Annotated in this window: 52 protein-coding genes and 1 pseudogene (2 of these 53 running past the window's edge); 21 read left to right on the top strand and 32 right to left on the bottom strand. The window is 71.6% G+C overall.

What is annotated here, in order from left to right; all coding sequences use genetic code 11:
* Positions 1 to 291: the final stretch of an LPXTG cell wall anchor domain-containing protein gene (locus AC0665_RS34520; RefSeq protein ID WP_478706567.1), read on the top strand. 423 nt of this gene lie to the left of the window's left edge; 291 of the gene's 714 nt are visible here — the last part of the coding sequence; its start codon lies beyond the left edge, outside the window; the stop codon is at positions 289 to 291.
* A 64-nt stretch (positions 292 to 355) separates the two neighbouring features.
* Here the strand turns inward: AC0665_RS34520 and ppc are convergent, their stop codons facing one another.
* Complete coding sequence (gene ppc, locus AC0665_RS34515; RefSeq protein ID WP_478509406.1) at positions 356 to 3088, bottom strand: phosphoenolpyruvate carboxylase; 2733 nt, start codon at positions 3086 to 3088, stop codon at positions 356 to 358.
* Between the two features lie 288 nt (positions 3089 to 3376).
* Between ppc and AC0665_RS34510 the strand changes: the two genes are divergently transcribed.
* Positions 3377 to 4396 carry an acyl-CoA desaturase gene (locus AC0665_RS34510; protein ID WP_468414370.1) on the top strand — a complete coding sequence of 340 codons (1020 nt, stop codon included), beginning with the start codon at positions 3377 to 3379 and terminating at the stop codon, positions 4394 to 4396.
* The gene (locus AC0665_RS34505) at positions 4393 to 5070 is read left to right on the top strand and encodes a TetR family transcriptional regulator (RefSeq protein WP_403581446.1); all 678 of its coding nucleotides are present in this window, start codon (positions 4393 to 4395) and stop codon (positions 5068 to 5070) included. The genes AC0665_RS34510 and AC0665_RS34505 overlap by 4 nt, the downstream gene beginning before the upstream one ends.
* On the opposite strand, the gene AC0665_RS34500 is transcribed toward AC0665_RS34505, so the two are convergent.
* Both AC0665_RS34500 and AC0665_RS34495 read right to left on the bottom strand, forming a co-directional pair.
* Positions 5067 to 5426 (bottom strand): VOC family protein, encoded by a 360-nt coding sequence (locus AC0665_RS34500; protein ID WP_468414372.1) that lies wholly within the window; start codon positions 5424 to 5426, stop codon positions 5067 to 5069. The genes AC0665_RS34505 and AC0665_RS34500 overlap by 4 nt on opposite strands.
* Complete coding sequence (locus AC0665_RS34495) at positions 5426 to 6256, bottom strand: trans-aconitate 2-methyltransferase (RefSeq protein ID WP_468636562.1); 831 nt, start codon at positions 6254 to 6256, stop codon at positions 5426 to 5428. Before AC0665_RS34495 ends, AC0665_RS34500 begins: the two co-directional genes overlap by 1 nt.
* Before the next feature lie 127 nt (positions 6257 to 6383).
* On the opposite strand from AC0665_RS34495, the gene tamR reads away from it, so the two are divergent.
* Positions 6384 to 6881 carry a MarR family transcriptional regulator TamR gene (gene tamR / locus AC0665_RS34490; RefSeq protein WP_363119376.1) on the top strand — a complete coding sequence of 166 codons (498 nt, stop codon included), beginning with the start codon at positions 6384 to 6386 and terminating at the stop codon, positions 6879 to 6881.
* On the opposite strand, the gene AC0665_RS34485 is transcribed toward tamR, so the two are convergent.
* Positions 6840 to 7607, bottom strand: a complete 768-nt coding sequence (locus tag AC0665_RS34485) for a response regulator transcription factor (protein ID WP_363119375.1) — start codon at positions 7605 to 7607, stop codon at positions 6840 to 6842. The two genes, tamR and AC0665_RS34485, sit on opposite strands and share 42 nt — an antisense overlap.
* 263 nt (positions 7608 to 7870) lie before the next feature.
* Here AC0665_RS34485 and AC0665_RS34480 point away from each other — a divergent pair, with 263 nt between their 5' ends.
* Positions 7871 to 8329 (top strand): GNAT family N-acetyltransferase, encoded by a 459-nt coding sequence (locus AC0665_RS34480; protein ID WP_468414377.1) that lies wholly within the window; start codon positions 7871 to 7873, stop codon positions 8327 to 8329.
* Between the two features lie 55 nt (positions 8330 to 8384).
* Here the strand turns inward: AC0665_RS34480 and galK are convergent, their stop codons facing one another.
* The 3 genes from galK to galT are packed head-to-tail and all read right to left on the bottom strand — an operon-like array spanning position 8385 to position 11565.
* Positions 8385 to 9539 carry a galactokinase gene (gene galK / locus AC0665_RS34475; RefSeq protein WP_468636559.1) on the bottom strand — a complete coding sequence of 385 codons (1155 nt, stop codon included), beginning with the start codon at positions 9537 to 9539 and terminating at the stop codon, positions 8385 to 8387.
* Positions 9539 to 10507 (bottom strand): UDP-glucose 4-epimerase GalE, encoded by a 969-nt coding sequence (gene galE, locus AC0665_RS34470; protein ID WP_363119372.1) that lies wholly within the window; start codon positions 10505 to 10507, stop codon positions 9539 to 9541. Before galE ends, galK begins: the two co-directional genes overlap by 1 nt.
* Positions 10504 to 11565: a galactose-1-phosphate uridylyltransferase gene (galT, locus tag AC0665_RS34465; protein ID WP_468414381.1), complete on the bottom strand. Its 1062-nt coding sequence runs from the start codon at positions 11563 to 11565 to the stop codon at positions 10504 to 10506. The genes galE and galT overlap by 4 nt, the downstream gene beginning before the upstream one ends.
* A gap of 164 nt (positions 11566 to 11729) precedes the next feature.
* Between galT and AC0665_RS34460 the strand changes: the two genes are divergently transcribed.
* Both AC0665_RS34460 and AC0665_RS34455 read left to right on the top strand, forming a co-directional pair.
* On the top strand, positions 11730 to 13409 hold the full coding sequence (locus AC0665_RS34460) for a sodium:solute symporter family protein (RefSeq protein ID WP_478706531.1): 1680 nt from the start codon (positions 11730 to 11732) through the stop codon (positions 13407 to 13409).
* 21 nt (positions 13410 to 13430) lie between these two features.
* Positions 13431 to 13748, top strand: coding sequence for a hypothetical protein (locus tag AC0665_RS34455; RefSeq protein ID WP_478609697.1), 318 nt, complete (start codon positions 13431 to 13433; stop codon positions 13746 to 13748).
* Between the two features lie 331 nt (positions 13749 to 14079).
* Here the strand turns inward: AC0665_RS34455 and AC0665_RS34450 are convergent, their stop codons facing one another.
* From AC0665_RS34450 to rsmI, 11 genes are all read right to left on the bottom strand, one after another.
* Positions 14080 to 14760, bottom strand: coding sequence for a helix-turn-helix transcriptional regulator (locus AC0665_RS34450; RefSeq protein WP_363119366.1), 681 nt, complete (start codon positions 14758 to 14760; stop codon positions 14080 to 14082).
* A gap of 258 nt (positions 14761 to 15018) precedes the next feature.
* Positions 15019 to 16902: an outer membrane protein assembly factor BamB family protein gene (locus tag AC0665_RS34445; protein ID WP_478609695.1), complete on the bottom strand. Its 1884-nt coding sequence runs from the start codon at positions 16900 to 16902 to the stop codon at positions 15019 to 15021.
* 58 nt (positions 16903 to 16960) lie between these two features.
* A complete protein-coding gene (locus tag AC0665_RS34440; RefSeq protein ID WP_478609692.1) occupies positions 16961 to 18760 on the bottom strand; it encodes an outer membrane protein assembly factor BamB family protein in 1800 nt (599 codons plus the stop codon).
* 191 nt (positions 18761 to 18951) lie between these two features.
* A complete protein-coding gene (locus AC0665_RS34435; RefSeq protein ID WP_363119363.1) occupies positions 18952 to 20760 on the bottom strand; it encodes an ABC-F family ATP-binding cassette domain-containing protein in 1809 nt (602 codons plus the stop codon).
* Positions 20761 to 20831: 71 nt separating this feature from the next.
* Complete coding sequence (locus AC0665_RS34430; protein WP_478706530.1) at positions 20832 to 22046, bottom strand: HEAT repeat domain-containing protein; 1215 nt, start codon at positions 22044 to 22046, stop codon at positions 20832 to 20834.
* A gap of 67 nt (positions 22047 to 22113) precedes the next feature.
* Positions 22114 to 23013: a 4-(cytidine 5'-diphospho)-2-C-methyl-D-erythritol kinase gene (locus AC0665_RS34425; RefSeq protein ID WP_468414397.1), complete on the bottom strand. Its 900-nt coding sequence runs from the start codon at positions 23011 to 23013 to the stop codon at positions 22114 to 22116.
* The gene (gene rsmA, locus AC0665_RS34420) at positions 23010 to 23900 is read right to left on the bottom strand and encodes a 16S rRNA (adenine(1518)-N(6)/adenine(1519)-N(6))-dimethyltransferase RsmA (protein ID WP_478609683.1); all 891 of its coding nucleotides are present in this window, start codon (positions 23898 to 23900) and stop codon (positions 23010 to 23012) included. The genes AC0665_RS34425 and rsmA overlap by 4 nt, the downstream gene beginning before the upstream one ends.
* 43 nt (positions 23901 to 23943) lie before the next feature.
* Entirely contained in the window at positions 23944 to 25368 is a 1425-nt protein-coding gene (locus AC0665_RS34415) for a ubiquitin-like domain-containing protein (protein ID WP_468414399.1), read from the bottom strand.
* Positions 25369 to 25494: 126 nt separating this feature from the next.
* Positions 25495 to 26385 carry a TatD family hydrolase gene (locus AC0665_RS34410; RefSeq protein ID WP_478706529.1) on the bottom strand — a complete coding sequence of 297 codons (891 nt, stop codon included), beginning with the start codon at positions 26383 to 26385 and terminating at the stop codon, positions 25495 to 25497.
* A gap of 113 nt (positions 26386 to 26498) precedes the next feature.
* Complete coding sequence (locus AC0665_RS34405) at positions 26499 to 26927, bottom strand: hypothetical protein (protein WP_478706528.1); 429 nt, start codon at positions 26925 to 26927, stop codon at positions 26499 to 26501.
* Between the two features lie 284 nt (positions 26928 to 27211).
* Positions 27212 to 28060: a 16S rRNA (cytidine(1402)-2'-O)-methyltransferase gene (gene rsmI, locus AC0665_RS34400; protein WP_468414403.1), complete on the bottom strand. Its 849-nt coding sequence runs from the start codon at positions 28058 to 28060 to the stop codon at positions 27212 to 27214.
* 111 nt (positions 28061 to 28171) lie between these two features.
* On the opposite strand from rsmI, the gene AC0665_RS34395 reads away from it, so the two are divergent.
* From AC0665_RS34395 to AC0665_RS34385, 3 genes are all read left to right on the top strand, one after another.
* Positions 28172 to 29920, top strand: coding sequence for a dolichyl-phosphate-mannose--protein mannosyltransferase (locus AC0665_RS34395; RefSeq protein WP_478706527.1), 1749 nt, complete (start codon positions 28172 to 28174; stop codon positions 29918 to 29920).
* A gap of 131 nt (positions 29921 to 30051) precedes the next feature.
* Positions 30052 to 31680: a penicillin-binding transpeptidase domain-containing protein gene (locus AC0665_RS34390; protein WP_478706526.1), complete on the top strand. Its 1629-nt coding sequence runs from the start codon at positions 30052 to 30054 to the stop codon at positions 31678 to 31680.
* A gap of 96 nt (positions 31681 to 31776) precedes the next feature.
* The gene (locus tag AC0665_RS34385) at positions 31777 to 33444 is read left to right on the top strand and encodes a penicillin-binding transpeptidase domain-containing protein (protein WP_478609677.1); all 1668 of its coding nucleotides are present in this window, start codon (positions 31777 to 31779) and stop codon (positions 33442 to 33444) included.
* Between the two features lie 7 nt (positions 33445 to 33451).
* Here AC0665_RS34385 and AC0665_RS34380 read toward each other — a convergent pair whose 3' ends face one another.
* Positions 33452 to 33817 carry an SsgA family sporulation/cell division regulator gene (locus AC0665_RS34380; RefSeq protein WP_468414411.1) on the bottom strand — a complete coding sequence of 122 codons (366 nt, stop codon included), beginning with the start codon at positions 33815 to 33817 and terminating at the stop codon, positions 33452 to 33454.
* Positions 33818 to 33985: 168 nt separating this feature from the next.
* Between AC0665_RS34380 and AC0665_RS34375 the strand changes: the two genes are divergently transcribed.
* The 6 genes from AC0665_RS34375 to AC0665_RS34350 all read left to right on the top strand — a co-directional run bounded on the left by AC0665_RS34375 (position 33986) and on the right by AC0665_RS34350 (position 38799).
* Positions 33986 to 35044: an energy-coupling factor ABC transporter permease gene (locus tag AC0665_RS34375; protein ID WP_478706525.1), complete on the top strand. Its 1059-nt coding sequence runs from the start codon at positions 33986 to 33988 to the stop codon at positions 35042 to 35044.
* Position 35045: 1 nt separating this feature from the next.
* Complete coding sequence (gene cbiQ, locus AC0665_RS34370; protein WP_478509430.1) at positions 35046 to 35807, top strand: cobalt ECF transporter T component CbiQ; 762 nt, start codon at positions 35046 to 35048, stop codon at positions 35805 to 35807.
* Positions 35795 to 36562 carry an energy-coupling factor ABC transporter ATP-binding protein gene (locus AC0665_RS34365; RefSeq protein WP_478706524.1) on the top strand — a complete coding sequence of 256 codons (768 nt, stop codon included), beginning with the start codon at positions 35795 to 35797 and terminating at the stop codon, positions 36560 to 36562. Before cbiQ ends, AC0665_RS34365 begins: the two co-directional genes overlap by 13 nt.
* A 10-nt stretch (positions 36563 to 36572) precedes the next feature.
* The gene (locus AC0665_RS34360; protein ID WP_468636527.1) at positions 36573 to 37034 is read left to right on the top strand and encodes a MarR family winged helix-turn-helix transcriptional regulator; all 462 of its coding nucleotides are present in this window, start codon (positions 36573 to 36575) and stop codon (positions 37032 to 37034) included.
* Between the two features lie 102 nt (positions 37035 to 37136).
* Positions 37137 to 37583, top strand: coding sequence for an organic hydroperoxide resistance protein (locus tag AC0665_RS34355; RefSeq protein ID WP_478706523.1), 447 nt, complete (start codon positions 37137 to 37139; stop codon positions 37581 to 37583).
* A 46-nt stretch (positions 37584 to 37629) separates the two neighbouring features.
* Positions 37630 to 38799: a serine hydrolase domain-containing protein gene (locus AC0665_RS34350; protein ID WP_478706522.1), complete on the top strand. Its 1170-nt coding sequence runs from the start codon at positions 37630 to 37632 to the stop codon at positions 38797 to 38799.
* A 315-nt stretch (positions 38800 to 39114) separates the two neighbouring features.
* Here AC0665_RS34350 and AC0665_RS34345 read toward each other — a convergent pair whose 3' ends face one another.
* The 4 genes from AC0665_RS34345 to AC0665_RS34330 form a co-directional block, all read right to left on the bottom strand.
* Complete coding sequence (locus tag AC0665_RS34345) at positions 39115 to 39390, bottom strand: DUF1876 domain-containing protein (RefSeq protein ID WP_363119345.1); 276 nt, start codon at positions 39388 to 39390, stop codon at positions 39115 to 39117.
* Positions 39391 to 39460: 70 nt separating this feature from the next.
* A complete protein-coding gene (locus tag AC0665_RS34340) occupies positions 39461 to 40306 on the bottom strand; it encodes an EamA family transporter (protein WP_478706521.1) in 846 nt (281 codons plus the stop codon).
* A complete protein-coding gene (locus tag AC0665_RS34335; protein ID WP_478609662.1) occupies positions 40303 to 40815 on the bottom strand; it encodes a YbaK/EbsC family protein in 513 nt (170 codons plus the stop codon). The genes AC0665_RS34340 and AC0665_RS34335 overlap by 4 nt, the downstream gene beginning before the upstream one ends.
* 44 nt (positions 40816 to 40859) lie before the next feature.
* Complete coding sequence (locus AC0665_RS34330; protein WP_030844968.1) at positions 40860 to 41045, bottom strand: hypothetical protein; 186 nt, start codon at positions 41043 to 41045, stop codon at positions 40860 to 40862.
* A 90-nt stretch (positions 41046 to 41135) separates the two neighbouring features.
* Here AC0665_RS34330 and AC0665_RS34325 point away from each other — a divergent pair, with 90 nt between their 5' ends.
* The gene (locus tag AC0665_RS34325; RefSeq protein WP_468636516.1) at positions 41136 to 42284 is read left to right on the top strand and encodes a glutathione-independent formaldehyde dehydrogenase; all 1149 of its coding nucleotides are present in this window, start codon (positions 41136 to 41138) and stop codon (positions 42282 to 42284) included.
* 51 nt (positions 42285 to 42335) lie between these two features.
* On the opposite strand, the gene AC0665_RS34320 is transcribed toward AC0665_RS34325, so the two are convergent.
* Both AC0665_RS34320 and AC0665_RS34315 read right to left on the bottom strand, forming a co-directional pair.
* The gene (locus tag AC0665_RS34320) at positions 42336 to 42521 is read right to left on the bottom strand and encodes a DUF397 domain-containing protein (protein ID WP_478706520.1); all 186 of its coding nucleotides are present in this window, start codon (positions 42519 to 42521) and stop codon (positions 42336 to 42338) included.
* Positions 42518 to 43363 (bottom strand): annotated as a pseudogene (locus tag AC0665_RS34315) (helix-turn-helix domain-containing protein). The gene AC0665_RS34320 and the pseudogene AC0665_RS34315 overlap by 4 nt, the downstream one beginning before the upstream one ends.
* 137 nt (positions 43364 to 43500) lie before the next feature.
* Between AC0665_RS34315 and AC0665_RS34310 the strand changes: the two are divergent.
* Positions 43501 to 43902: an ATP-binding protein gene (locus AC0665_RS34310; RefSeq protein WP_468636512.1), complete on the top strand. Its 402-nt coding sequence runs from the start codon at positions 43501 to 43503 to the stop codon at positions 43900 to 43902.
* 62 nt (positions 43903 to 43964) lie between these two features.
* On the opposite strand, the gene AC0665_RS34305 is transcribed toward AC0665_RS34310, so the two are convergent.
* Entirely contained in the window at positions 43965 to 46172 is a 2208-nt protein-coding gene (locus AC0665_RS34305) for an MMPL family transporter (RefSeq protein WP_478706519.1), read from the bottom strand.
* 98 nt (positions 46173 to 46270) lie between these two features.
* The gene (locus AC0665_RS34300; protein WP_468414437.1) at positions 46271 to 46870 is read right to left on the bottom strand and encodes a TetR/AcrR family transcriptional regulator; all 600 of its coding nucleotides are present in this window, start codon (positions 46868 to 46870) and stop codon (positions 46271 to 46273) included.
* Between the two features lie 154 nt (positions 46871 to 47024).
* On the opposite strand from AC0665_RS34300, the gene AC0665_RS34295 reads away from it, so the two are divergent.
* Positions 47025 to 50255: a S41 family peptidase gene (locus AC0665_RS34295; protein WP_478609653.1), complete on the top strand. Its 3231-nt coding sequence runs from the start codon at positions 47025 to 47027 to the stop codon at positions 50253 to 50255.
* A 94-nt stretch (positions 50256 to 50349) separates the two neighbouring features.
* Here AC0665_RS34295 and AC0665_RS34290 read toward each other — a convergent pair whose 3' ends face one another.
* The 4 genes from AC0665_RS34290 to AC0665_RS34275 all read right to left on the bottom strand — a co-directional run bounded on the left by AC0665_RS34290 (position 50350) and on the right by AC0665_RS34275 (position 54041).
* On the bottom strand, positions 50350 to 50574 hold the full coding sequence (locus tag AC0665_RS34290; RefSeq protein ID WP_468414441.1) for a hypothetical protein: 225 nt from the start codon (positions 50572 to 50574) through the stop codon (positions 50350 to 50352).
* Positions 50575 to 50650: 76 nt separating this feature from the next.
* Positions 50651 to 51535 carry an SDR family oxidoreductase gene (locus AC0665_RS34285; protein ID WP_468636505.1) on the bottom strand — a complete coding sequence of 295 codons (885 nt, stop codon included), beginning with the start codon at positions 51533 to 51535 and terminating at the stop codon, positions 50651 to 50653.
* Positions 51532 to 52455, bottom strand: coding sequence for an alpha/beta fold hydrolase (locus AC0665_RS34280; protein WP_468636503.1), 924 nt, complete (start codon positions 52453 to 52455; stop codon positions 51532 to 51534). Before AC0665_RS34280 ends, AC0665_RS34285 begins: the two co-directional genes overlap by 4 nt.
* Positions 52452 to 54041, bottom strand: coding sequence for a flavin-containing monooxygenase (locus tag AC0665_RS34275; protein ID WP_478706518.1), 1590 nt, complete (start codon positions 54039 to 54041; stop codon positions 52452 to 52454). The genes AC0665_RS34280 and AC0665_RS34275 overlap by 4 nt, the downstream gene beginning before the upstream one ends.
* Positions 54042 to 54196: 155 nt before the next feature.
* On the opposite strand from AC0665_RS34275, the gene AC0665_RS34270 reads away from it, so the two are divergent.
* Together AC0665_RS34270 and AC0665_RS34265 are read left to right on the top strand one after the other, a co-directional pair.
* A complete protein-coding gene (locus tag AC0665_RS34270; protein WP_478609878.1) occupies positions 54197 to 54817 on the top strand; it encodes a MerR family transcriptional regulator in 621 nt (206 codons plus the stop codon).
* Between the two features lie 274 nt (positions 54818 to 55091).
* Positions 55092 to 56312: a recombinase family protein gene (locus tag AC0665_RS34265; protein ID WP_478609646.1), complete on the top strand. Its 1221-nt coding sequence runs from the start codon at positions 55092 to 55094 to the stop codon at positions 56310 to 56312.
* Between the two features lie 49 nt (positions 56313 to 56361).
* Here the strand turns inward: AC0665_RS34265 and AC0665_RS34260 are convergent, their stop codons facing one another.
* A protein-coding gene (locus AC0665_RS34260; protein WP_478706517.1) for an exodeoxyribonuclease III crosses the window boundary here: on the bottom strand, positions 56362 to 56812 show its 3' portion. It continues 401 nt past the right edge of the window; the window shows 451 of its 852 coding nt (coding positions 402–852); the start codon falls outside the window, past its right edge; its stop codon occupies positions 56362 to 56364.

Below are 56812 nucleotides of genomic sequence, written 5' to 3'. Positions count from 1 at the left end.
GCGACGCCGTCGGGGTCGCCGTCCGGGTCGGCCTCCGCGTCGCCTTCGCCGGGTGGGTCGCAGGGGCCGTCGGGTGAGCCCGGTGATCCGGGTGCGTCGCCGTCGCCGGGTTCGTCGGCGGGTGGCGGTGGGCCGGTGTCGTCGTCGCCGTCGCCGCAGGGCGGTCCGGGCGGTGATCTCGCCGAGACGGGCAACGGGGCGCCGGTGGGTCTGCTGTCGGGTGTGGCGGCGGTGCTGCTGGCGTCCGGCGGGTTCCTTGTGGTGCGGCGGCGCAGGGCGAGCCGCGGCTGACGTGGAACGGACCGTGCCCCCGAGCCCTGTGCGGGTTCGGGGGCACGGTGGTGTCCGGGGTGGGTCAGCCGGTGTTGCGCAGGCCGGCGGCCACGCCGTTGACGGTGAGCAGGAGGGCGCGGGCGAGGAGCGGGTCGGGCTGCTCGGCGGCGGCGACCGCGTCGCGCTGCCGCTTGAGCAGGGCGACCTGGAGGTAGGAGATGGGGTCGAGGTAGGCGTCGCGGATGGCGAAGGTCTGCTTCAGGACGGGCGCGGCGTCGAGGAGTTCCTCTTCGCCGGTCACGCGCAGCACCTCGCGCACGGTCAGTTCGTGCTCGGCCTTGATGGTGTCGAAGACGTGCTTGAGCTCGTCGGGGACGAGGGTGTCGACGTAGTGCTGGGCGATGCGCAGGTCGGTCTTGGCCAGGGTCATCTCGACGTTGGAGATGAAGTTCCTGAAGAAGTGCCACTGGCCGTACATCTCGTCGAGGACGGTGTCGAGGCCGGCTTCGCGCAGGGCCTTGAGGCCGGAGCCGACGCCGAACCAGCCGGGGACGATCTGCCGGGACTGGGTCCAGCCGAACACCCAGGGGATGGCGCGCAGGCCGTCGAGCGAGACGCCGGAGCCGGGGCGGCGGGAGGGCCGGGAGCCCAGGTGCAGGTCGGCGAGCTGGTCGACCGGTGTCGAGGCGAGGAAGTACGTCGGCAGGTCGGGGTCCTCGACGAGGCGCCGGTAGGCGGCGTGGGCGGCGTCGGAGACGACGTCCATGGCGGCGTCCCAGCGGGCGAGGGCCTCGTCGGACTGGCGGGGTGCGGTGTGCAGGGCGGAGGCCTGGAGGGTGGCGGCGACCGTCAGTTCCAGGTTCTCGCGGGCCAGGGAGGGGATGAGGTACTTGTCGGAGATGACCTCGCCCTGCTCGGTGACCTTGATCTCGCCTTCGAGGGTGCCCCAGGGCTGGGCGAGGATGGCGTCGTGGGTGGGGCCGCCGCCGCGTCCGACGGTGCCGCCGCGGCCGTGGAAGAGGCGCAGGCGCACCCCGTAGCGGTGGGCGACGTCGCGCAGGCGGCGCTGGGCGCGGTGGATCTCCCACTGGCTGGTGGTGATGCCGCCGAACTTGGAGGAGTCGGAGTAGCCGAGCATGACCTCCTGGACGTCGCCTCTCAGCGCGACCAGGCGCCGGTAGGACGGGTCGGAGAGCATGTCCTCGAGGATGGTGTCGGCGGCCTTGAGCTCGTCGGTGGTCTCCAGCAGCGGGACGATGCCGATCTTGGCCCAGCCGGCGTGCAGGTCGATGAGGCCGGCTTCGCGGGCGAGAACGGCGGCGGCGAAGACGTCGTCGGCGCCCTGGCACATGGAGATGATGTAGGACTCGATGACCTCGGGTCCGAAGACCTCCAGGGCGCGCTTGACGGTGCCGAAGACGCCGAGGGTCTTCTCGCCGGGCGCGTCGACGGGCGCCGGGGTGGGGGCGAGCGGCCTGCGGGACCTGAGCTCCTTGGCGAGGAGCTTGGCGCGGTAGTCGCGGGGCATGTCGGCGTAGCGCCAGGATTCCTCGCCGAGCCGGTCGAAGAGCTGGCCGAGGGCGTGGTGGTGGGCGTCGGCGTGTTCGCGGACGTCCATGGTGGCGAGCTGGAGGCCGAAGGCGGCCAGGGTGCGGATGGTGCGGGCGAGGCGGCCGTCGGCGAAGAGGCCGCCGCGGTGCTCGCGCAGGGAGCGCTGGATGATCCGCAGGTCGTCGAGGAGTTCGCCGGTGCCGAGGTAGTCGCGTCCGGCCACGTGGGAGGTGCCGTCGGCGAGGCGCTTCTTGGTGTTCTCCAGCTTCTGCCGGATGCAGGTGGCCTTGAGCCGGTAGGGCTCCTCGGCGTTGAGGCGCTTGTAGCGGGGGCTGATCTCGGGGAGGTTCTCCAGGTCGGCCTGGAGGGAGGTCAGCAGTTCCTCGGTGGCGCCGGCGTAGCGGATGGAGTTGGACAGGAAGCCGCGGAGCTCGTCGATGGTCTCCAGGGCGTCGTTGATGCCGTGCTCGTGCTGGAGGATCAGGATGTCCCAGGTGACCTGGGGGGTGACGTTGGGGTTGCCGTCGCGGTCGCCGCCGATCCAGGTGCCGAAGGTCAGGGGGCGGGTGTCGTCGGGGAGCTTGACCCCGGCGCGCTCCAGTTCGGCGGTGAGGTCCTCCAGGACGTCGCCGACGGCGCCGGCGTGCAGTTCGTCCAGGTAGTAGATGGCGTTGCGGGCCTCGTCGGCGGGCTCGGGGCGTACGACACGCAGTTCGTCGGTCTGCCAGACGAGGTCGATGTTCTCGGCCAGGCGGGTGTCCAGGCGGCGCCGGTCGGACTCGATGACCGGGGTCTCCAGGAGTGCGGCGATGCGCCGGAGCTTGTTGAGGACCGAGCGGCGTGCGGCCTCGGTGGGGTGGGCCGTGAAGACGGGGCGGACGTTGAGGTTGGCGACCGTCTCGCGCAGGTGCTCGGGGTCGGCGTCCTTGAGCCGGTCGGCGGTACGGGCGAGGAGTCCGCCCTCGGCGGCGCGGCGGGCGCGCAGTTCGCGGCCGCGGTGGACCTGCTCGGTGACGTTGGCCAGGTGGAAGTAGGTGGAGAAGGCGCGGACCAGCTTGGCCGCGGTGTCGAGTTCGGTGCCGCGCAGCAGCTCGGCGGCGGCCTCGCCGTCCTCGCGGGTGAGGCGGCGGACCTTCTCGACGAGTTCCAGCAGCTCGGGGCCCTCTTGGCGGACGAGGGTCTCGCCGAGGAGGTCGCCCAGCCGGCGGATGTCGGCGCGCAGCTCGCTGCTCGTCGTGGTGGTCTGGTCGTCGGCACTGCTCACAGGTGCGGCTCCTTGCAGTGTTGAAGCTCGTCTGGGAGGGAACCCGGACGGCGTCTCGCGCGGCGGGGCGCCGCTTACGGTCCGGTCGTCCGGAAAGAAATTCAGAGCGGACCGCGCTGTCCGACCGACTCAAGGATAGGTGTCGGCCGGACGCGCAGAGTGGTGGGCTCTTGCCGCCGGGCGACGCACTGCCATACTTACGATGCCGTAGGTTACGGAACCGTAGGAAGCACGGTTCCGGCGGCCCGGCGACTCCCTCTCCAACCACATACCCCCCAGGGGACGCGTATGACCAGTAGTTCCGATGTGATCGAGGAAGCCCCGGAGGCACCCGGTCAGCACACCGACGCCGCAGCGGACTCCGCGACGCTGGGCGGCGAGAAGAAGCGGTCCATCGAGCAGATCGCCCTCCTCCTGTTCATCATCGTTCCGTTCCTCGCGCTGCTGGCGGCGGTGCCGCTGGCGTGGGGCTGGGGGGTGAGCTGGCTGGACCTGGGCCTGCTGGTCTTCTTCTACTACCTGGGGTGCCACGGCATCACGATCGGGTTCCACCGCCACTTCACGCACGGTTCCTTCAAGGCCAAGCGGCCGCTGAAGATCGCTTTGGCGATCGCGGGGTCCATGGCGGTCGAGGGGCCGCTGGTGCGCTGGGTGGCCGATCACCGCAAGCACCACAGGTTCTCCGACGCCGAGGGCGACCCGCACTCGCCGTGGCGGTTCGGGGAGACGCTTCCGGCCCTGATGAAGGGCCTGTGGTGGGCGCACATCGGATGGATGTTCGACGAGGAGCAGACGTCTCAGGAGAAGTACGCCCCGGACCTGATCAAGGACAAGACGCTCCGCAACATCTCCCGCCAGTTCGTCCTGTGGACGGTGGTGTCGCTGGGGCTGCCGCCGCTGATCGGCGGTCTGGTGACGATGTCCTGGTGGGGCGCCTTCACCGGCTTCTTCTGGGGTTCGCTCGTCCGGGTGGCCCTGCTGCACCACGTGACCTGGTCGATCAACTCGATCTGCCACGCGGTCGGCAAGCGCCCCTTCAAGTCGCGTGACCGCTCGGGCAACGTGTGGTGGCTGGCGGTGCTGTCCTGCGGCGAGTCCTGGCACAACCTGCACCACGCCGACCCGACCTCGGCGCGGCACGGTGTGATGCGCGGGCAGCTGGACTCCTCCGCCCGGCTGATCCGCTGGTTCGAGATGGCGGGCTGGGCCTACGACGTGCGCTGGCCGTCACGCTCGCGTATCGATTCGCGCCGTCACACCGGGGAAGGCGGCTCCCAGCGAGGGAAGGAACCCGCCGAGGCGGCATGATGGTCGCTGTGGCGACCGACTCGAGCAGCACCCCCAGCAATGACAAGCCGCGGCGAGTGCGTCGCACCCGGATGACCGGTGCCGAGCGCCGCCAGCAGCTGCTGGAGATCGGCCGTACGCTCTTCGCGGCCAAGGGGTTCGAGGGCACCTCGGTGGAGGAGATCGCGGCGAAGGCCGGGGTCTCCAAGCCGGTGGTCTACGAGCACTTCGGCGGCAAGGAAGGGCTGTACGCGGTCGTGGTGGACCGGGAGATGCGGCGCCTGCTGGACATGGTGACCAGCTCGCTCACGGCCGGTCACCCTCGCGAACTGTGCGAACAGGCGGCGTTCGCCCTGCTGGACTACATCGAGGAGTACACGGACGGATTCCGCATCCTGGTCCGTGACTCCCCCATCCCGCAGTCGACGGGCACGTTCGCCTCGCTGATCTCGGACATCGCCACGCAGGTGGAGGACATCCTGGGCCGCGAGTTCAAGAGCCGCGGCTTCGACCCCAAGCTGGCCCCGCTGTACGCCCAGGCGCTGGTCGGCATGGTGGCCCTGACCGGCCAGTGGTGGCTGGACGTGCGCCGGCCGAAGAAGGCCGAGGTGGCCGCGCATCTGGTGAACCTGGCGTGGCACGGCCTGGACGGCATAGAGGCCAAGCCGCACCTGATAGGTCGCCGCAAGGCCTAGGCCGGTTCGAGGAACTCCAGGCGGTTGCCGACCGGGTCCTGGGTGTAGAACCGCCGGTGGCCGGGCAGGGCGGAGTCCCACACCACGCTCGCGCCGCCCGCCTCCAGCCGGGCGGCGCAGCCGTCGATGCCCGTCACCCGCAGCCCCGGGTGTGCCTTGCGCGCCGCCCGGAAGTCCTCCTCGATCCCGAAGTGCAGCCGCACCGCCCCGGCCCGGAACCAGCAGCCGCCCCGCCGGGCGAGCTCGGGCGGCTTCGGGATCTCGCTCATGCCGAGGACGCCGACGTAGTACGCCCGCAGCCGCTCCTCGCTGCCGGGCGGGGCGGCGAGCTGGACGTGGTCGAGGGCGGTGATCATCAGCCCTCCTTCCGGGCCACGGCGAACACGCGGCGGAACGGGAACGGTGTGCCGTGCGGCCCGGCCGGATAGGCCTCGCGCAGCGCCGCCCGGTACTCGGCGACGAAGGCCTCCCGCGCCTCCGGCTCGTCGGCGAGCGCGGTCAGCACCGGTCGCAGGCCGGTCCCCTTCACCCAGTCGAGCACCGGGTCGCTCCCCTCAAGCAGGTGGATGTACGTCGTCTCCCACACGTCGGCCGCGCAGCCGAGGGACGTCAGCCGCTCCAGGTAGGCCTCGGGGGTCAGGACGGCGTCGGCGTGGCGCAGGGTGCCGGCGAGCCGGCCGCGCCAGCGCGGTGACGCCGCGAGTTCGCGCATGAGCCGGTGGCTCGGGGCGTCGAAGTTGCCCGGCACCTGGAAGGCGAGGGTTCCGCCGGGTTCCAGCCCGGCCACCCAGTCGGCGAACCGCTCGACGTGCCCGGGCACCCACTGGAGCGTGGCGTTGCTGACGATCAGGTCGTACGGCTCGTCGGGCGTCCACGTCCGTACGTCGGCGTGCGCGAAGTCCAGGCGCCCGCCGCCGGAGGTCGGCCCCTCGTGATCGACGTGGGCCTTGTCGAGCATCTCGGGCGAGTTGTCGTAGCCGGTGATGCGGGCGGTGGGCCAGCGGGCGGCGAGCAGCGTGGTGACGTTGCCGGGACCGCAGCCGAGGTCGGCGATGCGGGGGCGGCCCGCGGCCGGTCGCGTGGGCGGGTCGGGGACGCGGGCGAGGAGGTCGGTGAAGGGGCGGGCGCGGTGGTCGGCGTGCCGGAGGTACTGAGCGGGGTCCCAGGTGGGGGCGGCTGCGGACATGGGTCCTCCTGTTGTCCTGGTGGTGACCGCGAAGGGCGCGCACCCAGCGTGATCGCTGAACTATCTTGATGTCAAGACGCTTGACATCAAGAGACTCTACGTCGACACAACCACTACACTGATCGTCATGGAGGACGAGGTCGATCGGCTGGTCGCAGCGTGGCGCCGGGAGCGCCCGGACCTCGACGTGGAACCGCTCGAGGTGCTCAGCCGCGTCAGCAGGCTGGCCCGGCATCTGGACCGGGCGCGACGGCTGGCGTTCTCGGAGCACGGCCTGGAGCCGTGGGAGTTCGACGTGCTGACGGCCCTGCGCCGCGCGGGCACGCCGTACCAGCTCTCGCCGGGGCAGCTCCTCACCCAGACCCTGGTCACCTCGGGCACGATGACCAACCGCATCGACCGCCTGGCCAAGAAGGACCTGGTGGAACGCCTTCCGGACCCCAGTGACCGCCGGGGCGTCCTGGTCCGGCTGACGGAGGAGGGCCGGGACCGCGCGGACCAGGCCCTGGCGGGGCTGCTGGACCAGGAGCGCGCCATCCTCGCGGAGCTCTCCCGGGCCCAGCGCGGTGAACTGGCGGCGCTGCTACGCCAGCTGACCGCCCCGTTCGACAACATCCCCGGCTAGGTCGACGGGACCGACCCCGGCCCGCCGGGCGAGGGCGACGGCGGCGAGCGTGGAATGCACGCCGAGTTTGCCCAGGACGTTCTGCATGTGCGTCCGCACGGTGTGCGGTGACAGATACAGGCGCTCGGCCACGGCCTTGCGCCCCAGCCCCGCGACCATGCACCGCAGCACTTCCCGCTCACGCGGCGTGAGGGACTCCACGAGCCGCTCGCTCTCCGTGCGGTGCTTGCGGGCGGCGGTGAGCTCCTTGAGCACGCCGGTCAGCAGGGCGGGCGGCAGATGGGTCTCCTCCCGCAGCACGCCCCGGATGACCGTGAGCAGCCGGGACAGCGAGCAGTCCTTGGCGACCCAGCCGCAGGCACCGGCCTGCAGGGCGAGCGCCGCCCGCCGCGGATCGTCCTTCGCGGCGAGCACCACGATCCGTACGTTCGGCTGCGCGGCGCGCACTCCCGTGACGAGGGAGATCCCGTCGACGAGTCCGTCCTCGTTGCCCTCCTGCACGGGTACGGCCGGGCGGGCGCCCGGCACCTTGCCGCCCAGATCGGCGTCCACCAGCAGCACGTCGAACCGCCGCCCCTCGGCGACCGCGCGCTCCAGGCTGCGCAGCGCGGCCGGACCGCTGCCGGCCGCGGAGACCTCGACATCGGGCTCGGCGGCCAGGGCCGCCGCGAGTGACTCGGCGAAGATGCGATGGTCGTCGACGACCAGGACTCGGATGCGAACCACGAAACCCCCTTACCCGAGCTCTTGAAGAGCAGGGGATACCCCAGCACCGGAGGATGATCACCGCACAGGTACGACGCCGGAGTGTCCGGATCCGCGCAGCCGCACGGCCGCCGCCGTGCAGTAACCGCTACCCCCACCCCGGGCGTCGTACCCGGCTGTTTCGCCCCCTGAACGGCACCGGCCCCCACCGGTGCTGTTCATCAGGGTACGGACGGGGGCCCGGAGCGGAAGGTTATTTGCAGAACTGACTGTCCGACGCGTTTATGGTGTGCCGCATGTTCCGTCTTGAGACAGAAGTCGACAAGGCCCGACGTGATCTGCTCCGCACCCGGCTGCGGGACACGAACACAGCCGCCTCTCCCATCCTGCGCGCCCTGCGGGGAACCCCGGACGAAAAGGACGTCCCCTTGCATGTGTGGGCTGTGAACGACGAGGACGAGAACCTCGCCGGAGGCCTGGTGGGCCACACCTGGGCGACCTGGCTCCACGTGACCTACCTCTGGGTCGACGAACGCCATCGCGGCAGGGGCCTGGGGGCGCGGCTGCTCGCGCGGGCGGAACACCTCGCGACCACGTCCCGGGGCTGCCGCTCGGCCCGCCTGGAGACCTGGGACTTCCAGGCCCCGCGGTTCTACGAGAAGCAGGGGTACGAGGTGGTGTGCGTGGTGCCGGACTACCCGCCGGGGATCACGGAGTACATGCTGACGAAGAGGCTGGTCTGACCGGGACGACGACGGCGGCGCCCCCGCCGGAGCGGGGCGCCGCCGTCGCGGTCGGTCAGTGCAGTCGGCCGGCCCCCGCCGACGGGACCGCTTCGAAGACGCGGGGGGCCGTGAAGTCCGCCGCCGCGAAGGCCTCCGTGACCGCCTTGGTGATGGTGTCCACGTCCGCCTCCTCCGCGAGGACGATCGCCGAGCCGCCGAAGCCGCCGCCCGTCATGCGGGCGCCGAGGGCGCCGTTGGCCAGGGCCGTGTCGACGACCAGGTCCAGTTCCGGGCAGGAGATGCGGAAGTCGTCGCGGAGGGAGGCGTGGCCCTCGACGAGGACGGGGCCGATCGCGCGGGTCCGGCCGGACTCCAGCAGGGAGACCACGCGCTCCACGCGCGCGTTCTCCGTGACGATGTGGCGCACCAGGCGGCGGACCTCCTCCTCGTCGCCCAGGCGGGCCAGCGCCGCGTCCAGGTCGGCGTAGGGGACGTCCCGCAGGGCGTCGACGCCCAGCAGGGCCGCGCCCTTCTCGCAGCCCGCGCGGCGCTTGCCGTACTCGCCCTCGCTGTGGGAGTGCTTGACCTGCGTGTCGACGACCAGCAGGCGCATGCCCTCGGCCGCCAGGTCGAAGGGGATCTGGCGCTGGGAGAGGTCGCGCGTGTCGAGGAACAGGGCGTGTCCGGCCTCGCAGCAGGCCGACGCCGTCTGGTCCATGATGCCGACCGGGGCACCGACGTAGACGTTCTCCGCGCGCTGGCACAGACGGGCCAGCTGCCAGCCCTTCAGGCCCAGTTCGTACAGGTCGTTGAGGGCCAGCGCGACCACGACCTCCAGCGCCGCCGACGACGACAGACCCGCGCCGGAGGGGACCGTCGAGGCGAGGTGGATGTCGGCGCCCGTGACCGGGTGACCGGCCTCGCGCAGCGCCCACACCACACCCGACGGGTACGCCGTCCAGTCGCGGTCCGCCTCCGGCTCCAGCTCGTCGACGCGCAGTTCGACGACCCCGCCCTCGACGTCCGCCGAGTGCAGGCGCAGCACGCCGTCCGTGCGCCGGGAGACGGCCGCCACGGCGGTGTGCGGCAGCGCGAAGGGCATCACGAAGCCGTCGTTGTAGTCGGTGTGCTCACCGATGAGGTTGACGCGGCCCGGGGCCGCCCAGACACCCTCGGGAGCGGCTCCGTAGAGCTCCTCGAAACCGTCCCGCACCTGTTGTGCGCCCACTACTGCTCCCTTGCGATGTTCTGCGCGAAGTCCCACGCGTCCGCGACGATCCCCGCGAGGTCCGCGCGGGACGGGTTCCAGCCCAGCTTCTCGCGGGCCGTGTCGGCCGAGGCCACCAGGACCGCCGGGTCGCCGCCGCGGCGCGGGGCGACCACCTCCGGGATCGGGTGGCCCGTCACCGTACGGACCGTCTCGATGACCTCGCGGACCGAGAAGCCGTTGCCGTTGCCGAGGTTGCAGATCAGGTGCTCGCCGGGGGCGGCGGCCCGCAGCGCCAGCAGGTGGGCCTCGGCCAGGTCCGCGACATGGATGTAGTCGCGCACGCAGGTGCCGTCCGGTGTCGGGTAGTCGTCGCCGAAGACCGAGATCGCCTCGCGCCTGCCCTGCGCGACCTGGAGGACCAGCGGGATCAGGTGGGACTCGGGGTCGTGGCGCTCGCCGTACGCGCCGTACGCGCCCGCGACGTTGAAGTAGCGCAGCGAGACCGCGCCCAGGCCGTGGGCCGCCGCCTCGCCCGTGATCATGTGGTCGACCGCGAGTTTCGAGGCGCCGTAGGGGTTGGTCGGGGACGTGGGCGCCGACTCCACGATCGGGACCTGCTCCGGCTCGCCGTACGTGGCGGCGGTCGAGGAGAAGACCAGCGTGCGCACGCCCGCCTCGCGCATCGCGGCCAGCAGCGCCATGGTGCCGCCGACGTTGTTGTCCCAGTACTTCTCCGGCTTCACGACCGACTCGCCGACCTGCGAGGACGCGGCGAAGTGCAGGACGCCGTCGAAGGAGGAGTCCAGCCATTTGGCGGCGTCGCGGATGTCGCCCTCGACGAACGCCGCGCCGGCGGGGACGCCCTCGCGGAAGCCCGTGGAGAGGTTGTCGAGGACGACGACCTCGTGACCGGCCTCCAGCAGGTGCTGCGCGACCACGCTGCCGACGTATCCCGCGCCGCCCGTCACCAGGTACTTCCCGCTCATGAACTCGCTACCTCTCGCAGTCGCTCGGCCGCGCGCTCCGGCGGCACGTCGTTGATGAACACGTTCATGCCGGACTCGGAACCCGCGAGGAACTTCAGCTTGCCGGAAGTGCGGCGGATGGTGAAAAGCTCGAGGTGGAGCGCGAAGTCCTCGCGCACGACGCCGTCGAACTCCTCCAGGGAGCCGAACGGGGCCTGGTGCCAGGCCGCGATGTAGGGCGTGGGGGGTTCACCCGCTCCGAAGATCCGGTCGAAGCGCCTCAAGAGTTCCAGGTAGACCTTGGGGAATTCTGTGCGCGCGTCCTCGTCGAGGGCGAGCAGGTCGGGGACGCGGCGCTTGGGGTAAAGGTGCACCTCGTAGGGCCAGTGCGCCGCGTACGGCACGAAGGCCACCCAGTGTTCGCCTTCCAGGACGACCCGCTCGTCGGCGAGTTCGCGCTCCAGGACGGCGTCGAAGAGGTTCTCCCCGCCGGTCATCTCCTTGTGGGTCGCGGCCGAACGGAGCATCAGCGCCGTGCGGGGGGTGGTGAAGGGATAGGCGTAGATCTGGCCGTGCGGATGCCCGAGGGTCACGCCGATCTCGGCGCCCCGGTTCTCGAAGCAGAACACCTGCTCGACGGACGGGAGGTGGGACAGCTCCGAGGTGCGGTCCGTCCACGCCTCCAGCACCAGGCCGGCCTGCTCCTCGGTGAGGTCGGCGAAGGACGCGTTGTGGTCGGAGGTGAAGCAGACGACCTCGCAGCGGCCCGAGTCGCCGGCGAGCGAGGGGAAGCGGTTCTCGAAGACGACGACGTCGTAGGCGGAGTCGGGGATCTCGCTGAGCCTGTCGCCCTCGGAGGGGCACAGGGGGCACTCGTCGGCCGGGGGGTGGTAGGTGCGGCCCTGGCGGTGGGAGGCGATGGCGACGGAGTCGCCGAGGAGGGGGTCGCGGCGGATCTCGGACGTGGTGACGGTGCGGTCCAGCGGCCGGCGGTCGGCCGCGTCCCGCACGCTGTCGTCACGCAGGTCGTAGTAGATGAGCTCGCGACCGTCGGCCAGCCGGGTCGAGGTCTTCTTCACGCCGGACTCCTTGTCCTTCAAACAGAACCCAACATATCAAAACACAACCCACCACAAGCGTCAACATCACAATCAAACAAAGTGCATCACCGGACGGGTTCAATTGCTGAACGCGGAGAAGAAGCTCCCGCGAGGTATCGGTTCGCGCAACAAAGCGAGGGCTCATGCAAACCCCCACATATCTGTCGGCCGAGCTGCGACTCCCCACCAACTGGCTCGACTACACGATCCTCGGCCTCTACTTCCTCGTCGTCCTCGGCATCGGCTTCGCCGCCCGGCGCTCGGTGAAGACCAGTCTCGACTTCTTCCTCTCCGGCCGTTCCCTGCCCGCCTGGGTCACCGGTCTCGCCTTCATCGCGGCCAACCTCGGTGCCACCGAGATCCTGGGCATGGCCGCCAACAGCGCCCAGTACGGCGTCTACACCACGCACTGGTACTGGATCGGCGCCATCCCGGCCATGGTCTTCCTGGGCCTGGTGATGATGCCCTTCTACTACGGCTCCAAGGTCCGTTCGGTGCCCGAGTTCCTGCTGCTGCGCTTCGACAAGGCGGCGCACCTGCTCAGCTCGGTGCTGTTCGCCTTCGCCGCCATCCTCATCGCGGGCGTCAACCTCTACGCCCTGGCCATCGTCGTCGAGGCGCTGCTGGGCTGGCCGGAGTGGGTGGCGATCGTCGTCGCCGGCTTCTTCGTCCTCGCCTACATCACCCTCGGCGGCCTGTCCTCGGCGATCTACAACGAGGTCCTGCAGTTCTTCGTGATCCTGGCGGCGCTCATCCCCCTCACCGCCCTCGGGCTGAAGAAGGTCGGCGGCTGGGACGGCCTGTCCGACTCGCTGACGAAGGCTCACGGCGCCGACTTCATGACGTCCTGGGGCGGCACCGGCATCGGCAGCGCCAACCCGCTCGGCGCGAACTGGCTGACGATCGTCCTGGGCCTCGGCTTCGTGCTCTCCTTCGGCTACTGGACGACCAACTTCGCGGAGGTGCAGCGCGCGCTGTCCGCGAAGAACCTCTCGGCGGCCCAGCGCACCCCGCTGATCGCCGCGTTCCCGAAGATCTTCATCGTGTTCCTGGTGATGATCCCGGGCCTGGTCGCAGCGGTGCTGGTGCCGAAGATCGGCACGCCCGGCTCCGACCTCCAGTACAACGACGCGATCCCCTACCTGATGGAGCAGCTGCTGCCCAACGGTGTGCTGGGCATCGCCGTCACCGGTCTGCTCGCGGCGTTCATGGCGGGCATGGCGGCGAACGTGTCGTCCTTCAACACCGTGTTCACGACGGACATCTGGGCGAAGTACGTCATCAAGGACCGCGAGGACGAGTACTACGTGCGCTTCGGCCGGATCATCACCGCGATCGGCGTCCTGGCCTCCATCGGCACGGCGTTCCTGGCCCGGTCCTTCTCCAACATCATGGCCTACCTCCAGACGCTGTTCTCCTTCTTCAACGTGCCGATGTTCGTCGTCTTCATCATCGGCATGTTCTGGAAGCGGGCGTCGATGAAGTCGGGCTTCTGGGGGCTGCTCGCGGGCACCACCGCGGCGATGATCAACTACTTCGTCCTCTACAAGCGGGACATCATCGACATCCCCTCCGACCAGGGGGCCAACTTCGTCTCGGCGATCGCGGGCTTCGTCGCCGGGGCGGTGGTCATGGTGGCGGTGTCGCTGTTCACGGCACCCAAGCCGGCCGAGGAGTTGCGGGGACTGGTCTACGGCACGCGCTCGCCCGGCATGGCGGAGCCGCCGGCGCCGGGGGACGAGGCCTGGTACCGCAAGCCGGCGCTCCTGGGCTGGGGCGCGGTCGTCCTGGCCGCGGCCTGCTACATCCCGTTCTCGTTCTGACCGACGAAGGATTGATCGAGCATGTCTGAGTTCCACTCCGAGAAGGACCTGCAACGGGAGATCACCGAACTGCAGGGCAAGTCGGCGACCGCCGCGCGGCTGTTCGACATCCGGCGGATCATCGGCGGGCTGTTCGTGGTCTACGGCGTGATCGTCACGATCGCGGGGTTCACGGCGTCCGACGCGGACATCGACAAGGCGGAGGGAGTGAACATCAACCTGTGGACCGGGTTGGGGATGCTGCTGCTGGGCGTGTTCTTCCTGGTGTGGCTGAAGCTGAGGCCCGTGGCCCCGGCCCCTCCCGGGGTTGAGCCGGAGGACGACGAGCGGGTGGAATAACCGGCCCACACCTCTGTCGAGGCCGGGTGGGTCCGCAGCCCGGCGTAGCGGGGTGGCGCTGCGCCCACCCGTGCCGCCCCTAGCGGCACGCATGCCCGCAGCTGCGGCGCGCCACGACGCTCACGCACCGGCCGTCGTACGCAAGGGGCCGTGTCGGGGGGTGTCCGCCCGCAGCGGTTGGCGCGTCAACGGACAGTCAGTCGGTATGGCACCCCATCGCGCCGTTCCGAGGACGGACACCCCCCGGCGCGGTCCCGGCCCACCGCCCGGCGTCACGCGACGACGTGCACCCCCACCCGGCGCCACACGAGACGGGCGCGCATCGTGGAGGTCACGGGTCCCGCCGCACCGGCCCCGCCCGGTCCAGCAACCCCGTCCGCGCCGCCAGCGCCGCCGCCTCCAGCCGGGAACCCACGCCCAGCTTCATCAGCACCCGCTGGACGTGCGTACGGGCCGTCGACGGGGCGATGCCCATGCCCGCCGCGATCAGACGGGTGTCCTCGCCGTCGGCGACCCGGACCAGCACCTCCACCTCGCGCGGTGTGAGCATCTGGAGCAACCGCTGGCCCTCGTCGTCCGGTTGGGCCGCCGGGTTGAGCAACTCACTGAACGCACCCTGCAACAGCTGCGGCGCCACCGCCGCCTCCCCCGCCCGCGCCTTCATGATCGCCCGCTCGACACCCTCTATACGCTCGTCGTGCCGGACGTATCCCGACGCCCCCGCCGCGAACGCCGCCGCGATGCCCCGGGGACTCGGCACCGGCCCCAGCACCAGCACCGCCACCTGCGGCCGCTCCCGCTTGATCCTCACCACCGGGTCGAAGATCCCCGGCTCGGCAGGCGCCGCCGTCCCCAGCAGGCACACCTCAGGCGCCCGCGTGATCACCAGCTCCGCCGCCCCCGCGGCCGGCGCCGCCGCGGCCAGCACCCGGTGCCCCCGCAGCTTCAGCGCCGAAGCCAGCGCCTCGGCCAGCAATCGGTGGTCGTCGACCACCATGAGCCGTACTCCCATCGAGCAACCCCCCAGTCACCCCAGCCCCCCATGGAAGCCCCCCGGCTCCCCCGCCTTCATGCCCCCGGAAGCTACACGCTTGTTCGACGTTGCGCTCCCCCTACCGGCGAGAATCGCCCCGGATCGCCGAAAGTCCCCTCCCTCCAGGTTGACCGCGCCGAACAGCGATGGCCCCGCCCCTGAACAGGGACGGGGCCACAGCAGCCACCAGTCGATCACGAACCGGTCGGTACCCGGTCAGAGCCCGGTCGGAGTTCGTCAGCCCGTGCCGAAGCCGACCGCGAGGTACTCCTTGTCCCGCACCGCCGACCGCTTGCTCGCGTACACCTTGGACATGAAGAGGTGCCCGTCGGCGAACAGGAACTCGGAGTACTCCGGCGACATGCTGGTCTCCACGTCGCGGACCGTCCTCGTCGCGGGGTTCTCCAGCAGCTTCGTCTCCTTGAAGCTGCCCCCGGCGATGCTCACGACCTGCCCGCCCTTGTCGTACGGCGGACGCTTGTACGCGATCAGGTTGCCGCCGTCCATGCGCAGCGGCGAGATCGTGTAGCCGTCGCCGGCGTCGGCCCGCTGCCCGGTCTGCTTGCCGGTGGCGAGGTCGAAGGCGACGATCTCGTTGGTCTCGCTGTACTTGCCGGTGCCGTCGTGCTCCTCGGTCGGCAGGTACAGCCGGTCGTTGCCCACGGCCAGCAGGTTGCAGGCCTCGACGCGGGTGATGCCCTCGCAGCGGGCCGCGAACTGCTCGCCCGGCGCGGAGATGCGGGTGCGCAGCTTGCCGGTCTTGCTGTCGATGGAGAAGAAGTCGGAGATGCCGCTGCCGTCGCCCGCGGAGTCGCCGACGTCGGCGGCCACGACCAGCGGGTCGGTCGACACGATGCTCGCGTACTCGATGCCCTCGGTCATCTTGTACTCCGAGATCACCTTCCCGGACCTCGGGTCGATGGTCTGGATGTGCAGCTGCCGCTGGTCGTACGAGCCGCACTTGCGCACCGCGACCAGCTTCGCGCCGCCGCCGTACCCGGCGTCGTAGCAGGAGTCGCCCGGCTTCGGGCTCCACAGGAGCTTGCCGGAGACGTCGAAGGCGGCGCCGCCGCTGGTGCTGCCGACGGCGACGGTCTTCCCGCTGAGGGTGATGTTGTCGAAGTTGATCAGCTGGTCACCGGTCTTGACGGTCTTCGTCCACAGCTTCTTGCCCGCGTCGAGGTCGATGAGCGCGATCTGGCTGCACCCGTGCGAGGGGTCGGCCTTGGTCGGCATCGCCGGCTGGTAGAGGACCGCCGTCAGGTTGTCGTCGGTGACATGGCGGCTGGCCTGGCAGACGGGGCCGGACAGCGGCACCTTCCACAACTCGCTGCCCTTGTCGCGGTCGTAGCCCACGACCTGGGCGATGCCGCTCTTGACGTACGCCTTGTCGGTGAGCCACGAGCCGGAGACGACGACCGTGCTGTCGTTCTTCACCTCGGGCGCCGGGACCTGGAAGAGGACCTTGGCGCCGGGGTCGGACGGCGCCTTCTCCTTGCCGGAGGCGGTGCCGCCGTTGCCGTCGTCCGTGCCGCCGGTGCCGGCGCTGGTTCCGGCGGTGTCGTTCTCCCTGCCCTCGTCCTTGCCGGAGGAGGCGTACCAGACGCCACCCGCGATGATCAGGGCGATCGCCACGACCGCGGCGACGATGATCAGCATCTGCGCGCCGAACTTCCCGCCGCCGCCCGGCTGTCCGGCCTGCGGCTGGTGCGGCATGGGCTGCTGCGGATAGCCGTAACCGGGCTGCTGCGCGTAACCGGGCTGCCCGTAAGGCGCCTGCTGCTGCCCGTACGGCGCCTGCTGCGGCTGGCCGTACGGCCCCGGCTGCTGGCCGGGGTAGCCGTAGCCGGGCGGCCCCTGCGGAGCCTGGGGGGCCGGAGCCGCCTGCGGATATCCGTACCCCTGCGGAGGCTGGGGCGGGGTCTGCGGGGCGGCCGGGGGCGGGGTCTGCGGAGGGGTCTGCGGCGCGGACGGTGCCTGGGGGTAGCCGTACCCCGGCTCCGGGGCCTTGCCGAGGTTCGGCCCGGCCGGGGGCGGGGTCTGCGGCGGCTGGTCCTGGGGCGGGCCGAAGCCGCCCCCCTGCGGGGGCTGCTGGGGCGGCGGGGGCGGCGGCTGGGTCATGGCGTGGGTACCTCGGGGAAGGGGACGGACGACGAAGGGAGTTCGGAGGGAGGAAGAGTCACTTGCCGTAGGCGAGCATCAACTTCTCCTTCGTTTCGTCGTTCCCGCTCAGCCGGCTCGTCGAGATGTAGAAGCGCCCGTCGACCCAGTCGATCTCCTTGGAGAAGAAACTGTTCTCGATGTCCGCGGCGCCCTCGGGGTTCTGCAGCAGCTTGGACGGCTTGTGGCTGCCACCGCCGGTCGGGATGGACACGATCTGCCCGCCCGCGTCGTACGACGGCTCCACATAGGCGATGAGCTTGCCGCCCTCGGTCTTCACCGGCAGCATCGACTCGTCGGCGGGTGACTTCACGCGCCACTTCTCCTTGCCGTTGGCGAGGTTGACCGCGACGATCTCGTTGGCGCCGGTGGTGGCCTTGGTCGGCAGGTAGAGCGTGGAGTCGTCGGCGGCGACGCCCTGGCAGCCCGTGAGGTCGCGCTCGAGGATGGCCCAGCCGCACTCGGGGGCGAAGTCCTCGTCGAAGCCGACCTGCGAGCGGAACTTGCCGCCGGAGGTGAAGGTGGAGATGTTCCAGGCCTTCTTGTCCTCGTTGGTGCTGTAGACGACCAGGGGGCTGACCGAGTAGGTGCGCGCGACCCGCCAGCCCTTGTCGAAGGGCTGGGTCCACTTGGCCTTGCCGGTCTTCGGGTCGAGCTCCTGGATCTCGTCGTGCTCCTTGCCGGTGCCGGCGCCGCAGGAGGAGACGGCGATCAGCTTCTCGCCGCCGGCGAACGCGGCGGGGAAGCAGGCGTTGCCGTACTTCTTCTTGTCGAAGAGCTTGTCGCCGTTGGTGACGTCGTAGGCCGTGCCGGACTGGGAGCGGCCCACCATCAGCGTCTTGCCGGTGATGGACAGCTCGACGGAGAGCGTGGAGTCGAACAGCCCGCCGTCGGCGACCTGTTCCTTCCAGCCCTTCTCGCCGGTGACGAGGTCGATCTCCTGGAGCTGGTTGCACTTGGCGCGGTCGCTGCCGCCGCTCATGTACGCGACGACGATCTTGTTGTCGGACGTCTTCTGCTGAGTCGTCGCGCAGATCTTCTGCGGGAAGGTGATCGCGTCCCAGGACGGCTTGCCGTCACCGACGTTGTAGGCGAAGAGCTGCTTGTAGGCGGCCTTCACCGCGGTCTTGCCGGTGATCCACATGCCGTCGGCGTCGGCACCGGAACCGGGGGCGTCGGGCGCCTCCTTGTACCAGAGGACCTTGGCCTCGCCGGCCTGGCGGCCCGCGTTGAGGTCCTCCGGGTCCTCGCCGCCGTCACCGCTGCCGTCGCCGGGGTTGACCGGCGCGGAGGTGGCGGGCTTGGCGTCGTCGGTCTTCTGGGCGACCGGCTTCTTCTCGCCCTTGCCGTCGTCGCCACCGGTGACGGCCCACACGGTGCCGCCGACGACCAGCAGCGCGGCGACCGCCGCGCCGATGATCAGGGCGGGCTTGCCCTTGAAGGGGTTGTTCGAGCCGCCCCCGGGCGGCATGCCGGGCGCACCGGGGTACTGCGGCTGCTGCGGGTAGCCGTAACCGGGCTGGCCGTACGGACCGGGCTGCTGGGGCTGGCCGTACGGTCCCGGCTGCTGGGGCTGGCCGTAGGGGCCGGGGTTGTACGGACCGGGCTGCTGCGGCTGCCCGTACGGACCGGGCTGCTGCGGGTAGCCGTAGCCGGGCTGCGGCGGGCCCTGCGGGGGCGGCGGCCCCTGGGGCGGGCCCTGGGGCGGCGGCGGGGTCTGCGGCACCCCGTGACCACCGCCCTGCGGCGGCTGGTTGTGCGGCTGGTTCTGCGGTGTTCCGAAGCCACCGTGCGGCGGCTGACTGGGCGGCTGAGTCATCAGCGGCTCCCCCGTTCGATCACTGATTTTTAGCCACACCCTGAGATGCTCATCGGGCTCAGAGTCGCTTCATAAAGTTCTAAGACGACTCTTTCTATCACCAGGTTCCGACAGCACACCGGGCCGATCACCCCCTGTTCCCAAGGGAGGACCGGCCCGTGATGCCGCCGTTATGCGCCTTCACGCACCCTTCACGCGTCCTCGGCCAGTTCCAGCCAGCGCATCTCCAGCTCCTCACGCTGACCGGCCAACTCCCGCAGCTCGGCGTCCAGTTCGGCGACCTTCGCGAAGTCCGTGGCGTTTTCGGCGATTTGGGCGTGAAGCTTGGTCTCCTTCTCGGACACCTTGTCGAGCTGCCGCTCGATCTTCTGGAGCTCCTTCTTGGCGACCCGCTGGTCGGCGGCGCTCTTCTCCGGGGCGGCCGACTGCTGCGCCGCCGCGGGGGCCTGGGCGGCCGCGGCCTCCTCCATGCGCCGCCTGCGCTCCAGGTACTCGTCGATGCCGCGCGGCAGCATCCTGAGGGCGCCGTCGCCGAGCAGGGCGAACACCCGGTCGGTGGTGCGCTCGATGAAGAACCGGTCGTGGGAGATGACGATCATCGAACCGGGCCAGCCGTCGAGCACGTCCTCCAGCTGGTTCAGCGTCTCGATGTCGAGGTCGTTGGTGGGCTCGTCGAGGAAGAGGACGTTGGGCTCGTCCATGAGCAGGCGCAGCAGCTGGAGGCGGCGGCGCTCACCGCCGGACAGGTCGCCGACGGGCGTCCACTGCTTCTCCTTGGTGAAGCCGAACGTCTCGCACAGCTGCCCGGCGGTCATCTCGCGGCCCTTGCCGAGGTCGACGCGCTCGCGCACCTGCTGCACGGCCTCCAGCACGCGGGTGGCGGGGTCGAGTTCGGCGACCTCCTGGGAGAGGTAGGCCAGCTTCACCGTCTTGCCGACGCGGACCTGTCCGCCGACGGGCTGGGTCTCGCCGCCGGACCTGGCGGCCTCGGCCATGGCGCGCAGCAGGGACGTCTTCCCGGCGCCGTTGACGCCGACCAGGCCGATCCGGTCACCGGGTCCGAGCTGCCAGGTGACGTGCTTGAGCAGGACCTTGGGGCCCGCCTGGACGGTGATGTCCTCCAGGTCGAACACGGTCTTGCCGAGCCGCGAGGACGCGAAGCGCATCAGCTCGCTGCTGTCCCGGGGCGGGGGCACGTCCTTGATGAGCTCGTTGGCGGCCTCGACGCGGAAGCGCGGCTTGGACGTACGGGCGGGCGCCCCGCGGCGCAGCCAGGCCAGCTCCTTGCGGACGAGGTTCTGCCGCTTGGCCTCCTCGGTGGCGGCGATGCGCTCGCGCTCGGCCCGGGCGAAGACGTAGTCGGAGTAGCCGCCCTCGTACTCGTGGACCGTGCCGCGCTGGACGTCCCACATGCGCGTGCACACCTGGTCCAGGAACCACCGGTCGTGGGTGACGCACACCAGCGCCGACCTGCGGGCCTGCAGATGCCGGGCGAGCCAGGCGATGCCCTCGACGTCGAGGTGGTTGGTGGGCTCGTCCAGGACGAGCAGGTCCTGCTCCTCGATGAGCAGCTTCGCCAGGGCGATTCGGCGGCGCTCACCGCCGGAGAGCGGGCCGATGACGGTGTCGAGGCCCTTGGGGAACCCGGGCAGGTCCAGCCCGCCGAACAGGCCGGTCAGCACGTCCCTCACCTTGGCCTCGCCCGCCCACTCGTGGTCGGCCATGTCGCCGATGACCTCGTGGCGGACGGTGGCCTCGGGGTCGAGGGAGTCGTGCTGGGTGAGCACGCCGAGGCGGAGCCCGCCGGAGTGCGTGACCCGCCCGCTGTCGGCGCTCTCCTGCCTGGCCAGCATGCGGATGAGGGTGGTCTTGCCGTCGCCGTTGCGCCCGACGACACCGATGCGGTCCCCTTCGGAGACGCCGAGGGAGACGCCGTCGAGCAGCGCACGGGTGCCGTACACCTTGCTGACGTTCTCGACATTGACCAGGTTGACGGCCATTTCTCTCCTGCCAAGGGGGATGGATCGATCTCCCAGGGTAGTCGCGCGCGGGGGTGCTCCGGCCGGGGCGGTCAGCCGCCGTCCGCCGCCTCCCGGCGGCGCTGGTAGCGCCACACGTCGTGCAGCCGCTCGTCGTCGCGCAGTTCCCCGGCCACGGGACCGATGCGGTGCTCGGCCTCCACGCAGCGCGGATCGTCGCGGTAGGCCAGGCCGGAGACGGCGCCGATGCGGATCTCCTGCCGCTCGTCGTGGGTGAGAGCGACCAGCGTGTCCCCCACCTCGGGCTCGCTGCCCCGGTGGTGGGCGAGCCAGTGGCACACCGCCTCGCGTACCCCGGGGTCCTCGTCATGGGCCAGGGGGAGCACGGCGGTGAGGCTCTCGGGGTGGTGCAGGCTGCCCGGCACGAGGGCGCGCACCGCCGGATCCGGGTGGGTGAGGCACGACAGCCCGACGGCCTCGATCTCCGGGGCGCTGTCGTGGGTCATCGCGTGGAGGAGGACCGACAGCACCTCGGAGTCCTCCTCCCGCTCCGCCCAGGGCACGAGCTCGCGGCCCCGTTCCCAGAACGGCTGGCTTCCCTTGGCGATGTCTCCGAGGATCAGGGACAGCAGGAGGTCGGCGGCGAGCAGGCGGTGCGTCCGGTCGGGGTGGTCGAGCAGGTCCCGGCTCCGCTGCCAGGTCTCCTCGTCGGTCCGCCGGCCGAGCGTGAACACGACGTCGCACCACACGACGTGGTCCCGGTCGGGGTGGGCGAGGGCCCGGGCGACCAGCTCGTCGAAGGGCGTGCGGATGCCGTAGCGGGCCTCCATGGAGGTGAGCATCGCCCGGTGCTCGTCACGCACGGTCGTCCCGCCGAGCGTGAGCTGCTCGGACCACCAGCCGATCTCGTCGTCCTCGACCCGAACGCGCGTCACCGGCCCGGTGCGGCCGGTGAGGCGGCGCAGTCCGGCCTCCGCGCCCGCCTCGGCCCACCGCCGTATGCGGGCCAGCACTTCCGCGCGCACCGGTGCCGTGAGCGGGATCCGGCTGGTGGCGAGCGTCTGGGTCAGAAGGTGCGATCCACCGTCCACCGCCCGCGTCAGCGGGGTGCTCCCGTCGGGCAGCGGGCGCAGGGGGTCGGCGCCGGCTCCCAGCAGCGCCTCGGCGACGGGCCGGTCGTAGGCCGCCACGGCGAGGCAGAGGAGGGGGAGGCCGTCCTCGCGGGTGTCGGGGTCGCCCCCGGCCTCCAGCAGCGCCGTGACCTCGTCCGCGTCCCCGCGCCGTACGGCCTCGATCAGTTCCCGCACGCCTGTGCCTCCCCGTGGTCGGACAACTGGGGGAGCCTAGGCGCCCGGCAGCGGCCGGGGCACACGATCAACGCCCGGCGACCGTCGCCCCGGGTGCCGGGCCCGACGCGGTGCGCACCGTCCGGCACGTGCCGGACGCGAGCAGGGCCTGTGCCACCGCGGCCGCCGACTCTGGGTCGCGGACCAGGAACGCGGTGGTCGGGCCGGAGCCCGAGACGAGGGACGCGAGGGCGCCGGCGGCCCGGCCGGCCTCCAGGGTGGCGGCGAGTTCCGGGAAGAGGGAGAGCGCGGCGGGCTGGAGGTCGTTGGAGACCGCGGCGGCGAGCGCGTCCGGGTCGCCCTTGGCGAGGGCGGCGAGGAGGTCCTGGGAGGCGACGGGCTCGGGGATGTCGGTGCCCTCGCCGAGCCGGTCGAACTCGCGGAAGACCGCCGGGGTGGACAGGCCGCGCCCGGCCATCGCGAACACCCAGTGGAAGGTGCCGCCGACCTCCAGGGGCGTCAGCCGCTCACCGCGCCCGACGCCGAGGGCCGCACCGCCGACCAGGCTGAACGGCACGTCGCTGCCCAGCTCGGCGCAGATGTCGAGCAGTTCCTCGCGGGAGGCGCCGGTTCCCCACAGCGCGTCGCAGGCCACCAGCGCGCCGGCGCCGTCCGCGCTGCCGCCCGCCATGCCGCCGGCGACGGGGATGTCCTTGGCGATGTGGAGGTGGACGTCGGGGCCGCGGCCGTGCCGCGCGGCGAGCGCTTCGGCGGCCCGCGCGGCCAGGTTCGTACGGTCGAGGGGCACCAGGTCGGCGTCCGGGCCCTCGCAGGTGACGCGGAGTGAGTCGGCCGGGGTGACGGTGACCTCGTCGTAGAGGCCGACGGCCAGGAAGACGTTGGCCAGGTCGTGGAAGCCGTCGGGGCGGGCGGCGCCCACCGCCAGCTGGACGTTGACCTTGGCGGGGACGCGGACCGTGACGCTCACGCGGTCTCCTTCTCCTCGTGCCGGTTCGCCTTGTGCTCGGCGATCCGCGCGAACTCCTCGACGGTCAGCGACTCGCCCCGGGCCTGCGGCGAGACCCCGGCGGCGACCAGGGCCTCCTCGGCGGCGGCGGCCGATCCGGCCCAGCCGGCCAGCGCGGCCCGCAGCGTCTTGCGGCGCTGGGCGAACGCCGCGTCGACGACGGCGAACACCTCGCGCTTGGCGGCGGTCGTCTTCAGCGGCTCGCTCCGGCGGACCAGGGAGACCAGGCCGCTGTCGACGTTGGGCGCGGGCCAGAACACGTTCCGCCCGATGGCACCGGCGCGCCTGACCTCGGCGTACCAGTTGGCCTTGACCGAGGGGACGCCGTAGACCTTCGAGCCGGGCGGGGCGGCGAGCCGGTCGGCGACCTCCGCCTGGACCATGACGAGGGTGCGTTCGATGGTCGGGAAGGTGTCGAGCATGTGCAGCAGGACCGGGACGGCCACGTTGTAGGGGAGGTTGGCGACCAGCGCGGTCGGGGCGGGGCCCGGCAGCTCGGTGACGTGCATGGCGTCGGAGTGGACCAGGGCGAACCGGTCGGCGCGCTCGGGCATGCGGGCCGTGATGGTCGCGGGCAGCGCGCCGGCGAGCACGTCGTCGATCTCCACGGCCGTGACCCGGTCGGCGGCCTCCAGCAGCGCGAGGGTGAGCGAGCCGAGCCCCGGGCCGACCTCGACGACCACGTCGTCGGGGCGGACCTGTGCGGTGCGGACGATACGGCGGACGGTGTTCGCGTCGATCACGAAGTTCTGTCCGCGCTGCTTGGTCGGGCGCACGCCGAGGGCTGCCGCGAGCTCGCGGATGTCGGCGGGGCCCAGAAGGGCGTCGGGGGTGGGGCTGCTGGTCACGGGACAAGGGTACGGGGGTCCGCCCGCCCCTTCCGGCTCCCCCTCATCCGTGCAGCCGCCCCCCGCAGTGCGGCCACGGGCTGGCGCCGCGCCGCACGTAGAGCTTCTTCGCCCGGTAGGTCTGTTCCGCGGCCGGGGCGTCCTGGGGGCGGCCGCTGCCGCCGAGGGCCTGCCAGGTCCGGGTGTCGAACTGGTAGAGGCCGCCGTAGGTGCCCGAGGAGTCCACCGCGTCGGGACGGCCGCCGGACTCGCAGGCCGCCAGGCCCTGCCAGTCGAGGTGGTCGGCGCCCCGCACGGACGCCGGGCGCGGTTTCGTACCGACCTTCACGACCTGCGGGCGCGGCTCGCGCACCACCTCGGATCCGATCCGGCGCGGCTTCTGCCGGACGCCGTTGACCGTGCGCAGGGAGAAGGTGATCCGGCGCAGGCCCGGCTCGCCCGCCTGTTCCACGACCTCCGTGCCCCGGAACAGGTCGGGGTCCTGCGTCCGCCGCACCTGGAACGGGATCGGCTCCTCGCGGACCTCCGTGCCGCCGGTGATCCGCAGCACCGTCACGGTCTGCCCGTCGCGCGGGAAGCTGCTCTGCGGGACCGAGGTGGTGTCCTGGCCGCGCAGGGTGATCCCGGCCTGTTCGACGGCCTCCCGTACGGTCGCCGCGTTGGTGCGTACCGTGCGGGCGCGGCCGTCCGCCATGATCGTGACGGTGCGCTCGGTCCGCACGTCCAGTGCGAGCCCCTCGCGCCCGATGCGCCGGGAGCGGGGAGTGGACACGTAGGCGCCCTCCTGCCGCACGCCGAGCTGCCGCAGCGCGCCCTCCACCGTGTGGGCGGTCGTCCACACCTCGCGCCGGTGCCCGTCGAGGGTGAGCCGCACGGGGCGGCCGTAGTGCACGGCGATCTCGTCGCCGCTGCTGATCCCGGTGCCGGGCCGGGGCGCCACCACGTCGTGGGCGCCGACCTCGACGCCCTCCTCCGCGAGCAGCTCGGTGACGTCGTCGGCGAAGGTGTGCAGGGTGCGCGCCCTGCCGTCGACGTTCAGCTCGATCGCCTTGTCCTCGGCGACGAAGGCCGTGGTGCCGCCCGCCAGGAAGGCGACGACCAGGGCCTGCGGGAGCAGCCGGCGCATCGGGCCGTCCGGCCGCTCGACATAGCGCGCTTTGCGCCGGCGCGCGGCCCTGCGGTGCGAGCCGGTGCGCGCCGCGGCTCGCGACCCGGCGCGTGCGCCCACGCCCCGGTCCGGGTGGCCTTCGGGCCCGGGTTCGCCGTCCGGGGCACCCTGCCGGGGCAGGCCGGGCAGGGTCGGTGCCTCGTAGGCGGGGCGGTAGGTGTCCTCGTGGGCGCCGGGCGTCCCGTGGGGCAGGGTGTCGGCGCTGTGCAGGTCGACCGGTGGCGCGGCGAAACCGCCGTACACGGGGTCGGCGTAGGCCGGGCCATACGTCTCGTACGTCTCGTACCGCGAGGTGCTCACGCCGCTCCAGGGGCCGGGGGAGGTCCAGAGGGGTCCGGATCGGGCCCCCAGAACCTAGCGGAGCGGCCGTCACTCTCCAAAGCGACGCGACTACGGACAGTCGTGCGGTGGAGCGGGTGGGCGGGGTCAGTACCCGAAGGCGCGTGCGGTGTTGGCGCCGAGCGCCGTGGCCAGCGTGTCCTCGTCGATGCCGCGCACCTCGGCCATGGCCCGCACCGTGATCGGCACGAGGTAGGGGGCGTTGGGCCGCCCGCGGTAGGGCGCCGGGGTGAGGAAGGGGGCGTCCGTCTCCACCAGGAGGAGCTCCAGCGGGGCCACCGCCACCGCGTCGCGCAGGTTCTGGGCGTTCTTGAAGGTGACGTTGCCGGCGAAGGACATGAAGTAGCCCGCGCTCGCGCAGATCTCCGCCATCTCGGCGTCGCCGGAGTAGCAGTGGAAGACGGTCCGTTCCGGGGCGCCCTCCTCCTTCAGCACGCGCAGGACGTCGGCGTGGGCCTCGCGGTCGTGGATGACCAGGGCCTTGCCGTGCCGCTTGGCGATCTCGATGTGGGCGCGGAAGGACCGCTCCTGCGCCTCCTTGCCCTCGGGGCCGGTGCGGAAGTAGTCGAGGCCGGTCTCACCGACGCCCTTGACCCGCTCCAGCGCGGCCAGCCGGTCGATCTCGGCGAGCGCCTCGTCCAGGGCCGCCGGGCCGCCGGGTTCGCGGGCGCCCTGCCTGGACCAGCCGTCGGGGTCGCCGTGCACGATCCGGGGCGCCTCGTTCGGGTGCAGGGCGACCGTCGCGTGGACGGCGTCGTGCGCCGCCGCCGTCTCGGCCGCCCAGCGGGAGCCCTTGAGGTCGCAGCCGACCTGCACGACCGTCGTCACTCCGACCGACGCCGCCTTGGCCAGCGCCTCCTCGACCGTGCCGGACTGCATGTCCAGGTGCGTGTGGGAGTCGGCGACCGGTACCCGGAGGGGCTCCGGGAGGGGCGGGGCCGCGTTCTTGTCCTGGCGGCCGGAGGCGTTCGAAGGCATGCCCCGATCCTACGAAAGGAGTACGCCCTCCCCGGTAGGGGAGGACCGGGGAGGGCGTCGACAAGGCGGGCCGGACGGGTCGGCCCGCCTTGTGCCGGAAGGGGCCGGAGGGGTCAGCTCGCCTTGCGCTGGAAGCGATGCAGCAGGTCGGACAGGTGCCAGTGGTGGTCGTCGCGCTGTTCCCGGCCCGCCGTCGCCCCGGCCTCGGCGTCCACGGCGGGCGCCTCCACGGGTCCCGCGGGCGGCGGCACACGGGACGGCCGGTGCGCCGCGTCACGGGCCGACGCGACCCGCCCGGGCCGCATGATCCGTACGACGTGGCTGTCGCAGTGGTGGCATTCGGGCTTGCTCAACGGGGAGGGCACCACCTTGCCGTCGGCCACGTAGAGGACGAACTCGTGACCCGCGGCGTCCGTGTGGTGCTCTATCTCGTACGACTGCTCCCAGCCGTGCCCGCATCGCATGCAGGCGAAGGAGTAGGACTCGTTGACGACTGCGGTCGCACCGGCGCGGAGCCCGGTCTGCCCTGCGATCTCACTCATGCCAGCTCCTGTTGGTCCGCTGTGGCGTGAGGGCGATGCCGCCCCCGCAACCCAGTGGACTCCTCGGCCGGACCGATGGCAGCAGACCTGTCGACTGTTGGCCCCGATTTGGGCGTCCCTTGCCCCTGCGCCCCTTCTGCTTTGCCCACCCATGGGGCGCACGCTCAAACGAAAAGCGCCCTGCTCAGAGTGGGTTCAGCGCCCCGTCGGCGGCAGGGGGAACCGCGTCCGCAACCCCACACGACCCGCGCCCCGCGAAGCACCCCGAGCCCCACCCGAACCCGTCACCCCGCCGCGTTCTTCGCGGCGACCACCGCATCGAAAACCACCCTCTTCGGCACACCGGCGTCCGCCGCCACCGCGGCGATCGCCTCCTTGCGCCGCTCCCCCGCTTCCTCCCGCACCCGGACCCGCCGTACCAGCTCCTCGGGCCCGACCTCCTCGGGTCCCTTCTCCGGCGCGCCCTCCACCACCACGGTGATCTCCCCGCGCACACCCTCCGCGGCCCACGCGGCCAGCTCCCCGAGCCCGCCCCGCCGTACCTCCTCGTACGTCTTGGTCAGCTCCCGGCACACCGCCGCCCGCCGCTGCGCCCCGAACACCTCGGCCATGGCCGCCAGCGTGTCGTCGAGCCGGTGCGGGGCCTCGAAGTAGACGAGGGTGCGCCGCTCGTCGGCGACCTCCCGCAGCCGCCCCAGCCGCTCCCCCGCCTTGCGCGGCAGGAACCCCTCGAAGCAGAACCGGTCGACGGGCAGCCCGGACAGCGCCAGCGCGGTGAGCACCGCGGACGGCCCGGGTACGGCGGTGACCCGCACGTCCCGCTCGACGGCGGCCGCGACCAGCCGGTAGCCCGGGTCGGACACGGACGGCATGCCCGCGTCCGTGACGAGCAGCACCCGGGCCCCGCCGACGAGTTCCTCGACCAGCTCCGGCGTCCGGGCGGACTCGTTGCCCTCGAAGTACGACACGACCCGGCCCTTGGGCGTCACGCCCAGCGCCTGGGTCAGCCGGCGCAGCCGCCGCGTGTCCTCGGCGGCGACGACGTCGGCCCCGGCCAGTTCCTCGGCGAGCCGGGGCGGGGCGTCCGCGATGTCGCCGATGGGGGTGCCTGCGAGTACGAGGGTTCCGATCACCCTCCCATCCTCCCAGGGCCCGCGGGCGCGGACTCCTCCCAGGGGCGGAGGATGCGGACGCATACCGGCCATGCACGGGACTCACACAGAACGGTTCCCTACGATGGCGCGGTGACCAGTACCGCGTCCTCCACGGACACCCGGCAGGGCCAGGCGCCGCACGAGCAGCGGACGTCCTGGCAGCAGCGGCTGCGCCGCTTCGGCTACCAGGGGCAGCCCAGAAGCGACGCAGACGACGTCCGTGCGCGCCTGGTGCCGCCGTACACCGAGCCCGGGCCCCGGCTGTGGGCGGCGCTCGGCGTCCCGCACACGCTCGCGGGACGGCTGGTGCGCTGGTCGGGCTGGATCGGCCCGCTGCTGGTGACGCTGCTGGCGGGGGTGCTGCGGTTCTGGAACCTGGGCAACCCCAGGGCGGTGATATTCGACGAGACGTACTACGCCAAGGACGCCTGGGGTCTCGTGCACCGCGGGTTCGAGGTCAGCTGGGACAAGAACGCCAACGACCTGGTGCTGTCGTCGGGCTCGCACGTGGCCATCCCGACGGACGCGGCGTACGTCGTGCACCCGCCGGTCGGCAAGTACGTCATCGGGCTCGGCGAGCTGATGTTCGGGTTCGACCCGTTCGGCTGGCGGTTCATGACGGCGCTGCTCGGCACGCTGTCCGTGCTGCTGCTGTGCCGGATCGGCCGCCGGCTGTTCCGCTCCACCTTCCTGGGGTGCCTCGCGGGCGCGCTGATGGCGGTGGACGGCCTGCACTTCGTGATGAGCCGCACGGCGCTGCTCGACGGCGTGCTGATGTTCTTCGTGCTGGCCGCGTTCGGCTGTCTGCTCGTGGACCGGGACAGGGCACGCGCGCGGCTGGCCGCCGCGCTGCCGGTGGACGCCGACGGCCGGGCCCGTCCCGACCGGTACACGGCCGAGACGACGCGCCTCGGATGGCGCCCCTGGCGCTGGGCGGCGGGTCTGATGCTGGGCCTGGCCATCGGCACCAAGTGGAACGGCCTGTACATCCTGGCCGCGTTCTGTCTGATGGCGGTGTTGTGGGACGTCGGCTCGCGCCGGGTCGCCGGGGCCCGGCACCCGTACACGGCGGTCCTCAAGCGCGACACGGGCCTGGCGTTCCTCGCCACCGTCCCGGTGGCCCTGTTCACCTACCTCCTGTCCTGGACCGGCTGGATCCTCTCCGCCACGGACGGTTCCGGCGGCTACTTCCGCAACTGGGCCGCCACCGGCGGCAAGGGCGGCGACTGGACCTTCCTGCCCGACTGGCTGCGCAGCCTGTGGCACTACGAGCACCAGGTCTACGAGTTCCACGTCGGCCTGTCCTCGCCGCACACCTACCAGTCCAACCCGTGGAGCTGGCTCGTCCTCGGCCGCCCGGTGTCGTACTTCTACGAGTCCCCGGCGCCCGGCAAGGACGGCTGCCCGGCCGACGCCGGCGAGAAGTGCGCCCGCGAGGTCCTCGCCCTCGGCACGCCGCTGCTGTGGTGGGTCGCCTGCTTCGCGGTGCTCTACGTGCTGTGGCGCTGGTTCTTCCGCCGCGACTGGCGGGCGGGCGCCATCGCCTGCGGCATCGCGGCCGGCTACCTGCCCTGGTTCATGTACCAGGAACGCACGATCTTCTTCTTCTACGCCGTCGTCTTCCTGCCGTTCCTGTGCCTGGCGGTGGCGATGCTCCTCGGCGCGATCATCGGCCCACCCCGCTCCACCGACACCCGCCGCGTCGCGGGCGCCACGGCGGCCGGCGTCCTGGTCCTCCTGATCACCTGGAACTTCATCTATTTCTGGCCGCTGTACACGGGCCAGGCCATCCCGATCGACGACTGGCGGTCGCGGATGTGGCTGGACACCTGGGTCTGATCCACGTTCGGCCAAGAAATCGAAACTCACTGCCCTCCAGTAACCGCTTGCGCTTAGAGTGCACCCCGGGATCGAGCTTTCTGAACGCGTTCAATCGAACGGGTGAGGCTCAACGGGGAGGGGACGGCCCAATGGGCAAGGGGGTCAAGGCCGCTGTCGTCGGCGGGGTGTTCGCGGTGATGGTGGGTGGGGCCGGGTACGGGGCCTTCAACATCGTGAGCGCGCTGAGCGGCGACGGCGGCAGCGGGGTCGCCGCGAAGAAGACGGGGCCGCCCGGCAAGGACGAGGTCGAGGAGACCACCGCCGAGTTCTTCGCGGCCTGGGAGAAGGGCGAGGCCGCCAGGGCAGCCTCGTTGACGAACAACGACGCGGCCGCGGAGCGGCTGCTCACCGCCTTCGGCGACGACGCGCATCTCACCGACGTGAAGATCACGCCCGGTGCGGCCAGGGGCACCACCGTGCCCTACGCGGTGAAGGCGAAGGTCGTCCACGACGGGAAGACCGAGCCGCTCGGCTACCGCAGCGAGCTGAAGGTCGTGCGCGGCCTCACCACCGGGCGGGCGCTGGTCGACTGGCAGCCGTCCGTCGTGCACCCCGAGCTGAAGCGGGCGGACGACACCCTCGTCACCGACACGTCGGCCACCCCGCCCATCGAGGCCGTCGGCCGCGACGGCTCCGTGCTGACGAAGGAGAAGTACCCCTCCCTCGGCCCGGTCCTCGACGCCCTGCGCGAGAAGTACGGCGACGAGGCCGGCGGCACCCCCGGCATCGAGCTGGTCGTCCGGCACCCCGGCAACGGCGCCCCCGACACCCCGCTGCTCACCGTCGCCAAGGGCAAGCCCGGCAAGCTCGTCACCACCATCAGCCCGAGCGCGCAGTCGGCGGCCGAGAAGGCGGTCAAGCGGTTCGCCCAGTCGTCGGTGGTGGCCGTCAAGCCGAGCACCGGAGAGGTGCTGGCCGTGGCCAACCACCGCACGGACGGCTTCAACGCGGCCTTCGAAGGCCAGGCGGCGCCCGGCTCCACCATGAAGATCATCACCGCCGCGATGCTGATCGACAACGGCGTGACCTCGATGAACGGCCCGGCCCCCTGCCCCGACACCGCGGTGTGGCAGAGCCAGACGTTCAAGAACCTCACGAACATGAAACCCGACGAGAACGCGACGCTGGCCAACAGCTTCATGCGGTCCTGCAACACCGCCTTCATCAAGCTCATCGACGAGAAGCCGCTCACGGACGCCTCGCTGACCCGGGAGGCCGAGGAGCGCTTCGGGCTGGGCCGGGACAACTGGAAGACCGGCGTCGTCTCCTTCGACGGCAGTGTCCCCGCGGTCGACGGGCCGGACCGGGCGGCGGGTGCCATCGGGCAGGGCCAGGTCCAGATGAGCCCGCTGAACATGGCCTCCGTGACGGCGACCGCGATCACCGGCTCCTTCCGCCAGCCCTACCTCGTCTCGCCGAAGCTGGACGGCCGCGAGCTGGCACAGGCCCGAGGACTGCCGGCGAGCACCGCCTCCCAGCTCAAGCAGATGATGCGGCTGACCGCCACGCAGGGCACGGCCGCGCCGGCCATGGCCGGACTGGGCGACGACATCGGCGCCAAGACCGGTTCCGCCGAGGTCGACGGCAACGCCAGGTCCAACAGCTGGTTCACCGGCTTCCGTGACGACATCGCCGCTGCGGCCATGACCGAGGAGGGCGGGCACGGCGGCGACGCGGCCGGGCCGATTGTCGCAGCCGTGCTACGAACGGGTGGCTGATCTCACCCCCACAGGACGGGACTCTAGGGTGGTGGCCGTCGTTGGGACAGCCGAGGGCAACGGGGACCCTGGGGATTCGCGGAGGAACGAACAGCAGTGGGCAACAGAAGGCGCGTCGCCGAGCGACGGAAGACGGGACCCGCCGTGGTCGGCGGGATGATCGCCGTGGTCGTCGGCGGTGCCGGGTTCGGTGCCTACGCTCTGTTCGGCGGCGGTGCCGCCGCCGACGACGGGACGCACGCTCCGGACCGGAAGCCCGAGGTGAAGACCGGCCCGCTGTCCCCGGCCGAGGTCACCACCACCGCCCGCGCCTTCCTCACCGCCTGGCAGTCCGGCAAGGCCGACCGGGCCGCCTCGGCCACCGACGACCCGGCGGCGGCCCGGCCGCTGCTCACCGGCTACACCAAGGACGCCCACATCAAGGACGTCACCCTCACCCCGGGCACCCGCGCGGGTGACAAGGTGCCGTTCACCGTCAAGGCCACGGTGGCGTACAAGGGCACCGAGAAGCCGCTGGCGTACGACAGCGCGCTGACCGTCGTCCGCCGCGCCGGCGACGGAAAGCCCCTGGTCGACTGGCACGCGGCGGTCGTCCACCCCGACCTGAGGGACGGCGACACGCTGGTCACCGGCGCGGCGGGCACGCCCCCGGTCAAGGCCCTCGACCGGGACGGCGGCGAACTGACCACGAAGAAGTACGCCTCGATCGGCCCCGTCCTGGACGGACTGCGCGAGAAGTACGGCAAGGAGGCCGGCGGCAAGGCCGGTGTCGAACTGCGCGTGGTGCGCGGGAAGGCCGCCAAGGCGAAGGACCTCTCCGACAAGACCCTGCTGGAGCTGAGCGAGGGCACCCCGGGCACCGTGAAGACCACGCTGGACCCGGCCCTGCAGGCGGCGGCCGAACAGCAGGTCGCCAAGAAGGCCAGGTCGTCGGTGGTCCTGCTGCGGGTGTCGACCGGCGAGATCCTGGCCGCCGCCAACGCCTCGCCCGGCTTCAACACCGCCTTCCAGGGCTCCCTCGCCCCCGGCTCCACGATGAAGGTCATCACCTCCTCGCTGCTGATCGAGAAGGGTCTGGCCTCGCCGGACAAGAAGCACCCGTGCCCGAAGTACTTCACGTACGGGCACTGGAAGTTCCAGAACGACGACAAGTTCGAGATCAAGAACGGCACCTTCAAGGCGAGTTTCGCCCGCTCCTGCAACACGGCCTTCATCAGTCAGGCGCCGAAGCTGAAGAACGACGACCTCACCAAGCAGGCCCAGCAGGTCTTCGGCCTGGGGATGAACAACTGGGCGATCGGTGTGCCGTCCTTCGACGGCGCGGTGCCGGTGCAGTCGGCGGCCCAGATGGGCGCCTCGCTGATCGGGCAGGGCGGGGTCCGGATGAACCCGCTGAACATGGCGTCGGTGTCGGCGACGGTGAAGTCCGGCACCTTCCACCAGCCCTATCTGGTCTCCCCGCAGATGGACGGGCGGCCGCTGGCGAAGGCCGCGCGCACGATGTCCGCGGGCACCCTGTCCCAGTTGCGTGAACTGATGGCGTACACGGCCGCGTACGGCACGGCCGCGGAGGCGATGGCCGGGGTCGGCGGGGATGTCGGCGCGAAGACCGGTTCGGCCGAGGTCGACGGGCAGAAGAAGCCGAACGGCTGGTTCACGGCCTACCGGGGCGACCTGGCCGCCGCGGGCGTGGTCCAGCAGGGCGGACACGGCGGTTCGACGGCCGGCCCGATCGTGGCGGCGCTGCTGAAGAAGGGCGGCTGAGCCCGGGTCAGTGCGTGACGGGTTCCGCGACGGCCGTGTACGTCCGCCGCAGGAACCGCAGCAGCGCCTGCCGCTCGAACTGCACCACCGACACGCCCTGCGCGGAGTGGAACTCCACCACGACCTGCACCCGGCCGCACGGCCACACCCGCACTTCACCGCTGCCGGCGGGGGCGCGCAGCCCCTCCTCCAACAGCTCGCGGCCGAAGGTCCACTCGCGGCCCCCGGCCCCCGGCAACCCGACGCGCACCGACCGGGGGTCGCGGTCGGGGTCGTACCGCAGGGTGACCGGAATCGCCTCCAGCTCGTCGACGAGCGGGACGGGCGCGTCCGTGACGATGTGGGCTCGCGCGTACTGCTCGACTACGGACATCGGACGGCCCCTTCACCGTGCGTGATCCAAGTGGAAACCGTGCGTCCACTCCCCCTCCAATGTCCCATATTTTCCGGATTGTGCCTCTTGAGGCGGATATATCGCCGATGAGATGAAACAAGCATCACGCTCTTGCAAATCGTTCGCATCAAGCCACATCATCGAACGGTGCATGTACCTGACGGATTCATCAACGCGCCCACCTCCGCCGCCACCGGTGTGATCGCCGCGGGCGCCGTCGCCGTGAGCCTGCGCGGCGCACGCCGCGAACTCGACGAGCGCACGGCGCCGCTGGCCGGACTGGTCGCGGCGTTCATCTTCGCCGTGCAGATGCTGAACTTCCCCGTCGCGGCCGGGACCAGCGGCCATCTGCTCGGCGGTGCGCTGGCGGCGATACTCGTCGGGCCCTACACCGGGGTCCTGTGTGTGTCCGTCGTGCTGCTGATGCAGGGCATCCTCTTCGCGGACGGCGGTCTGACCGCGCTCGGCGTGAACATCACCGACATGGCGATCGTCACCACCGTCGTCGCCTACGCCCTCTTCCGCGGCCTGGTGAAGGTGCTGCCCCGCACCCGCCGGTCGGTCACCGCGGCCTCCTTCGTCGCGGCCCTGGTCTCCGTCCCGGCCGCCGCGCTGGCCTTCACCCTGATGTACGCGATCGGCGGCACCACCGACGTCTCCATCGGCAAGGTCGCCACCGCCATGATCGGTGTGCACGTTCTGATCGGCATCGGCGAGGCGGCGATCACCGCGCTGACCGTCGGCGCGGTCATCGCCGTACGCCCCGACCTGGTGTACGGGGCGCGCGGGCTGACGCGGAAGCTCAAGCTGCGGGTGAACGGCGAGCTGGTCGACGCGCCCGGCGCCGAGCCCGCCCCCGTGGCCGCCCGGACCTCGCACCGCGGGGTGTGGGCCGCCGGCCTGGTGACCTCCCTGGTCCTGGCCGGATTCGTCAGCTTCTACGCCTCCGCGGACCCCGACGGTCTGGAGAAGGTCGCCGCCGACCAGGGCCTCGACAAGAAGGCCGAGGAGCACACGGCGGCCGACTCGCCGCTCGCCGACTACGGCGTCAAGGACGTCGACGACGCCCGCCTGTCCGGGGGGCTCGCGGGCGTCATCGGGGTGGGCGTCACGGTCGTCGCGGGCACGGGTGTGTTCTGGGCCGTGCGCCGCCGCCGTGCGAACGCCACCTCCCCGGCCGACACGACGAGCGTGACGAGCGTCTGACATGGGAGCCGGGCACGCGCACAAGCTGTACCGGCACGGGCACTCTCCCGTGCACGGCCTGCCGCCGCACACCAAACTCGCCGCCGTGTTCGCCTTCGTGGTCGTCGTGGTGTCGACACCGCGCGAGGCGATGTGGGCGTTCGGGCTGTACGCCGTGCTGCTCGGGGCCGTCGCGTACGTCGCGCGCGTGCCCGCCGGCTTCCTGCTCAGGCGGCTGCTGATCGAGGTGCCGTTCGTCGCGTTCGCGGTGCTCATGCCGTTCGTGGCGGAGGGCGAGCGGGTCGACGTCCTCGGCCTGTCCCTGAGCGTGAACGGACTGTGGGGCGCCTGGAACGTACTCGCCAAGGGCACGCTCGGCGTCGCGGCCTCGGTGCTGCTGGCCGCCACCACCGAACTGCGCGAACTGCTCCTCGGCCTCCAGCGCCTCAAACTCCCGCCGCTCCTCGTGCAGATCGCGTCCTTCATGATCCGCTACGGCGACGTCATCACCGACGAGATGCGGCGCATGCGGATCGCCCGGGAGTCACGCGGCTTCGAGGCCAGGGGCGTCAAGCACTGGGGCGTGCTCGCCAAGTCGGCGGGCGCGCTGTTCATCCGCTCCTACGAGCGCGGCGAGCGGGTGCACCTGGCCATGGTCAGCCGCGGCTACGCCGGTTCCATGCCGGTCATCGACGAGGTGACCGCGTCCCGGGCGCAGTGGTCGTACGCCCTCGCCCTCCCCTGCGCCGCCCTCCTCGTCTGTCTGCTGGGATGGATCCTGTGACTGCTTCCCTCGAGGTCCTCGGACTCGCCTTCGCCTACCCCGACGGCCACCAGGCCCTCTTCGGCGTCGACTTCTCGATCGCCTGCGGCGAGCGGGTCGCGCTGCTCGGTCCGAACGGCGCCGGCAAGACGACCCTCGTGCTGCACCTCAACGGCATCCTGACCGGCGGCGCCGGCACGGTGCGGGTGGCCGGGCTGCCCGTCGGCAGGCAGCACATGGCCGAGATCCGGCGCCGGGTCGGCATCGTCTTCCAGGACCCGGACGACCAGCTCTTCATGCCGACGGTCCGGGAGGACGTGGCGTTCGGGCCGGCGGCGGCCGGGCTGAAGGGGCCCGAGCTGGAGGAGCGCGTGGAGCGGGCCCTGGAGCGGGTCGGCATGGCCGGGTTCAAGGACCGGCCCCCGCACCACCTGTCCTTCGGGCAGCGGCGCCGGGTGGCCGTCGCGACGGTGCTGGCGATGGAGCCGGAGATCCTCGTGCTCGACGAGCCCTCCTCCAACCTCGACCCCGCCTCCCGCCGCGAGCTGGCGGACATCCTGCGCTCGCTGGACGTGACCGTGCTGATGGTCACGCACGACCTGCCCTACGCCCTGGAGCTGTGCCCGCGCTCCCTGATCCTCAGCGACGGGGTGATCGCGGCCGACGGAAGGACGAACGAGCTGCTCGCCGACGAGGAGCTGATGCGGGCCCACCGCCTGGAGCTGCCGTTCGGTTTCGATCCGCGTTCCGTCCCTGCGGCCGGTGCCCGTCCCTGACAATGGGCGCGTGACCAACGAGGAGAGCGACGGATCCCTGCTGCTGGACGAGCAGCTGTGCTTCGCGCTGTACGCCGCCCAGCGCGCGGTGACGGCGGCGTACCGCCCGCTCCTCGACGAGCTGGGCCTCACCTATCCGCAGTACCTGGTGCTGCTGGTCCTCTGGGAGCGCGGCGAGACCACGGTGAAGGAACTGGCCGCGGCCCTGCGCCTCGACTACGGCACGGTCTCGCCCCTGCTGAAGCGCCTGGAGGCCGCAGGTCTCCTCCGGCGTGAGCGGTCGGCGCGGGACGAGCGCTCGGTGCTCGTGGCCGTGACCGGGCGCGGGGAGGAACTCCGCGAGCGGGCGGGGCGGGTGCCCGGCGCGCTGCTGACCACGACGGGGCTCGACGCGGCGGAGGCCGGGCGGCTGCGCGCGGAGCTGTGGCGGCTGGCCGAGCGGGCCGGGTCGGCGGCGGACCGGGCCCGCTGAGGGTTACCCCCGGTTGCCACCCCCTGGGCACGACACGGGAGTTACCGGCCAGTACCTTGTGCACGATGTGTTGGTGCACACCTGGTTCCGGGGGAGGACAGCATGACTGACGGCCCCGCCGTCGACACCCGCCCGACGAAGATCATGTTCGTGGCGGAGGCCACCGCCCACGGGGGCCGCGAGGGCTATGTCACCAGCCAGGACGGTCAGCTCGACCTCAAGGTCGCCATGCCCCCGCAGTTCGGCGGCGACGGCGACGGCACCAACCCGGAACAGCTGTTCGCGGCCGGCTACAGCTCCTGCTTCCACAGCGCCCTGATGCTCGTGGGCAACCGCGAGGGCTACGACCTGACCGGTTCCACGGTCTCCGCGAAGGTCGGCATCGGCCCCAACCAGCAGCGCGGCTACGGCCTCGCGGTCGCCCTGAGCGTCTCCCTGCCGGTCGTCGACACGGGCCTCGCGACCAGGCTGGTGGACGCGGCCCACGAGGTCTGCCCGTACTCGAACGCGACCCGCGGGAACATCGACGTGACCATCCTGCTTGGCTAGAGGGGAGTACGACGACCGGCACAGCGGCGAGACGAGGAGTACGGGCGTGGACGTGCACGGCACAGTGGCCGAGGGCTTCGAGCCGGTGAGGGACGCGTTCGCACGGAACTTCGCCACGCTCGGGGACCGGGGCGCGGCGGTCGCCGTCTACCGGGACGGGCACAAGGTCGTCGACCTGTGGGGCGGCACCAGGGACGTCGACGGCACGGCCCCGTGGGAGCGCGGCACGGCCCAGGTCGTGCGCTCGGCGACGAAGGGGGTCGCCGCCGCCGTGCTCCTGCTGCTGCACCAGCGCGGGCAGCTCGACCTGGACGCGCCGGTGGGGCATTACTGGCCGGAGTTCAAGGCGCGGGGCAAGGAGCGGGTGCTGGTCCGGCACGTGCTGAACCACCGCGCGGGGCTGCCCGTCCTCGACCGGCCGCTCACCCCGCAGGAGGCCCTCGACCCGCTGAGGGGCCCGGAGGCGGTCGCCGCACAGGCCCCCGCCTGGGAGCCCGGCACCGACCATGGCTATCACGCGCTCACCTACGGCTGGCTGCTCGACGAACTCGTGCGGCGCGTCACCGGGCAGGGCACCGGGCAGTGGCTCGCGTCGCAGGTCACCGGCCCGCTGGGCCTCGACCTCTGGCTCGGGCTGCCGGAGTCGGAGGCCGGCCGGGTGGGACGGGTGGGCCGTGTCGAGGGGGCCGAACCGGCCGGGGGCCTGCGCGCCCGCCCGAAGCGCTCGGTCACCGAGGCCTACGAGGACCCGGACTCGCTCACCCGCCGGGCCTTCGCCGCGATCTCCCCCTTCCCCGACCAGAACGACCCCGCCTACCGCGCGTCCGCCCTGCCCGCGACGAACGCCATCGCGACGGCGGACGGACTGGCCCGCTTCTACGCGACCCTGATCGGCGACACGGCCGGCGCCGCGCGCCTGTTCACGCCGGAGACCGTGGAACGGGCCCGGGCCGAGGAGTCGGCGGGCCCCGACCGGGTTCTGGTGGTCGGCACCCGCTTCGGCCTCGGCTACATGCTGCACGGCAGCGCCTCGCCGTTCCTCGCCCCGGGCTCCTTCGGCCACCCGGGCCGCGGCGGCGCCCTCGGCTTCGCCGACCCGGAGACGGGGATCGCCTTCGGCTACGTCACCAACGGCTTCCGCAAGACCGTGACGGCGGATCCTCGGGCGCAGGGGCTGGTGCGGGCGGTGCGCGGGGTGCTGGACGCGTCTGCCTAGGAGCCTGTCCGGCCCGTCGCGCGGACCGGTGCGGTGACAGGGGCTCGCCTGCGTCTCGACGCCGACGCGGCGCGCCCCCCGCACGGCGCAGTGCCCGTGCGGGGGGCGCGGTTCACGGTCCCCGGGGTGGTCAGGCCCTGATCAGCTGGGCGACCCGTTGCCCGTGCCCGGCGGCCTGCTCGTGCCCGGTACTCATCGACTTGTTCCGAGACCTCCTGGCCCCGGTCGCCCTCACCGCCCGGCGGGGCGCTGGGGCCGTGCGCGGCCAGGTCGTCTCGGCGCTCGGCCCGCCGCGGGAGCGTGCGAACGCACCCGTCAGACGTGGATGGGGTGCGAGGTCCGGCCGGACGCCTGGTCGATCTCCTCGTGGGCCTTGGTCAGCAGCGCCATGGCGAGTTCGTTGAGGGCCCGGGCCCCGGCGATCTCCTCCCCGACCCTCGGCTGATTCGCGTCGGTCCGGTGCCGGCTGGCGTGCCCGTGCCCCCGTACCTCGGTGCCGTCGGGCAGGCGGACCATCGCGGCCGCTCGCGTGTGCTGGTCGTCCTCCGCGAACTCCATCTCGACGTGCCACCCCACGGTGGTGTGCATCATGACGATCACCTCCGGAACCCTTAGTTCCAGGGTGCTCCTCGCACGGTCCGGACGCACCCGGCTGACGGGCCTATCCGGCGTGCAGCATCAGCCCGATCCCGACGACCAGCAGCCCGGCCGCCGCGATCCTCGGCGCACCGAACCGCTCCTTGAACAACACCGCCCCGATGGCCGCGCCCACGATGACCGACGACTCGCGCAGCGCCGCGATCGGCGCGAGGGGGGCCCTGGTCTGGGCCCACAGGACGAGGGCGTAGGCGGCGACGGACAGCGCGGCGCCGAGCAGCCCGACCGCGGCGAAGGGCCGGAGCAGGGCGACCGTGTCACCGCGCCGGCGCCATGCCGCGTAGGCCGGGATGACGACCCCCTGCACCGCCATCAGCCAGGCGATGTACCCGAGGGAGGACCCGGAGGCCCGTACGCCCAGCCCGTCCAGGACCGTGTACACCGCTATGGTCAGCCCGGTCGCCAGGGCCGCCCCGATCGCCGCCCAGTCGGGCCGCCGCCCGCGCAGTCCCCACAGGGCGACGCCGGTCAGGCCCGCGCACGACAGGGCGATCCCGGCGGCGGCCCACCCGTCGGGCACCTCGTGCGCGAAGAGGGCGGCGAGCAGGGTCACGACCAGGGGCGCGGTGCCCCGGGCGATGGGGTAGGCCTGCCCGAAGTCGCCCAGCCGGAAGGATGTCATCAGCAGGGCGTAGTAGGCGATGTGGACGGCGGCGGAGGCGAGCAGATACGGCCACGCTCCGGCCGCCGGGAACGCCACGAACGGTGCCAGGGCCAGCCCGATGACGACCCCGCCGCCCGAGATCAGCGTGAAGCCGGCCAGCTTGTCGGTGATCTTGTGGGCGATGGCGTTCCAGCTGGCGTGTGTGACGGCGGCGAGCAGGACGGCGGCGGTGACCAGGGGTGTCACGCGGTGCGCTCGCGCACGTCCACCAGGGTGCCGCCGGCGTGGGTGACGAGGTCCTCGGGGGCCATGGGGAACACGGAGTACGGCGTCCCGGCCGCCGCCCAGACGACGTCGTGCTCCAGCAGGGACCGGTCGGCGAGCACGCGGGTCCTGGTCCGGTGCCCGAAGGGCGGCACACCGCCGATGGCGTACCCGGTGGTCTCCCGTACGACGTCCACCTTGGCCCGGGTGACCTTGTCGGCGCCGAGCTCCTTGCGGACGAGTTCGAGGTCGACGCGGGACGAGCCGTCCATGAGCACCAGGACCGGCACATCGTCCGCTGCGAAGATCAGCGACTTGCAGATCTGGCTCAGCTCGCACCCGATCGCGGCGGCGGCCTCCTCGGCGGTGCGCGTGGCCTCCGGAAACCTGCGGACCTGCTGGAGGAGGTCTCCGAGCCCGAGCTCCCGCAGGGCATCGGCGAATCGGGGATGAGCTCCAGAACCTTCGGCGGTGGCGGCTGTCGTCGTCATGCCCCGCACGCTAGCGGTACGTGTAGACGGCACGCGAGGCCGTTTCAGCCGGTGGTGTCCTCCGGGCGGACGTCCGCGAACTCCCACCAGGCGAGCGGCAGCCAGTCGCCGTCGACGAAGCCGTCGACGGATCCGCCGTTGCCCTGGATGGCCACACGGGTGCCGACCGGGTAGGTGGTGCCGGACAGTCCGGAGACCGCCACGAGAAGGGTGCCTATACGACGAGACAAAGCCCTACTTCCTTTCTCCTCTGGGTGCAAATCGTCTCATCATGCACCAGCCTGGTATATGAGCCACGGCACAGACGGAGGTGCTTGACGATGAGGGCTGTCGTATACAAGGGGCCCTTCGAGGTAGCGATCGAGCAAGTGGAGGATCCACGCATTCAGCACCCGAACGATGTGCTCGTCCGGGTCACGTCAACAGCCATCTGCGGCTCCGACCTGCACATGTACGAGGGCCGCACGGCCGCGGAGCCGGGCATCGTGTTCGGCCACGAGAACCTCGGCGTCGTCGAGGAGACAGGAGAGGGGGTCACCACCCTCAGCAAGGGCGACCGGGTGGTCATGCCGTTCAATGTGGCCTGCGGGTTCTGCAAGAACTGTTCGGCGGGCTTCACGGGCTTCTGCCTGACGGTGAACCCGGGCTTCGCCGGCGGGGCCTACGGCTATGTCGCGATGGGGCCCTACACCGGAGGCCAGGCGGAGTACGTACGGGTGCCGTACGCCGACTTCAACTGTCTCAAGCTCCCGGAGGGCACCGAGAAGGAGACCGATTTCGTCCTGCTCGCGGACATCTTCCCGACGGGCTACCACGGCAACGAACTGGCCGACGTGCGGCCCGGTGACACGGTCGCCGTGTACGGCGCCGGTCCGGTCGGGCTGATGGCCGCCTACTCCGCGATGCTGCGCGGGGCGAGCAAGGTCTTCGTGGTCGACCGGGTGGCGGAACGCCTCCAGAAGGCCGAGGAGATCGGCGCGGTCCCGGTCGACTTCACCCAGGGCAACCCGGCGGAGCAGATCAAGGAACAGACCGGCGGCCAGGGAACCGACAAGGGAATCGACGCCGTCGGCTACCAGGCCCAGGCCCACGGGGAGGGCGAGGACCGTGAGGAACCGGCGGTCGTGCTGAACTCCCTGGTCGAGACGGTCCGGCCGACGGGTGCTCTCGGGGTGCCCGGTCTGTACGTCCCGAGCGACCCGGGCGGTCCCGACGAGCAGGCCAAGAAGGGCATGCTGATGGTCGCCGTCGGGCGCCTCTTCGAGAAGGGGCTCCGCATGGGCACCGGGCAGTGCAACGTCAAGCGGTACAACCGGCACCTGCGGGACATGATCATCGAGGATCGCGCGAAGCCCAGCTTCGTCGTCTCGCACGAACTGCCGCTCGACCAGGCGGCGTCGGCGTACGAGAAGTTCGACAAGCGCGTCGAGGGCTACACGAAGGTGGTGCTCCACCCCCAGGCGGCGTAGGAACCACGGGCAGGGCCGCTCGTCGTCGGCGACGGCGTGCGGCCCCGGCCGTCACTCGGTGACGTACGTCAGGAACGACGCCCACGTGGTGGAGTCGACCGTGACGTAGGGAGTGCCCGGGGTCTTGGAGTCGCGGATGTGGATCGTGGCGGGGGTGTGGGCGACCTCTACGCAGTCGCCGGGGTCAGGTCCGCTGCTGTAGCTGCTCTTGACCCAGTGGAGTTCGGTGGCGCTCATAGTCTCCCCAGCGCTTGCTCAATGAAGGCCAGCGACTCCCTCGGAGAGAGAGCCTGCGCCCGGATCATCCCATAGCGCAGTTCAAGGACCCTGAGGTCTCGCGGACTTGAGACGGGACGGCCGTTGAACGCACCGTCAGAACGACCGACCCCCGTACCGTCCGAGAACCTCAGCACTTCGATCAGCCCGTGCATACCGGCATGCTCCTCACGATCAGTCGGCATCACTTGGAGCGAGATGGTCCGCGACTCTCCCACCTCCAGCAGGTGTTCGAGTTGTCAGCGCAACACCATCCTGCCTCCGAGAGGGCGTTCCAGCGTCACCTGTTCCTGGACGAAACTCAAAGCCGGAGCAGGGTCCCGATCGAACACGGATTTTCTGGCCATCCGTGCCGCGACTGCGCGTTCCACCACGTCTCGCGACAGCGCGGGGAGCCGGTTCTCGAACATCGCCTCGGCGTACTCGGGCGTCTGCAACAGGCCGTGGATGTGATGCGTGGAGTAGAGCAGCATCTCCACCGCCCGCTCCTCCAACTGCGCCAGTTCCCGGGCCCTCTTCGGATACCGAGCCCTCTCCATGTCCTTCATGAACGCCCTCAGGTGCCCCTGGGCGTTCAGCACCTGATCCACCCTGTCCAGGTACTCCGGCCGGGGAATCCGCGCCCCGCGTTCCATCTTGCGGATCATGTCCTCGCCATAGCCGAGCACCTCGCCCAGCTCGGCGACCCGCAGGCCCGCCGCCTCCCGGCACACCTTCAGCAGCTTCCCCACCGCCTGGACCAGCGGCTCGATCTCGTCGCCCGGCTCGACATCCCAGCCGGCCTCGTCCACAGCCTCGTTCATGCCCCACCTCCATCGCGCAGCCGTACCCGCACAACGCCCGGGACAGCCGAGACAGCACGAGACAAACCCCGGACAGTAGCGATACGCACACCCGCTGTCTCCGGTCCCGGGGCACGGACTCCGCCACGCTGAGTCACATGAACCAGGAGACCACCATCCGCAACCTCAGCCTGCTGCTCTCGCCCACGCCCCGGGGAGCCCGGCTCGCCCGTCTCCTCGCCACGGAACAACTCCGCGCGTGGGGACTGCCTTTGAGCCCTGCCGAGCAGATCGTCGCCGAGCTCGCGACCAACGCCGCCACCCACGGGCGCGTCCCCGGCCGGGACTTCCGGCTGACGCTCCACGTCGTCGGCGGCACCCTCCGTATCGAGGTCACGGACACGCGCGGTGACCGACTCCCCCATCTCAGGCGGACGGCCCCGGACGCCACCAGCGGCCGGGGCCTCGTCGTCGTGGCCGCCCTCGCCGGTCGCTGGGGCGTGACACCGGGCCCGCACCCGCGCAAGACGGTGTGGGCCGAAGTCGATATGCCCGGGTGAGAGGCCGGTGAGGGCGCTCCGTCCCCACGGGTGCCCTCACCGGCCGGTCCTCTCGCGCGTTGTCAGACGCGGACCAGTTCCCTGTCTCCGTCGGCGTCGCCGGAGGCGGCGCGCAGGCCCTCGCCCTCGACGTCCACGTTGGGCAGCGCGCGGTCGAGCCACTTCGGCAGCCACCACGCCTTGCGGCCGAGGAGGGCCAGGACGGCCGGGACGATGGCCATGCGGACGACGAACGCGTCGAAGAAGACCGCGGTCGCGAGGCCGAAGCCGATCATCTTGACCATCGACTCGGAGGAGCCGATGAACCCGGCGAAGACGGCCATCATGATGACCGCGGCGGCGGTGACGACGCGCGCACCGTGCCGGAACCCGGTGACCACGGCCTGGGCCGGCTTCTCACCGTGGACATACGCCTCGCGCATCCGGGTCACGAGGAACACCTCGTAGTCCATGGCCAGACCGAAGACCACGCCGACCATGAAGATCGGCATCATCGACATGACCGGCCCGGTCTGCTCCACGCCCATCAGGCCGGACAGCCAGCCCCACTGGAAGACCGCGACGACCGCGCCGAGGGCCGCCATCACCGACAGCAGGAAGCCGAGGGCCGCCTTCAGCGGGACCAGGATCGAGCGGAAGACCACGATCAGCAGCAGGAAGGCAAGGCCCACCACCAGCACCAGGTAGGGCACGAGTGCGTCGTTGAGCTTCTCGCTGACGTCGATGTTCATGGCCGTGCTGCCGGTGACCAGGACGTTCGCGCCGGTGTCGGCCTTGATGCCCGCGCCCGCGTCCCTGATGCCGTGCACCAGGTTCTCCGTGGTGACCGAGGACGGCTTGGAGCCGGGGATCACGGTGATGGTGGCGGTGTCGCCGGGGTTGTTGGGCTGCGCCGGCGTGACCGTCACGACGTCCTTCAGGCCCTTGATCTCGTCGCGGGTCTCGGCGAAGACCGCCTTGGCGTCTTCGCTGCCCTTCGCGTCGACGACGACCATCAGCGGGCCGTTGAAGCCGGGCCCGAAGCCCTCGGACAGCAGGTCGTAGGCGCGGCGCTGGGTGGTGGAGGTGGGCTGGGAGCCGTCGTCGGGCAGGCCCAGCTCCAGGGAGGTCGCCGGGACGGCCGCCGCGCCGAGGCCGACGACGCCGAGCAGCAGGACGGCGACCGGGCGGCGCACGACGAAGCTCGCCCAGCGCGTGCCCAGGTTCGGCTTGGCCGGCCGGTCCTTGTGTCGCGCCCGGCCGAGGAGCTTGCCCTTCTCCCCCATCGGCCTGACCTTGCGGCCCGCGTAGCCGAGCAGCGCCGGGATCATCGTCAGGGCGATCAGCACGGCGATGGCCACGGTGCCCGCCGCCGCGATGCCCATCTTCGTCAGCATCGGGATGTTGACCACGGACAGGCCCACCAGCGCGATCACCACCGTCAGACCCGCGAAGACCACCGCGGAGCCCGCCGTGCCGACGGCCCGGCCCGCCGCCTCCTCGCGCTCGCGGCCCTCGGCCAGTTCGGCGCGGTAGCGGGAGACGATGAACAGCGCGTAGTCGATGCCGACGGCCAGGCCGATCATCATCGCCAGGATGGACGTGGTCGAGCCGAGGTCCAGCGCACTGGCCAGGCCCGTGATCGTGGAGACGCCGATGCCCACGCCGATGAGCGCCGTCAGCAGCGGCAGCCCGGCCGCGACCAGTGAGCCGAAGGTGATGACCAGGACGACCGCGGCGACCGCGATGCCGATGACCTCGCTGGAGCCGGTGTGCGGGACGGCCTGGAGCGCGTCACCGCCGATCTCGACGGTCAGCCCGGCCTCGCGCGCGTCCTGCGCGGTGTCCTTGAGGGCGTCCTTCGCGGCGTCGTCCAGCTCCATGCCGGAGACCTTGTACGACACCTGCGCGTAGGCGATGGTGCCGTCCTCGCTGACGGCCTTCGCCCGGTAGGGGTCGGTGACGCGGACGACGTCGGAGCCGTCGGACAGCTCCTTCACCGTGTCCCGGACCGTCGCCTTGTTGCCCGGGTCGGTCATCTTCTCGCCGCTCGGCGCCTTGAAGACGACGCGTGCGGTGGCGCCGTCGGCACTGGTGCCGGGGAAGCGCTGCTCCAGCAGGTCGAAGGCCTTCTGGGCCTCGGTGCCGGGGATGGAGAACGAGCTGTTGCCCGCGGTGGGCGCGCCGGCCGCGCCGACACCGGCGAGGGTCAGCAGCGCCACCCATATCAGGGCGACGAAGTGCCGCCGCCGGAACGAGAGCCGGCCGAGTTTGTAGAGGAAAGTGGCCACGAGGGCGTACTCCCGGTCAGTCGTGTGGTCTTCAGGGCAGGGGTGATCAGCCCGACGACATGAGCGGAGACGTCAGGTAAGGGGTGGGGCGAGGGGGACTACTCGGTGGGCACGCCGAGGGCGGGGAGGACCACGGCGTCGATGTACGAGGTGAGGAAGGCCTGGGTCGGCGGCTGATCGTCGATCAGCGTGCGCGTGGCGAAAGCTCCCACGAGCATGTGCACCACGTAGTCCAAGGCAGGGCAGTCGGCGCGGACCTCGCCGCGGTCGACGGCTCTGTGCACCACCCGGTGGAACTCTTCCATCTCCGGCTCGATGAGCAGTTCCTTGAAGGCCCTGAGAAGGTCCGGGTTGGCATGCACGGCCATGAACAGGCCCCGCATCAGCGCGGCGTTCTGCTGCATGGCGCAGTCGTCCTCACGGGCGGTGAGGGCGTGGAGGTCGCCGCGCAGGGATCCGGTGTCGATGTCGGCGATGCTGCCCGGCTTGTTGTGCCGGATCGCCTTCGCCACCAGCTCGGGCTTTCCGCCCCACTGGCGGTAGAGGGTGGCCTTGCTGGAGCGGGTGCGCGCCGCCACGGCGTCCATGGTGAGGGCGTCGTAGCCGACTTCGCGGAGCAGGTCGAGCACGGCCGCGTAGAGCTCGGCCTCACGCTCGGGGGTGATCCGACTGCGACGCGCGGTGGCGACCTCAGTCATCTCTTCCGCCTTCCTGCTCCGAACGACACTGTTTCGTACACCGCCAAGGTAGCGCACCCCTCATGAAAACGAAACCGTTTCGTACATCTGCCGGGTCACAGCGGTCGGTTCGCCTGGAGTTGCCCTGGTCCGTCCCCCGGCAAAGCATGAGGACGTGACCTATCTGCGTCTGCCGCACCTCCATGACGACCTGCTGTGCTTCGTGGCCGAGGACGACCTCTGGCTCGCCCCGCTCGACTCCCCCGGCCGGGCCTGGCGGCTCACCGTCGACCGGACCAAGCTGGGCCACCCGCGCTTCTCGCCGGACGGCCGCCACCTGGCGTACACGAGCTGGCGCACCCTGGTGCCCGAGGTCCACGTCGTCCCGGTGGACGGCGGCCCCGGCCGCCAGGTGAGCCACTGGGGCAGCGCCGACACCCGGGTCTGCGGCTGGACACCGGACGGCGAGATCCTGGCCGTGGCCTCCCACGGCGAGCCCTTCTCCTACTACACCTGGGCCTACAAGGTCTCCCCCGACGGCGACCCGGGCCGCAAACTGCCCTGGGGGCCGGTCTCCGACATCCAGGTCGCCGACGTGGACGGCGAGCGCAGGTCCCTGCTGCTGACCGGCACCCCGCCGCACGAACCGGCCTCCTGGAAGCGCTACCGCGGCGGCGCCACGGGCAGGCTCTGGCTGCACGGCGAACGCCTGCTGGAGGGCCTCGGCGGCCATCTGCACTCCCCCATGTTCGTCGGCGGCCGGATCGCGTTCCTCTCCGACCACGAGGGGGTCGCCAACCTCTACTCCTGCGCCCCCGACGGCTCCGGCCTGCGCCGGCACACCGACCACGACGCCTTCTACGCCCGGCACGCCGCCAGCGACGGCACCCGGGTCGTGTACCAGTGCGCGGGCGACCTGTGGATCGTCGACGACCTGTCCCCGGACTCCGAGCCGCGCCGGCTGGACGTCCGGCTGAGCGGGCCGCGCACGGGGCGGCGCCCCTACCAGGTGGCGGCGTCCCGGCACATCGACGGGCTCTCGGTCGACGAGACCGGACGGGCCGGCGCGGTCGTGGTGCGCGGCAGCCTCTACTGGCTGACCCACCGGGACGGCCCGGCCCGCGCCCTCACCGACACCCCGGGCGTGCGGGTACGGCTGCCGGAGATGCTCGGCGGCAGCGGACGGGTGGCGTACGTGACCGACGCCGAGGGCGAGGACGCCGTAGAGATCGTCTCCCTGCCCCGGGCCAGCGGCGACCGGGCACCCCGGCGGCTGGCCCCGGGAGCACTGGGCCGGGTGCGGGAGCTGGTCTCGGACCCGGAGGGCCAGCGGCTCGCGGTCGCCTCGCACGACGGCCGGCTCCTCCTCGTCGACGTCACCGAGGACTCCGACGGCGAGGTCACCGAGCTCATCCGGTCCGTGAACGGGCCCGTGCACGACCTCGCGTTCTCCCCGGACGGGGCGTGGCTCACCTGGTCGCACCCGGGCATCGGGCGGACCCTGCGGCAGATCAAGATGGCCCGGCTCGCCGACCGGCTGATCGTCGACGTCACCAACGGCCGCTTCGAGGACGAGAACCCGGTCTTCACCCGCGACGGCCGCTACCTCGCCTTCCTGTCCTGGCGCGGCTTCGACCCCGTCTACGACGTGCACACCGGCGACCTGTCCTTTCCGCTGGGCTGCCGCCCGTACCTGGTGCCGCTGTCCTCCGCGACGCCCTCCCCGTTCGCGGTGAACCCGGAGGGCCGCCCGGCCGCCGGGGGCCTGGACCCGGTGGAGGACGACGACAACGGCGACAACGGGGCCGTGACCGTCGAGGTGGAGGGACTGGAGAGCCGCGTCACGCCGTTCCCGGTGGCCGCCTCCAAGTACTCGGCGCTGTACCCGGTGGCGGGCGGCGGGCTGGTGTGGCTGCGCTGGCCGATCTCGGGCGCCCTCGGCGAGACGTTCGCCAACCCGGACGACACCAGCGGCCGGCCGACCCTGGAGCACTTCGGCATCACCAAGGCCAAGAAGTCCGAACTCGCCCAGCACCTCGACTGGTTCGCGGTCAGCGGCGACGGCAGCCGACTGGTGATCGTCGACGAGGGCGAGCTGCGCGCGGTCCCGGCCAACGAACCGGGCGACGGCGACTCCACCGTGTGGATCGACGCGCGCCGCATCCTGCACGTGGCCGACCCGGCGGCGGAGTGGCGCCAGTCCTACGAGGAGGCCGGGCGGCTGATCCGGGCCTACTTCTGGGACCCGGGCATGTGCGGCATCGACTGGGACGGGGTGCTGGACCAGTACCGCCCGCTGGTCGAACGGGTCGCCTCCCCCGACGAGTTCGCCGACCTGCTGCGCGAGGTCCTCGGCGAACTCGGCACCTCCCACGCCTACGTCGCCGCCGCCCGGCGCAACGAGGGCCCGCCGCACTACCAGCGCCGCCAGGGCCTGCTGGGCGCCAACTTCGTGCGCCGGGACGGCGGCTGGATGGTCAAGCGGATCCTGCCCGGCGACTCCTCCGACTCCAAGGCCCGCTCCCCGCTGGCCGGCACGGGCATCCGCGAGGGCGCGCTCCTCACCCACGTCGACGGCCGCCCGGTGGATCCGGACGCGGGCCCGTACCCGCTGCTGGCCGGCGCGGGCGGTACGACGGTAGAGCTGACCTTCCGCCCGGCGGGGGGCGAGGGCCCGCCCCGGCGGGTCGCGGTCGTCCCGCTCGTCGACGAGCGGCCGCTGCGCTACCAGGACTGGGTGGCCAAACGCCGTGCGGTGGTGCGGGAGTTGAGCGGCGGCCGTTGCGGCTATCTGCACATCCCGGACATGGGCGGTTCGGGCTGGGCGCAGTTCAACCGCGACCTGCGCATGGAGGTGTCCCGCCCGGCGCTGATCGTGGACGTGCGCGGCAACGCGGGCGGCCACATCAGCGAGCTGGTCGTCGAGACGCTGAGCCGGACCGTGCTGGGCTGGGACCTGACCCGGGACGCCCAGGCGGTGTCGTACACCTCGAACGCGCCACGGGGTCCGGTGGTGGCCCTGGCGGACGAGGCGACCTCCTCCGACGGCGACATGATCACGGCCGCGTTCAAGCTGCTGAAGCTCGGCCCGGTCGTGGGGCAGCGCACCTGGGGCGGAGTGGTCGGCATGACCGGCCGCCACGAGCTGGGCGACGGCACGGTGATCACGGTGCCGATGAACGCCGCCTGGTTCGACGCCTACGGCTGGTCCGTGGAGAACAAGGGCGTCGCCCCCGACATCGACGTCCTGCGCACCCCGCTGGACTGGGCCGAGGGGCGGCACGCCCAGCTGACCGACGCGGTGGAGCTGGCGCTCGGGCTGCTGGAGAGCAACCCCCCGGCGACGCCGCCGACCTACAGCGACGTACCGGACCGCTCCCGCCCGAAGCTGCCGCCCCGGCCGTGAACCGGCGGGCCGGCGGGCGACGAACGGACCGGCGGGCGACGCAGCGGAAAGGGGCGCCCCGCTCGGGGGCGCCCCCTTCCTTCACCGCGTGACGTCAGACGTCGTAGTCCTGGTCGAAGCGGTCCTCCTGCTCACGCTCACGCTCGCGCTGCGGCTCGGAGCGCTCGCGGTCACGGTCGCGCTGCGGCTGCGAGGGGTCCATGTCCTCGTCGCGCCGGCGACCGCGGCCCTGCATCTGCTCGCGAGCCTGGTCCGCCTTCTGGCGAGCCTGGTTCTGCCACTGCTCGGACTTCTCCTGGAACTGGTCCTTCATACCCATGTGGGTTCACTCCCGTTGGGGGTGAGGGGATCTGGCTCGATCAGATTCACACGGGCCGTGACGCTGCGCATGTCGATCACTTACGGAGCGTAGTGCGCTGCTGCTCGTCGGCCGCCCCACCGGCTCCGACCAGGCCCGTGCGCATGCCGGTCAGCCGGTCCGCGAACCGCCGCATCTCGCGCTGGCCCACCGTGCCGATGACCGCGGGCAGATAACCGCGCACGCCCTGCATCCCGCGCAGCCACCACTGCCCGTACACATGGCTCGACCGCCGCTCGATCCCCTCCACGAGCCGGTCCACGGCCGGGCCGAGCGGGTAGGTCTTGTTGGACGGCCAGGGCAGCCGCTGCCTCAACTCCCGCATCACGTCGTCCTGATCGGCCCCGCGCACCATGTCGGTGTCGGTCCACGACAGGTATCCGACGCCCACCTTCACGCCCCGGTGCCCGACTTCGGCCCGCAGGCTGTGCGCGTACGCCTCCACGCCCGACTTGGACGCGCAGTACGCGGTCATCATCGGCGCCGGGGTGATCGCGGCGAGGGAGGCGATCTGGAGCAGATAGCCGCGGCTTCGGGTCAGCAGCGGGAGGAAGGCACGGGCGGTCACCGCCGAGCCGATCAGGTTGACCTCGATCACCCGCCGCCAGGACTCCGGGTCGGAGTCGGCGAACGGACCGCCTGTGGCGACACCGGCGTTGGCCACGACGATGTCGACCCGGCCGAAGCGCTCCTCGACCTCGCCCGCGACCCGGGCCATCGCCTCGTGGTCGGTGACGTCGGCGTGCCAGTGGTCGCTGTCGCTGTGCAGCCGCGCGGAGACCTGCTTGAGCGCGTCCGGCTCCAGACCGACCAGCGCCACCTTCACCCCGCGCGCGGACAGCTTGCGGGCCAGCAACTCCCCGACGCCGCGCGCCGCCCCGGTCACCACGGCGACCTTGCCTTCGAGGCTCACCCTGCTCATGCGCTCTCCTCCGTGACGACCTGGATGTGTGCGTGGACCAGTTCACGGATGGTGCGCGTGACCGGTCCGGGCGCCTCGACGGGCGTCATGTGGCCGATGCCGGGCAGTTCCGTGATCCCGGTGCAGTGCGGCAGCGCGGCGGCCAGGGCCCGGGCCTGCGCCGGCGGGGTCAGCCGGTCCGCCGTACCGACGATCACGGCCGTGGGCACGTCCAGCTCCCGCACGCCGTGGTCCAGGTCGAGCAGATCCAGCACCTGCGACCAGGCGTGGCGGACCGTGCGGGGGCAGGCGTGCACGATCCGGGCGCACGCCTCGATCATGTCGGGGGCCGAACCGGGGCCCATCGTGCCGTACTTGAGGATCCGGCGGGCCAGTGGTGTGACCGGCCCGAGCGGGGCGCGGGAGCCGAGGATCCGCCGGGTCAGCCAGGTGCGTACCGGCCCGGGCCGCAGCGGGACGACGGTGGAGGCCGCGACCAGCTGCGAACTGCCCGTGCTGCACAGCAGGACGGCGGCCGCGTGCGCCCGGAAGGCGGGCCTCCCGGAGGCCGCCATCACGGTCATGCCGCCCATGGAGTGCCCGGCGATCACGGCCTGTTCGCCGGGCGCGAGGGTGGCTTCGAGGACGGCTTCCAGATCGTCGGCGAGCGCGTCGGCGCTGCACGCCGGGCTCGCGGGGCTGCGGCCGTGCCCGCGCTGGTCGTAGGCGATGACCCGGTGGTCGGCGGCGAGGTCGCGGATCTGCGCCGCCCAGAAGGCGGTGGAGCAGGTCCAGCCGTGGGCCAGGACGACGGCGGGGCCGAACTCGGGCCCGTGGATCTCGACGTGCAGCCGGGCACCGTCCGCGGAGACGGCGGTCAGCTCGCGCGCCGGGGCGGGCGGGGCGTAGGCGCCGGAGTCGACATGCGGGAGGCGGCTCACGCGTCCACCCCCGCGTTCTTCACCGCGGTGGCCGTCTCCGCCGCGGTGGCCGTCTCCGCCGCGGTCGCCTTCCCCGCCGCCGTGGTCTCCTCCGTGGCCTTCTTCGGCGCGGACGCCCGCAGGACGTCGTACTCGGCGAGGTCCACCCGGCGCGTCGCCCGCCGGAACTCGGCGGTCGTGCCCGGCCAGATGGTGGTGTTGCGGCCGCTGGCGTCGAGGTACCAGCTGGTGCAGCCGCCGGTGTTCCACACGGTGCGCTTCATGCGCTCCTGCACCCGGTGGTTCCAGGCGCGCACGGCCTCGGGGCGGGCGTCGAGGGCGACCCGGCCGCCGAGGACGTCGAGCTGCCGGACGTAGTCGGCGAGGTAGTTCAGCTGGGACTCGATCATCAGGATCATCGAGGAGTTCCCGAGGCCGGTGTTGGGCCCGATGACCGTCATCCAGTTGGGGAAGCCGGCCGCCGAGGCGCCGCGCAGCGCCTCCATGCCGCCCTTCCAGGCCTCGGCGAGGGTCCGCCCGTCGGCGCCCACGACCCGGTCGGCGATCGGCATGTCGGTGACGTGGAACCCCGTGCCGAAGACGATCGCGTCGACCTCGGCCTCACTGCCGTCGGCGGCGACCAGGGTGGAACCGCGCACCTCGGCGAGGCCGCTCGCGACGACGTCCACATTCGGCCGGGCGATCGCCGGGTAGTACTCGCTGGACAGCAGGATCCGCTTGCAGCCGATGCGGTAGTCCGGGGTGAGCTTGGCCCGCAGCGCCGGGTCCTTGATCGCCCGGGCCATGTTCCGCTTGGCCAGCTGCTCCACGAAGCCCAGCTCGTTCGGACGCTTGGTGAACGCCTGGACCTGCAACTCCCGGATGCCCCACAGCAGTCCGCGCCTGACCTGCGAAGTGAAGGGCAGCCGCCGGTGCAGCCACCGCTCCGCGTCACTGATGGCCCGGTCCATGCGGGGCATCACCCACGGCGGGGTGCGCTGGAACAGGGTGAGCCGGGAGACCTGCGGCTGGATCGACGGCACGATCTGGATGGCCGAGGCGCCGGTCCCCACCATCGCCACGCGCTTGCCGCGCAGGTCGTAGTCGTGGTCCCAGCGGGCGGAGTGGAACACCTTGCCCGGGAAGGACGCCAGGCCCGGGATGTCCGGCACCTTCGGGTCGGACAGCGGCCCGGTGGCCGAGACGACCATGTCCGCCGACAGGCTGCCGCTGCTGGTCTCGATGTCCCAGCACAGCCGCTCGGCGTTCCACGCCATCCGCTTCACCTCCGAGTCGAAGCGGATGTGCGGCCGCAGCCGGAACACGTCCGTCACGTGCTCCAGATAGGCGCGGATGTGCTGCTGCCCCGAGAAGGTGCGCGGCCAGTCGGGGTTGGGCGCGAAGGAGAACGAGTACAGGTGGGACGGCACGTCACACGCGCACCCCGGGTAGCTGTTGTCCCGCCAGGTGCCGCCGACACTGCTCGCCCGCTCCAGGACGACGAAGTCGGTGACGCCCTCGCGGCGCAGCCGCACGGCGGCCCCCAGCCCGCCGAACCCGGACCCGACCACCGCGACCCGTACGTGCTCACGTTCGCGCTCGCCCATGCCGACACCTCCACACACCACGAGAACCGCGCCAGTGAACACTGGCGCAATGGGAGCGTAGGGCAGCGGCGTACCGATGGGTAGGGGGCGGGGCCAGGAAAGTTACCCTCGGTACGCCTTAAGGTGCCCAGGTGGCCGAGAAGCGTGAATACCGCATGGAAGAGCTGGCCCGCCTCGCCGGGATCACGGTGCGCACCCTGCGCTTCTACCGCGAACGCAAACTGATCCCGCCACCCCGCCGCGAGGGCCGCATCGCCTGGTACGACGACCACCACCTGGCCCGGCTGCGCACGATCACGGCCCTGCTGGAGCGCGGCCACACCCTCAGCGGCATCGCCGAACTGGCCGAGGCCTTCGACCACGGCCGGGACGTCGGCGACCTGCTCGGCGTCGGCGGCCCCACCGAGGAGGAGCCGGTCCACCTCACCCCGGAGGAACTCGCCGACCACTTCGCCGGCGAGGCCACACCGGAGAACCTCGCCGCCGCGATGGAACTCGGCTACCTCGGCACCGACGGCGAGGAGATCGTCCACATCAGCCGCCGCCTGCTCGACGTCTCCTCGGCCCTCGTCCACGAGGGCATCCCCCTCGCGGAGGTCCTGGCCGCGGCCCAACAGGTCCGCACCCACGCCGACGCCCTGGCGGACCTCTTCACCGACCTGGTCCTGCGCCACGCCTCCGAAACCGACCTGCCCCGCCTGCGCCCACTGGCCCGCAGCGTGGTGGAGGCGGAACTGTCGCTGGCGCTGGACCGGAGGATGCGCAGACAGGACTAGCAGTCGAGGGCGATCACACCTCAACTGTCCAGCCGTGCAGGGAAATTCACCCAATCGGGGCAGTTTCTAGACAAGAACCGACGAAACATCGTTCGCACTCCCAGAGTGAGATCGAAAAGGCCCCGGCGACTGTGCGACCAGTCCCGGGGTGTGGCCGACACTTACCAGGAGCGTCGACGTGCCCAAGCGTAGTCTGCAGCCGTCCCGACCGGCTTCGACTCCGATCGAAAACCTGCGAGCTCTGGGAGCCGTACGTCTCAGCTGTCTGACGGCAGTGACCACCTCGCCCGCCAGGCAGCGCGCCTCGATCCAGCTGTGCGCCCGACAATTGGGGTTCACACTGATCGCCGAAGCCTCGGACCTCGGGGTGTCCGCACGCCATCTGTCCCCCTTCGAGAGGCCCTCCCTGTCGTCCTGGCTCCAGCGCCCGGACGAGTACGAAGCCATCGTGTGGTCACATGTGGATCGCGCCGTACGATCGGCGCTCCACATGTCCGAGTTGATCGAGTGGAGTCGACGGAACTCCATCAGACTCGTCTTCGGAATGCCTGAGGAACGTCAGCCGCTGGTGATCACTTCGCAGGCCGCTGGCGACACTGTCCGCCGCTGCATGGATCTGGCCTACGCCGCGGAGCGAGAAGCCCGCGTCATTTCTGCTCGTCTCACCAGCACCCACGAAGCGCTGCGCGCCGCAGGCCGATACGGCGGCGGTCTGGTGCCATTCGGATACAAGAAGGCACCGCACGCCTCCGGCGTCGGATGGAGTCTCGCACCTGACCCTGAGACCGTCACCGTTGTCCGCGCGATCGTGAACGGCGTCCACTCGGGGCGGTCCCTGGTGGCCATCGCTCACGAACTCGAGACCACGGGCGTCCTGGTGCCACGTGATCGCCACGCATACCTTCAGGGACGCCCCACGGGTGGGCGGCGACACGGTCGTGACTTCGAGCGCTTCCGCTGGACAGCAGGCAGCCTCTGCAAGATCCTTCGCACCCCGACGCTGATGGGTCACCGTGTGCACAAGGGGAAAACCGTCCGTAACGCTGACGGCTCACCGGTACTGATCGGTCCTCCGTTGCTCAGCGAAGAGGAGTTTCAGGCGCTCCAGGACACCCTCAACGCGCGGTCGAACGGCCCCCGCCGCAAGCGTCGGGAGACGTCGCTGCTGATCGGGGTCGCGCACTGTGCCGGGTGCGGTGGCCGCATGTACTTCGCCACACGAAAGGCGTACGCATACGGTGACTATGTCTGCCGTGCTTCCGCCCGGGGCACGACCTGCGCTGCTCCCGCCGGCATCCGTGCGGACTGGCTCGACGAGTACACCATCAGCCGCTACCGCGAGGCGTTCGCCACGGACGGGGAGGTGACTCGGGAGCAGTTGCTCAGGGACGGAGTTCGCGTCACAGTCGTCAAGGGGCGGTCGGGTGGCGGACCGGAGCGCCTGGCCGGACCCGATACCTCGCGTCTGACCTTCACGATCGGGTCGCGTACTTGATCTGCCCTGCGACGCGTGGGGGGAGCCAGAGTCGGCCCCCCCATCTATGTCACATCTCGAAGACGACCGTCACGGGAGCATGATCCGACCACCGTTCTTCATGGCTGGCGGCCCGCTCCACGAACCCCTTGACCGCCCGCTCGGCCAGCCCGGGGGTGGCCACGTGGAGGTCGATCCTCCAACCTGAATCGTTCTCGAAGGCCCGCCCCCGGTACGACCACCACGAGTACGGCCCCTCGGTGTCCGGGTGCAGGGCGCGTACGACGTCCACGTAGCCGCCGTCGCCCGGGGCGAGGACCCGCCCGAGCCACTCCCGCTCCTCCGGCAGGAACCCGGAGTTCTTCTGGTTGCCGCGCCAGTTCTTCAGGTCGGCCCGCTCGTGGGCGATGTTCCAGTCGCCGCAGACCAGCACCTCGCGGCCCTCGGCGGCGGCACGCTCCCGCAGTTCCTTCAGGTAGGCGAGGAACTCGCCCATGAAGCGTTCCTTCTCCTCCTGGCGC

Source organism: Streptomyces sp. NPDC043685, from assembly GCF_056436585.1.
Note: the sequence above shows the minus strand (reverse complement) of the source record. Positions and strands in the feature narration are given on the sequence as shown.

Coding starts and splice junctions, on each gene's coding strand:
- AC0665_RS34495 (WP_468636562.1), bottom strand. CDS start 6,256: ATGTCCGCAGCCGCCCCCACCTGGGACCCCGCTCAGTACCTCCGGCAC.
- AC0665_RS34300 (WP_468414437.1), bottom strand. CDS start 46,870: ATGACTGAGGTCGCCACCGCGCGTCGCAGTCGGATCACCCCCGAGCGT.
- AC0665_RS34505 (WP_403581446.1), top strand. CDS start 4,393: ATGATGGTCGCTGTGGCGACCGACTCGAGCAGCACCCCCAGCAATGAC.
- AC0665_RS34285 (WP_468636505.1), bottom strand. CDS start 51,535: ATGAGCAGGGTGAGCCTCGAAGGCAAGGTCGCCGTGGTGACCGGGGCG.
- AC0665_RS34355 (WP_478706523.1), top strand. CDS start 37,137: ATGACTGACGGCCCCGCCGTCGACACCCGCCCGACGAAGATCATGTTC.
- AC0665_RS34345 (WP_363119345.1), bottom strand. CDS start 39,390: ATGATGCACACCACCGTGGGGTGGCACGTCGAGATGGAGTTCGCGGAG.
- AC0665_RS34450 (WP_363119366.1), bottom strand. CDS start 14,760: ATGGGAGTACGGCTCATGGTGGTCGACGACCACCGATTGCTGGCCGAG.
- AC0665_RS34290 (WP_468414441.1), bottom strand. CDS start 50,574: ATGGGTATGAAGGACCAGTTCCAGGAGAAGTCCGAGCAGTGGCAGAAC.
- AC0665_RS34270 (WP_478609878.1), top strand. CDS start 54,197: ATGGAAGAGCTGGCCCGCCTCGCCGGGATCACGGTGCGCACCCTGCGC.
- AC0665_RS34325 (WP_468636516.1), top strand. CDS start 41,136: ATGAGGGCTGTCGTATACAAGGGGCCCTTCGAGGTAGCGATCGAGCAA.
- AC0665_RS34410 (WP_478706529.1), bottom strand. CDS start 26,385: ATGCCTTCGAACGCCTCCGGCCGCCAGGACAAGAACGCGGCCCCGCCC.
- AC0665_RS34310 (WP_468636512.1), top strand. CDS start 43,501: ATGAACCAGGAGACCACCATCCGCAACCTCAGCCTGCTGCTCTCGCCC.
- AC0665_RS34480 (WP_468414377.1), top strand. CDS start 7,871: ATGGTGTGCCGCATGTTCCGTCTTGAGACAGAAGTCGACAAGGCCCGA.
- cbiQ (WP_478509430.1), top strand. CDS start 35,046: ATGGGAGCCGGGCACGCGCACAAGCTGTACCGGCACGGGCACTCTCCC.
- tamR (WP_363119376.1), top strand. CDS start 6,384: ATGGAGGACGAGGTCGATCGGCTGGTCGCAGCGTGGCGCCGGGAGCGC.
- AC0665_RS34500 (WP_468414372.1), bottom strand. CDS start 5,426: ATGATCACCGCCCTCGACCACGTCCAGCTCGCCGCCCCGCCCGGCAGC.
- AC0665_RS34405 (WP_478706528.1), bottom strand. CDS start 26,927: ATGAGTGAGATCGCAGGGCAGACCGGGCTCCGCGCCGGTGCGACCGCA.
- AC0665_RS34320 (WP_478706520.1), bottom strand. CDS start 42,521: ATGAGCGCCACCGAACTCCACTGGGTCAAGAGCAGCTACAGCAGCGGA.
- galE (WP_363119372.1), bottom strand. CDS start 10,507: ATGAGCGGGAAGTACCTGGTGACGGGCGGCGCGGGATACGTCGGCAGC.
- AC0665_RS34390 (WP_478706526.1), top strand. CDS start 30,052: ATGGGCAAGGGGGTCAAGGCCGCTGTCGTCGGCGGGGTGTTCGCGGTG.
- AC0665_RS34275 (WP_478706518.1), bottom strand. CDS start 54,041: ATGGGCGAGCGCGAACGTGAGCACGTACGGGTCGCGGTGGTCGGGTCC.
- AC0665_RS34445 (WP_478609695.1), bottom strand. CDS start 16,902: ATGACCCAGCCGCCGCCCCCGCCGCCCCAGCAGCCCCCGCAGGGGGGC.
- AC0665_RS34365 (WP_478706524.1), top strand. CDS start 35,795: ATGGATCCTGTGACTGCTTCCCTCGAGGTCCTCGGACTCGCCTTCGCC.
- AC0665_RS34455 (WP_478609697.1), top strand. CDS start 13,431: ATGTCTGAGTTCCACTCCGAGAAGGACCTGCAACGGGAGATCACCGAA.
- AC0665_RS34460 (WP_478706531.1), top strand. CDS start 11,730: ATGCAAACCCCCACATATCTGTCGGCCGAGCTGCGACTCCCCACCAAC.
- AC0665_RS34440 (WP_478609692.1), bottom strand. CDS start 18,760: ATGACTCAGCCGCCCAGTCAGCCGCCGCACGGTGGCTTCGGAACACCG.
- AC0665_RS34380 (WP_468414411.1), bottom strand. CDS start 33,817: ATGTCCGTAGTCGAGCAGTACGCGCGAGCCCACATCGTCACGGACGCG.
- AC0665_RS34335 (WP_478609662.1), bottom strand. CDS start 40,815: ATGACGACGACAGCCGCCACCGCCGAAGGTTCTGGAGCTCATCCCCGA.
- AC0665_RS34435 (WP_363119363.1), bottom strand. CDS start 20,760: ATGGCCGTCAACCTGGTCAATGTCGAGAACGTCAGCAAGGTGTACGGC.
- AC0665_RS34510 (WP_468414370.1), top strand. CDS start 3,377: ATGACCAGTAGTTCCGATGTGATCGAGGAAGCCCCGGAGGCACCCGGT.